Origin of the sequence: Enterococcus sp. E5-162, assembly GCF_035725965.1 — a bacterium.
In the GTDB taxonomy this organism is placed as follows: Bacteria; Bacillota; Bacilli; order Lactobacillales; family Enterococcaceae; genus Enterococcus_B; species Enterococcus_B lactis.
In genome coordinates, this window is the sequence record NZ_JAPRFV010000010.1 from 57,672 (window position 1) to 115,342 (window position 57,671).

Sequence of the window (57,671 nt, forward strand, 5' to 3'; positions counted from 1 at the left end):
AAAATACTAACATACTATCAATCTACTGTAAAGAAGATTTTAGAAAAATTTACTTGGTTACATCTGCTGTTTTTTCTTGTTCTTCTTTCTTGATCTCTTCTAAAAATTTCGTCATTTGAGGTGTCCATTCAAGTGTTTCCAAGAGATCAGGTCGGCGTTGATAGGTTCTTCTTAGCGACTCTTTTAATTGCCATTCTTCAATCAATTTATGATTTCCATTTGTCAATACTTCTGGTACTTTCATCCCTTTATATTCTGCTGGACGAGTATATTGGGGATGTTCTAATAGACCAGTTGAATAAGAATCGGTTTGGGCAGAAGTCTGATTGCCTAACACATCTGGCAACAGCCGAACTGTTGCATCGATCATGACCATCGCACCTAATTCTCCCCCAGTAAGGACATAATCCCCTAAGGAAACTTCATCTGTCACTAATGTGCGGATACGTTCATCATATCCCTCATAATGACCACAAATGAATACCAGATGTTCTTCCTGTGAAAATTCTTCTGCCATTTTTTGATCGAATCGTTTACCAGCTGGGTCAAGAAGAATTACTCTTTTTTGGACATCCGGTGCAGCTTGTTCGATTGCTTGGATGTTATCATAGATGGGCTGGACTTTGAGCAGCATACCTGCTCCTCCGCCATATGGATAATCATCTACTGTCTGATGTTTGTTATCTGAATAATCACGGAAGTTAGAGATATTAATGTCTAATAATCCTTTATCTACAGCCTTGCCGATGATGGATTCTCCCATAGGGCCTTCAAACATTCTTGGAAATAAAGTCAATACATCAATCTTCATCGTCAATCAGTCCTTCTGGGATTTCTACACGGACCACTCCAGCTTCTAAATCGACTTCTTTGACGACAGAAGCGATATATGGAAGCAAGATATCAGCTTTTTTCGGACGTTGAACGACCCAAACATCATTGGCACCTGGTGACAAGATTTCTTTTACTTTACCTAGTTCCGTTCCATCTTCTTCCACCACACGCAGACCGATGATCTCGTGGTAATAGAATTCATTTTCAGCTAGATCTACAGAGTTGTCTTTTGACACTTTCAATATGCCATCCCGATATTTTTCCACATCATTGATAGAAGGATGTCCTTCAAAACTCAATAAGTCAAAATTTTTATGTTTGCGATGACTTTTGACTGTTAATTCCACAGGTGCTTTTCCATCTTGGAATAATGTCAGCACCGTCCCTTTTTTGTAACGTTCTTCTGGGAAATCCGTTGTTGAGATCACACGGACTTCACCTTTGATACCTTGTGTGTTTACGATTTTTCCTACATTCAAGTATTCAGTCAACTTATATCCCCATTTCTTTTTTGTCTGTTTTATTTTAGCATGTGCGGAGAGGCAATTCTAGTTTTCTTTTAGGGTATTAAGCCAAATTTATGCAAAACTGTGGCGTACTGTTTTTGATGACTTCTTATTTCTTGGAGCTGAGCACTTCTGTCATGGCTTCTTCATAGAAACTGCCATCTTCAATGCAGCTATAGGGTCTTGACGAGTGATCGTATAGACATTTTTCGGTTCTTGCCAACTTACTTCTACGGCTCGATTCGTCGTATCTCCCATATCAATAGTTATCTTACCAAATTGTTCAGGTACTGGCAGCCTGTTTTCTTCCAAATAGGCTACGATTTCTTTAGCTAACGGCAAGGGTTCTTGACCATCTATATTATTCCCACGGATCCGAATACGCCAATTTCCTTCTTGCCATTCAAGGTAGCTTGAACCTGCTGCTCCTTGCTGATACCCCGTGATTTGATGACCTAAATCCATTTGCTGCCCATTTGTATCGATCTCAAATGGCTGCAAGACTTGGATCGTTTCTTGACTAGAAGCAAATCCATATTGATAGAGATAAGTTGCAATAGGCGTTTCTTGATTCAATTCGTCAGCATTCAACCAGAGGGGACGATCTGATCCGTAATATAAAATAGAATAGCCTTGCTTTGTTTGTGCCGCTGCGACATTGAGATAGCCAGAAGAAATCGGTACATCTAAAGGCATGGGCACGTTTGGTTGTTGTTCTTTCAATTGGTTTAAAGCAGGCTTTTCCTCATTATTTGAGGTAGTCCTTGTTTGTTCAGTAGATGAAGCCGTTTTAGTATTACTTTTTTCTGTACTTGCAACAGTTTCAGATGTACTGCTTGATGGTTGCGTATTGTCTGATCTTTCAGTAATCAAACTGCAGGCGCTTAACAATAAGACAAACGGAATAAATAACATAGTATTTCTCATTATCTGTTCACTCCCTCCTATTATAAGGATACGCTTTCTTACTTCTTTTGCCAAATAATCATTTCTTCAATTAATAAAAAAACAAAAAAGCTGTACTCGGAAATTCGAGTACAGCACGTTTATTTACTTTTCCTTATCATCGATGATATTCAAACGCACTTTTTTTGGTGCATTGATCCGAACACCGTAAACGATCGTGCGGATTGCTTTGGCCACACGCCCTTGTTTTCCGATGATACGGCCAATATCTTCAGGTGCCACTGTTAGGTTGTACTCGTAAAAATCTTTCGACTCTACGACCTCTAACTTGACTTGATCAGGATAAGTGACTAGCGGACGAACGATTGTTAAGACTAAGTCGCTTAAATCTTTCATATCCGGTCACCTTATTTCTTTGAGAATTTAGCTTCGTGGTGTTTTTGCATAACGCCTTCTTTTGAAAGGATGTTACGTACAGTGTCAGAAGGTTGTGCACCTTTTGATAACCAGTCAAGAACTAAGTCTTCTTTTAAAACTACTTCTGCAGGGTCTTTCAAAGGATTGTAAGTACCTACAGTTTCGATGAAACGTCCATCACGAGGAGAACGTGAATCAGCTACGACGATACGGTAAAAAGGACTCTTTTTAGAACCCATACGTTTTAAACGGATTTTAACTGCCATTATTTATTTCCACCTCCATTGTTTTATTCACAAGATGTAGTGTAACAGTTTTTTTTTACCCTGTAAAGCTTTTTTTCTTTACAGCTTGATTAAATTCGATTTTTTTTAGGAAATAGCAGATTTTAGACTTCTTTTTTGTTAAAAACAAGCCACCCAGCTACGATGGATATGACGATAGAACAACATGTCACTGCTAATGACCGAGTATAATCTGCAAGGTGGATTTCTTTCGCAAGAAAATTTGAGGAAGAAATCAAATAAGTCGGTACATATTCTGCTACTTTAGAGAACAACCCAGCACCATAACTCAGAATGACCGTTCCCCCACTAGCCAACAGAACCGCATAATTGGAAGAAAGAAAAGCTGAATAAAATAAAATCAATGAATAAAGCCAACAACCAAAAAAATAATAAGTAAAACTGATAAATAAAGGATGGGTGATAATCGACTGGTCCCAATAATAAATAGTGTATGCTAGCGTAATACTATAACAGCACCAATAGCTGACACTCCAAAATAGTATACCCATGATCCATTTCGACAGAAATATCTTCCAGCGCTTCATCCCTTTTGTCAGCAAGTTGATGATTGTTCCGTTTTGGTATTCGCTTGTCAATATCCCACTGAATAAAAGAAGGAAAAAAATCAGCAACATCGGAATATTTTTATAAAATTGTGTCCATGAAGTCGTTGCATCAACTGTAATCTTCTGAACAGAAATCCCTGACTCTGCCAGAGTTGTTGACATAGCTTGCACTAAATAAGGAGTCAATTTAGCTAGCAATGGATTCATTATACCGAAAATCACTGTGAGCGCACTTAGCGTGATGATTTTTCCAGTACGCCAGTTTTCCTTTAGCTCCTTTTTGGCGAAGGCAATGAGTTGTCTCATGATTGAACGACCTCCAAAAAGAGTTTTTCTAGCGTAGGTTCTTCCATCTGGACCGATTGGACTGGCAATTGGTATTTGGCTAGCAAATCCATAGCAAAAAGCATTTCTTCTTTACTTTTTTGTGGATAAGCTATACGCAGTTCACTTCGGATCATCCCTCCAGGTAAAAGCTCTTCAAATTGTTCGCGCTCTTTTTTGGAAAAAAATACGATCTCAAATCCACTAGCATTTGTTTGCTTTTTCAATTCGTCCACTGATCCAGACAACACGATTTTTCCATTATCCAAAAAAGCAACTTTGTCACAGATACGCACCACATCAGATAAAATATGAGTTGAAAATAAAATCGTCGTTTGCTCTTTCACAGATGATAAGATATCTAATATTTCTTTTCGACCCACAGGATCAAGAGCAGAAGTTGGTTCATCGCAAATGAGTAACTTGGGCTCGTTCAACAATGCTTGAGCAATCCCTAAACGTTGTCGCATCCCTCTGGAAAATTTTTTGATCCGCTTCTTTTCATTCGACAGACCGACAAGTGACAACAGTTCACTGATTTTTTCCTTTATCCGCTGTTTAGGCATTCCTGTGAGTTCGCCGCAAAAGATCAAATACTCAGAAGCGGTCATATAATCATAAAAAACCGGTACATCAGCTAAATAGCCGATTTCTTGATTGGTCGTTGTTTGTCCGTACTCTACTTCTTTTCCGTTCACTCGGATCGTTCCGCTGTCTTTTTTGATAAGACCTAAGATCAGTTTCATAGTTGTCGTTTTTCCAGCACCGTTTTTACCGATGAAACCAAAAATCGTCTGTTCTTCTACAGAAAAAGATAAATCATCCAGCAATTTGTTTGTACCAAAAGACTTTGAGACTTTTTCAAGTGTCAAGATAGCCACTACGCATCCTCCTTGCCAAAAATCAAATAAAGGACAGGACCGATGAACTGCATACCAACAATAACAATAATCACCCATATCATTCGAGTTCCATGTTTATATGCAGAATGTGTAAAGATATGATGAAGTACATAAATAAGTAATCCAAACTGTACAATGATTAAAGGAATTAAAAACGGAAGAAATTCTTTGATGCCCATATTACTCGCCTGCCAATCGTTTTTTTAGTTTTTCAATTTTTGATCTTTCAATTTGTTGAAAAATCGGATTTTCTAATGCACTCAATGCCCCTTCCCTGATGATTTTCGTGTCTCTTATTTGCTGTACCCCAAGATCTGCTCCTTCAAATATCTCAGTTATCTCATCAAAATACCTATCACCATGAAGGATTCTGCCTTCCTCGCTTAAAAGTATAAGTGTCAAATCCACAAACTGTTTTAAGCACTTTATTACTTGTTCTTCTTTTTCATGTTTCGCATAAGCACAGGCTGCAGCATAAGAAAATTGAGCACAACTGTTGGGATGGACCGCCGTCAGGTTGAATGCTTGGATCACAGCATCTATTCTATTGACAGTTTCTTCTATAACCGGTAATTGAATGATTTGGATCAATAGATAATGAGTGGCTGAAGATACGAGATTGATTAAATGAGAAAACATGCTGAATTGAGTATAGCTTACCGCTTTTTTTGTTTGACCAGCGGCTCGGTACGCTTGGATAAGTAAGGTGTCGCTTTGCTGGGCAAAACGATAAGGGTCCGCTTTTTCTTCGATTTCAGATAAAGCTTCTTCTGGTTTGCCTAACTGGAGCATGACCGCTACTTTTAACAAAGAAGCATTATTGCATAGAGATAATTCTGCTGATTCTTCTACGATTTTCGTACATAACGCTTCTGCTTCAGACAGAATTGCTTGTTGTTCCTCCAGATCCTTTGTTAGCATAAAATGATTCAACCACAAAACGGCTACTTGTAAAAGAAAAGGATAACATGAGTAATATTGTTTGACCGCTTTTCTACAGTCCTCCATCACATATTCAAAGGGCTCTTCAGAAAAAGCGGTAGTCCACTGCTGATAAAAGTGTCTGATTTGCTCTTTCGTCAATTGAGGATGATAGCCGAGCAGTTCATCAACAGACACATCAAAAAAACTGGCTAATTTAGGCAATATGAGTACATCAGGCATACTTTGGCCTGTCTCCCATTTGGAAACAGAAGCTTTTGTCACACCTATGAATTCAGCTAGAATTTCTTGGGTCACGCCTTTTTCCTTTCGTAAATTTGCTACATTTTTCGATAATGATAATTCTTCCATCTTATCCCTCCTTTTTCTTCATTATATAGACTTTCCAAGAGGGTTGGCAATGGAGACTAACGATACTTCGCGATCATTTGTCAACTGAAACGAAACTTTTGCCAGTAAGTGTTTTTATTTGCTCCAGTTACTTATTTTTTGTAAGATTATTATAGATAGTTTGAAGGAGGAAAAATCGTATGACAAAAAAAATTGGATTTTTTATTGGTAGTTTAAGAAAAGATTCTTACAACAAAAAAGTAGCAGAAGCTTTTGCGAAATTGCTTCCTGAAGGGTACGAAAGTGTATTTGTAAAATTCGATGATCTGCCATTTTACAATGAGGATCTTGAAACCCCAGAAAAAGCGCCTGCTGAATGGACTCGTTTTCGTGAGGAAGTGAGTGGATTAGACGGTGTCGTTTTCGTTACTCCTGAATACAACCGCTCTGTGCCAGCAGTATTGAAAAATGCTTTAGATGTAGGCTCAAGACCTTATGGACACAGTGTTTGGGATCATAAACCAGGTTTAGTCGTTACTGCATCACCAGGTGGGATCGGCGGTTTTGGCGCAAACCACCATCTACGCCAATCACTTGTCTTTTTGAATGTGCCTACCTTGCAACAACCGGAAGCATATATCGGAAACGTTACGAATCTAATTGATGAAAACGGCAATATCGTTGAAGGAACATTAAGTTTCTTCCAAACGATTTTAGATGCATATCTAGATTTTTCTAACAAATTAGCAGAATAAAATTAGAACAGTAATAAAAAGGCAACTATGTACAGGACACTTCTGCATATAGTTGTCTTTTTTGTTTTTTTTGTTTCTACTTTCGTATATAATGCAATTCGATAAATTCACCGAATCGTGTCGTATCTAGCAATTCAAAACGTGCTTCATAGGTTCCTTTTTGGAATAAAGGGATTCCGTCCCCTAATAATACAGGGGCAATCTGGATATACCATTCATCAATCATTTGATGTTCTACTAACGGTTTGATCAATCGACCTCCACCCACAACCCAGATATCTTTTCCTTCTGTCATTTGTAGATTTTTTAGAAAAGCAACAGGCTCTTCGTGTACGACCTCAGCATCTGGCAATTGTAATTGTGCATTGGTTGAAAAAACGAAATTCTTTTTCTCTGGATAAATTGCTTCGGTTTCCAAATATTTTTTTGCTTCCTGATAAGTTTTCCTGCCCATGATGGTCGTATCGATTGTTTCATAAAAAGCTTCATAAGTGGTTTGCTCACCTGTCGGAGTGTCAAAAAGCCATTGAAGATCATCCGTTTTCGTTGCCAAATAACCATCTAAACTTACAGCGCCATAAAATATGATTTTTCGCATGCTTTATTCGTCCTTTCTTTATTTTTTGCCGATACGTACGACCTCTTCTTTGCGGAAACAACTGTCAAGGTGATCATTGATGATCCCGACTGCTTCTAAAAAAGCATAGATTGTTGTACTTCCGATAAACTTAAATCCTCTTTTCTTTAGATCCTTTGCTAATTCATCTGAAAGAGGACTTGTTGTCGGGACTTCTTCTTGTGAATGATAAGAAGAATCAACGATTTTTCCATTAGAAAACGACCAAAGATACTCAGAAAAACTGCCGAATTCTTCTTGAATCTTCAAGACTGCTTTAGCGTTTTGGACAGCAGCTTCGATTTTTCTGCGGTTCCGAATAATTCCTTTGTTTTCCATTAGTTCGCTCATTTTTGTTTCTCCATAATTTGCGACTTTTTGGATATCGAATTGATCATATGCTTTATCGAATGCTTCACTTTTATTTAAAATCGTCTGCCAACTCAATCCTGCCTGATTGATGTCGAGCATCAATTTTCGGAACAGCTTTTGGTCATCATATTCAGGAACACCCCAGACAGTATCATGATATTGCTGCATATTTTCTGTCTGTTCACTCCACGGACATCTCATTTGTGCCACCTCTTTGTTTAGAGTAATTGTATCAGTAAAGAATAAAAATTGCTGATAGAAAAGCTCCGGCAATAGACATTTTCAGTCTGTACCGAAGCTGTTTTTTTTATCTTATTTCCGTTTTTTCTTTTTCTTCTTATTTTTCTTGATCATTCGATTCATCGCCATTTTGCCTAGTTTCCCTTTGACGCCTGATCCAAACATTTGGTCCATACCTGGGATGTTCATATCCCCTTTGGACATTTGTTGCATCATTTTTCTTGATTCCTTGAATTGCTTGATCATTCGGTTTACTTCAACCACACTGTTTCCAGAACCAGCAGCAATTCGGCGACGACGGCTTGGATTCAACAGATCAGGATTTGCTCTTTCTGCTGGTGTCATAGAATAAACCATCGCTTTTTTGCGTTCAACATCTTTTGGATCTACCTTGACGTTTTCGATTCCAGGGACTTGATTCATTCCTGGGATCATTTTGATTAGATCTTCCAGTGGGCCCATCCCCATCACTTGATCGAGTTGTTCAATAAAGTCATTGAAATCAAATGAGTTTTCCCGCATCTTCTGTGCAAGTTCTTCCGCTTTTTTCTCATCATAGTCTTGCTGCGCTTTTTCAATCAGTGTCAGCATGTCCCCCATACCAAGGATACGGCTAGCCATACGATCTGGGTGGAATACTTCTAAGTCAGTCAATTTTTCACCAGAACCGATGAATTTGATTGGTGCGCCTGTCACTGAGCGGATCGATAATGCTGCCCCGCCTCGAGTATCCCCATCAAGTTTAGTGATGACTACTCCAGTAATCCCTAATTGCTGATTGAAGCTGTCAGCTACATTGACGGCATCTTGACCAGTCATGGCATCGACAACCAGCAAGATCTCATTTGGTTGAGTTAATTCTTTGATTTGTTTCAACTCATCCATCAATGTTTCATCGATGTGTAGACGTCCTGCCGTATCGATCAATACATAGTCGTTTTTCTTTTCTCTTGCTAGCTCCATCCCTTGACGAACGATTTCTACTGGGCTGACTTCTGTTCCCATATCAAATACAGGAACATCTAGCTGTTGACCTAATACTTTCAATTGGTCGATCGCTGCTGGCCGATATACGTCCCCTGCGATTAGGAGCGGACGAGCATTTTCATTTTTCTTTAAATAATTCGCTAATTTACCGGTAAAAGTTGTTTTACCTGCCCCTTGTAGACCAGCCATCATGATAACAGTTGGTATTTTTGGTGATTTATTTAACTCTGCTGTTTCAGAACCAAGTGTGATTGTTAATTCTTCATCAACGATTTTTACGATTTGTTGTGCTGGTGATAAACTTTCCAGCACTTCTGCCCCTACCGCACGTTCGCGTACGCGTTTAGTAAAGTCTTTGACTACTTGCAAGTTAACATCGGCTTCTAGTAAGGCAAGGCGGATTTCCCGCATCATTTCTTTTACGTCAGCTTCTGATACTTTTCCTTTTTTTCTTAGTTTTCCCATCGCCTGCTGGAGACGTTCAGTTAAGCTTTCAAATGCCATATTTTCTTCATTCCTTTTATTTATTCTTCGATTGCTTGAATTTGCTGTACATATTCAAGCAGTTTTTTATCTTCCGGATACTTATCTGTAATATATGCGGTCATCTTTTCCAATATCTGTTCTCGGACAATATAATCAGAGAAGAGATGGAGTTTTTTTTCATAATCCTCCAAGATCTTGCTTGTCCGCTTGATATTATCATATACTGCTTGACGACTTACTTCGTATTCTTCCGCGATCTCGCCTAATGAAAAATCATCTGCATAATATAACTCCATGTAGTTCATTTGTTTTTCTGTCAATAAGGTCGAATAAAATTCAAAGAGCGCGTTCATTCGATTGGTCTTTTCGATTTCCATTCTGCTCACCTCTAGTTTTCAGCCATTCTTCATCAGAGAGCACAGTCATTTTTTGCTGAATAAAATAAGCAGTGGCCACTCCGGCGCCATCTTTTGTTATTCCGGAAAAGCTTCCATCATAAATCGAATGGGTCCCGCATGAAGGGCTTTTTTCCTTCATGATGACTAGATCAATGTGCTTTTCCTGCAATTTTTGATAGGCTTTGATCGCGCCGTTTTTGTACGCTTCCGTTACATCTTCACCGCTTGTCGTCCATACTTTTGCTTGATCTTTCCACACATCGAACCCATTTCCACCAATGATTTCAGCAGGATCTCTAGGAATTGACAATCCGCCGATTACTTCTGGACAGACCATGACGGCTTCGCCAGTTTCAACTAGTTCCATCAATTCTGGTACTTCTTTTTTCTGTCCATCATAGCGACAGGCCAGACCGCCTAAACATGCACTGATTCCAATCATTGACTGCTCTTCCTTTCTATTCAGCAAAGTGCCTTCCTATTATACCATTTATTTCTTCTGTAAAATAGCCCCTTGTACTGATTCTATGCTAAAATATAAACAGAATGAAACCTATTTAAAGGAGATTTGAATGAAAAAAATACTAGTTGTTGATGATGAACCTTCTATTGTGACGCTCTTGACGTTCAATTTGGAAAAAGAAGGCTATAAGGTAACCAGTGCCGCAGATGGAGGCGAAGGATTAGAATTAGCATTAGAACAATCATTTGATTTCATCATTTTAGATGTGATGCTTCCAACGATGGATGGCATGGAGATCACTCAGCGGCTGCGTCAAGAAAAAAATGAAACACCGATTTTGATGCTGACGGCTAAAGATGATCAGGTGGATCGAATCATTGGTCTGGAGATAGGTGCTGACGACTATTTGACCAAACCATTTAGTCCACGTGAAGTATTAGCCCGTATGAAAGCCATATTCAGACGGATCGAACCTCGTAAGCAATCAAAAGATGAAGCTGAGCCTGAATATCTATCGATTGGACAAATCACTGCTGATTTGACCAATTATCAAGTCACCGTAGACGATCATCTGATTGAACTCACACCGAAAGAATTTGAATTACTCGTTTATTTCATGAAACGAAAAGACCGTGTGATCGATCGCGACACATTGCTAGACCGCATTTGGAATTTTGACTTCGCAGGACAAAGCCGTATCGTAGATGTACACGTTAGTCATTTGCGAGAAAAAATCGAGCGAGATCCAAAACATCCAAAGTACTTGGTGACTGTTAGAGGATTTGGCTATAAGTTTCAGGAACCAAAACGATGAAATGGAAAAAAATTTATGAGCGTCTCTTCTTTCTTATTCTTTTAATTAGTTTGTTTTTTGGTGGTTGGCAATTGATCTCCCATTATTTCCAACAACAGATCGTCGAACAGCAAGAAAGCTACCTGACAAAAAAAGCACAACTACTGATCCGGCAATTAGATGTCGAAAACCTCCAAGCAGCGCAAAACAAAACTGCTTTGGAAGAATTCGTCCATCAGTCGAACGAACGGATCACTTTAATGGATGCTACTGGAAAAATCTTATTTGACACAAACAATGAAACATTGAATGAACGGCGAAGTTCTCGTCCAGAAATAAAAGCTGTATTGAATGGTGGGAACCTAGGTAGCGCTTTGCGCAAAAGTACTACTTTGAATGAGGATCTTTTATACGTCGCATTACCAGTCAAAAAAGGAGGCCAGTTAGAAGCCATTTTACGTATCGCAGAACCGACAAGCGGATTTTTACCGAGAACGGAGAGCTTTCGCCGTTGGGTCTTTTTCTTCTTTCTGTCTTTCTTCCTTGTTCTTGCAGGAATGATTTATTACCTGATCTACCAAAAAAATCAGCCTTTGAAAACTGTCCTGCCTGTTCTTAGAAAAATGGTACAAAATCCAAACCAAGCAGAAGTAATCATGCAGACACCTGACCAATGGGAGGAATTGTATCAAACAATCAATGAGCTGAGCGAACAAATGAGTAAGATGTATCGAGCGTATACTACAACAGAAGAACAATTGTACACATTATTAAATGAACTGATGATAGGCGTATTCCTGATTGATGATGCTGATTCTCGTTTACTACTGCTTAATCCAAAGATGCAGTTGCATTTAAACGTGACAAGCTATGAACCTGAACAACGATACACAGAAGTCATCCAAGAGCCAAAACTCATTCAGCTGATTCACCAAGTGACTCCTGAGCATCCGCTGATCCATCAGGAGATCACCATCGCTGAAGGACGACAGACATTAGACTTGAGTTTGCGCTACTTTACTAATTCAGAAGGTACCGGACAGATTCTAGGGGTGGCGTATGACTTAACGAAAGTGCGACGTTTAGAAAAGCTACAAAAGGATTTCGTGGGCAACGTCTCCCACGAATTAAAAACTCCTGTGACTTCACTGATTGGTTTTACCGAGACTTTACTGGATGGTGCAAAAGATGACCCACAAACTCTGACTTCTTTTCTTGAGATCATGCAAAAAGATGCGATTCGGTTAGATAAATTGATTCGGGAAATCATCCAGCTGTCAAAAGACGGTGAAAATTCTTACGAGATCCAGACGATTTATACAGAACCTTATTTCCAGCAAATCGTTCAAAATTATCAGCCAATCATCGAAAAGAAACGGTTGACGATTCGATTGATTGGAAAGAACGAACCATTTACTACTAAAACAGATATCCTTTATCCAATCCTCAAAAATCTGATTGAAAATGCTGTCCAATACTCAAAAAACGACAGCGAGATCATTATCCGTTATCAGGCAACAGATGAATTATCGTTTTCTGTCCAAGATTTTGGTATAGGTATCGACATTGAGGATCAGGAACGGATCTTTGAGCGTTTTTACCGCGTAGACAAGGCACGAAGCCGACATTCAGGCGGGACCGGACTAGGGTTAGCGATTGTAAAAGACTACGTGCAACTCCTTCATGGTACAATTACTGTAGACAGTCATCTTGGAACAGGTTCGACTTTCACCGTTACCATTCCGAAAAGCAATTAAATAAGGCCTGCTTGCAGCAATGTTTAGATGTCTAACGATCATCTACTACGCTGAAAAGCAGGCTTTTTATTAGCTAAAAACGCTGAGCCACATGTTATAGATCTTTGTCATGATGTGTAGCTGTCTTTTCTGACATCTTTACAATCAGCTCCTGGTTCATTTTCTGATAAGCATCTATAGCATAATCAGCAAAACTTTGTGTTTTTTGATTCAAATAATCCGTTAATTTTTCGGGATGATTTACTATTAATTCTCTTGCTTGTTGGTCTGTACTTGCTAACTCTTTCGATAGATGGTCTCGAACTTTTTGGCGAGTTGGTAAAGTAATATTTTTCTTAAAATCACTATAGTATGGCTTCGTCAAGATGTTCGTCAACCGATATGTCCAGTAAGCGGAAATATCATCTGGCATATCTGTTCCTTTTTGATAAGCTTCGGGTGTCTCGCTTATATTGCTATAAAATGGTATATAATTGCTTGTATCAGGAATCCCCAACGCTAACCAATGGATACCACTGATTTCTTCTGGTACATTGTTTCTTATCTGTAGAATATGAGATTCCATCGTATTCGGCACAGAGATTGGACGATACTTATCTGGCTTTGTCCCTTCGATGGTATCATATTCAGTACCATTAAAGTGTAATGTCATGATATAAGCTGTTTCTGCAATTGAAATAGGTTTATCTGGTTTGACAAACATCTCAAATGAACGATCTGTTATTTTTTGTTTCTTTGAAGGTGTCAGTTTTCTCTGTGCATCCCATATCCTAGGAAGATTGTATTTTTCATCCTTTGACTTATCTGCAAATATGTCTCTTAAAGAAATATCCCGTTTCGTATTTATCAGTTGATTCTTTTCTAAAAAAGATTCTAAATCTGCTGAACAAAGATAAGAATCTTTGTCCTTCAAATCAAATGAATCAATTGACAACATATTAGGAATAACTGCATAACAGTCATCTGGAACTTTGACAGCTGCCCACTGATGACCACTAAGTATCTCCATATACCAGATTTCATTTTTATCAGAGAAAATCACACCATTTGTCTCCGCAGCTCCTTGCTTAGCAACGATTTTTTCTAATCGTTCTACCCCTGCTCTTGCTGAATCAATATAAGGAAGGGTCACGGTCAACATAGAGTCTTCTGCAATACCATGCGCGGTATATGGATCTTTTTTCAATATCTCTTCCTTTGTCGTAGCTGATTCAGTAGCGCTCATTGCAACGTTCTTGCTATTGATACCATCTTCTTCAAATAATCCTTCTGACGTATCCCATTCTGGGGTCGCTGTGTACTTCAGCTGTTCTTTCGGAAGATCAAGGGTAAATCCATTCCCTTTTGATACAAAATGTGAAGGATTCGTATTTTCTTTTCTGACAACAAAGTATTTTGACCAAGCCGTGTTCAGATCTTCATTTCTAGCAATCATCGTTGAACCATCTACTGAAGCATTTTTTCCTACTAAAATCGTCGTACAAGCATCAATAGAAACTGATAAGAAAATCCCATACAGTACACCTAAAAATAAACTAAATTGAAGCAATCTTCTATTTTTCATTTGAAGCATCCCTCCCACTTTTGTAAAAACGCTTTCAAAATGATTATAGGACACCTGAAGTAAAGATTTAATTGGTTTTCTATAAGTTCTAGATAAAAATTTGCTTTGTTTTTTATACAGAAAGAAGCTTAGAAAATACAATTTTTTAGTTAATGTATTTTTAAGCTTCTTTTATCTTATTAGTCATTTATTTCTTTTGAATACTCGAAGGAACCGAGGCAATTTATTTATTATCTCCGGCTCTTTTTCATTTTTACGTTCAAACAAATATTCTACCAATGTAGTCAAATGCCTAAAAATCGAATCTGCCGAGAAAAATAAAATACTCAACAACAAAAGCGATACAGCTGAGATACCGGTGATTGAAAACAGTTTATGCAAAAAAACGACCGAAAAAAAGATACCGCTAGCACAGAAAAGAATGATCTGACTTCTGAATTTATTCAGCGGTGAACAGATTTTATAGAGAACAAGAAATCCTACTGCAATCAAAAGCATAGTAGATGCTGTAGAAACATCTGTTTTATTTAGATCCAAAGTCACCCCGCAGATCACCAACGCACCGACTACGATCATATCTGTCAGTCCACCTGGCACAGCCTTTTCCATCACATTCATGATGAACTTCCCTCTGATTCGCTTTTTGTTTTCTTCTAGAGCAAGCAAGAAAGATGGAAGTCCAATCGTAAACAAACTAATCAATGTGATCTGTGATGGTTCTAAAGGATAGGTCAAAGCAAAGATGACTGAAAACAGCGAAAGCAAAAAGGAGAAAATATTCTTCACTAAAAACAAGCTGGCTGATCGCTCAATATTGTTCACGACGCGCCGTCCTTCTGCAACAACTTCCGGCATGCGTGAAAAGTCAGAATCAAGCAAGACCACTTGTGAGGCCTGCATGGCGGCTTCATTGCCAGAAGCCATCGCTATACTGCAGTCTGCTTCTTTCATGGCTAGAATGTCATTCACGCCATCACCTGTCATAGCTACTGTATTGTTACGCTTTAGCAATTGAACGAAGATTTTCTTTTGTTCTGGCTTGACGCGTCCAAAAACTGTATATTTTTCGACAGCTGCTTCATATTCTTCTTCTGATAATTTAGACGCATCAACGTACTGATCAGCATGTGAAATCCCTGCTTGGACAGCTACATTAGATACGGTGAGCGGATTATCTCCAGAAATCACTTTGATGGCTACTTGCTGTTTTTTGAAGTAATTGAATGTGGCTTTTGCTTCTTTTCTGATAGGATTAGCGATCAGGATATACCCTAATGGTGTGACTGCCTCCGTTAATACTGGTTCTTCAAGAATCCCATCGTACACACCAAAGACCAACACGCGATAGCCTTTTTCAGCGAAAGAAACAAACTCTTCCGCATATTCCGGCAACTGATCTCGCAAAACCATTTCGGGTGCTCCTAAAACATATACCTTGTCTCCCAACGCTACACTGCTGAATTTTTGGACAGAAGAAAAAGGAATGACTTGGTGATAGGATTGATCAGTGGTTTTTGTAAAGTATTCTTTGACGGCTTCCATTGTTGCATTGTCTCCTGCCATCGCTTTTGCATAGTCAGCAATGCGCTCTTCCAGTTGATCTGATTGGCTGATTATTTTTTGTTTTTTAGAGACAATCACTTTTTGGACAGACATTTTGTTTTCTGTGATCGTTCCTGTTTTATCTACACAAAGGACATTTACTCTTGCCAATGTCTCAATGCTTTTCATATTGTGTAAAAGAACTCTTTGCTTTGCTAGTTTAGTCGCACTTAATGCTAATGCAATCGTCGTTAACAAGTACAGTCCTTCAGGTATCATACCAATCAATGCTGCTTCCATTGCGACGACACTTTCTTTCATCGTGTTTCCATTAAAAAAGTAACTTTGAGAAAAAAGCAGAATACCGATAGGAATAATGATGATCCCAATCCATTTGATCAATTGATTAAGAGAAGCAATCATCTCCGACTGTTCTCCTTCTCCCATTGTCTTGGCTTTGACTGTCAATTGGGAAATATACGAATCTGCTCCGACTTTGTCTAATCGGGCGTAAGCTTTTCCGGAAACAACGAAACTGCCGGACATCAATGGATCACCTATTTCTTTGGTTATCTCATCTGCTTCACCTGTTAATAAAGCCTCGTTGACTTGCAGTTTTCCTTCCACGACCTCTGCATCTGCTGGAATCTGATGTCCAGTCTCTAGAATAACAATGTCATCTAATACAAGGTTTTCTATATCTACTGTTTGCTCTATCCCCTCTCTTATGACATTGACTTTTGCTGTATTCAATACATTCAATTCATCCAAGACTTTTTTGGATCGAATTTCCTGAAAGATAGCGATTCCTGTATTGGCTATGATAACTGGTAAAAAGGTCAAGTTTTTATAAGATTCTACTAGGCAAAGCAAAATGGCTAAGATAAGAAAGATCAAATTGAAATACGTAAAAATATTTTCCAATATAATTTGTTGGTTTGTTTTGAATGTGGGATCGACCGAATCGTTTGCTGCACCTTTTTCTATTCGTTCCTTGACTTGTTCTGCTGTCAATCCTTCTTTGTACGAGGGAAAAAGACGGATAACTTTGTCAGATGATTTTTGTGTTATTTTCTTTTTTTTACTTCGATTTGTCCATTTATTCTTCATGTGGCTACCTCGATCAATTTCGTTTTCTGGATATTTACAAACTTCTCCTATCCAGTATAGAACAGATATGAAAAGTGTTCCTCCTATTAAGCTTGCATACACCTTTCATTCCTGTCATATAGCAAAAAAAGAGCGACGACAGTTCTATGTCGTCGCTCTTTTTCTCAATTAAAGGAAAAATCTATATGCGGGGAAAGATAGTTGATTTTTCCTTGATTGTCACTATAACTGTAGCATATTTATCTGCTAGTTATTTGATATTTCCTTCGTGGTCACGTTCTACTTCCATCATTGTGATTGGTAAATAGCCCAATTCTTTAACAGGTCCTTCTTGGATTTCTTCTGTCATCATGTAGTCTAAGAATTTTTGGACTTCAGGGGAAGGTTTTCCGTTCGTGTACATATGTTCATAGGACCAGATTTTCCAGCTGTTATCTGCTACATTCTCTTCTTTTGGTTCTACACCGTCGATACTTAGTGCTTGTGTGGAATCATCGAGATATGAGAAGGCCAAATAGCTGATTGCTCCTGGTGTTTGACTTACCAACTGCCGAACAGTTCCTGATGAGTCTTGTTCTTGGGACTGTATAGGTGTGGCACCATCTAATCCCCATTTTTCAAATGTCGCACGGGTACCGCTGCCGTTTGCACGGTTCACAACGTTGATCTTTTGATCTTTCCCGCCAACTTCATTCCAATTAGTGATTTTTCCTGTAAAGATATCAATCAATTCCTGTTTTGTGATATCTTTGACACCTGTATCTTTGTTGACGATTGGTGCCATCCCAACTACTGCTACTTTATGATCCACTAATTTAGAGGCATCGATCCCGTCTCTTTCTTCTGCAAATACATCAGAGTTTCCGATAGTAACTGCTCCAGCTTCGACTTGGCTCAAACCAGTTCCACTTCCTCCTCCTTGTACAGAGATTTGATAATTCGGATTTTCTTGTACAAAACTTTCTTGTGCTGCATCGACCAAAGGCTGTAATGCTGTCGAACCTACCGCAACGATTTTTACCTGTTCATTTGAGTCACTTGAATTATTTTGTGTGGCAGAGCCATCTGTATTTCCTGATCCTGAGCCGCATCCGGCTAAAAGAACTCCCATCATGCCTAGAGTAAACAATACTTTTTTCATTTTATTGCTCCTTTCTTATTTACAACTAAAGTTTATCAGTCGACTGTAAATCCCTCGTATGGTTGCTGTAAAAATATAGTTAAGTTATGTAAAAATCATGTAAACGTTTTTCAGATTCTTTACACGATAATAAAAAAGCATATGAGAAACAGGCGTTTTCCGCCGCTCATATGCTTGTTACCGATGATCCACCATCAACGGTTATTTTTTATAGATACAGATCGTTCACTTTTTATCCGGATCTCTGTCCAGAAGTAAAAGAATGTCGCAAGAATAAATGAGACAATGACTAAATAGAAACACGGTTTAATGGTCAAGAAATACATGGAGGGATATGCTGAATCCTTCAGTCCGCTCTCGCTCAAACCATTAGGGCCGATGATCATGCGAGGCAACAAGGAAAACATAGATGTGAATATGAGTAAACAAGAAAAATAAAGCAGCTGCCAATTATAATGATTGATCAGAGATTTTGGCAGTAATAGACCTACACTTATCACTAAGTAAAAAATAGTCAAAGCTGGAAAATTTCTAGAAACCACAAATCCACTTCCTTGGATCAGCCCTAATATCTCGGCACCTTGCACAACAGCATTTACCCATGTAAAAGGTAGCAAAACGATAGGAAAAAACCAAAAAAATAAATAAAGCCGATCAATTACTGTTTTTCTTCTCATCAATGTTCCCCCAAACCAATTTTTCTTTCATCATACTATACAATTTTCTATCTAAAAAAATTAGGGGGAAAAACTTTTTTTTTAGAGATAATGGCATGAGAGTTTATTCATTTAATCTAGAAATAATGAAAAAGTAATTGATTATTATATGATTCAATTTACAATAAAATTAACAAAATAATAACACTTGTTAGGTGGTGACAAAATATGATAAAAACGTGTTGGAAGAATCTTCCATTGCTTTTATCTTTTGTTCCTTATGTGCATTTCGCTTTACTGCTTGATTTCCATTATCATTCCGTAAGCGGATTCATCACGTTGATATTTTTATCTCTTTTTGCTGGGTATTATTTCCAAAAAAGCAGGCGTATTTTATCTTTATTTATCGCCAATATTATATCTACTGTCACTTCCTATTTATTTTGCGTCAATTTTGCTGAATGGCGGTACTTTTATCATCCTTTAAAACCGACCCAACTGATTTTGATTCTAGCTGGCATTTACTTAGTTCCACAAATCCTTGGATCGTTATGGGCGGTAGCCTTATCTTATAAAAAAAGCACGGCATCCCTAAAAAAATAAACCCTATATGTACAAAGAGAAGCTTTTTTTCTTTTTGTACATATAGGGTTTTCTTATAATTCATGTAGAAAAATTTTTTTGATAATAATCTTATCCATCAATTGGGATTGACTGTTTTGCTCCCCTATGATTTCAGCGATGATGGTCCGATTTTGCGGTTTTCTTCTTAGCTGGTAATTGATTTTCCCGGTTTTCATCAATTCGCTGAGCATATCCACGACCCCGCCAAATCCGGTTTTTTTCGTAATAAAACCAAGTGCGACCATTCGTTCATCTAGATTTTTTGCTGTAATCGTCACACCAGTAATAAGCGAGTGCTGTAATGTTTGTGCCAACTCTTCCATCCCTTCAGCATTGGATACGACGGAAGCTGTTTTATTGACAGATTCTTCATGTATTTCTTTTTCCTTTGGTTCTTTCAGTTCCTCTTTCACTGTTTGACGAAGGACATCTAGTTCTTGCAAGAGCGTTTCGTATTGTTCTTGGGTCAACATCACACCAGCTACTTTTTCCCGATTAAATATATATACGCCAGTTCCCGCGTCTCGCGCTTGAGCAAATACATCCATCGGCGATCGTTTCACTTCTGTGATCGAAGATGTGGGAACTTCTAATTTCTTTAATTCCAATGGATTTCCTCCTTTACTAATCGCTTTTTATTATAGCATAGACTGACTTGTTTTGATCTGTTTTCCAAAGGTTTTATCGGTTTTTCCCTAACCAGTAATTGATATCCGTAAGTAGTCTTTCAATACCAAATGAAGGATGGTACAGATACGTTTTTTGATCTTCATTATGGTCTAATGGAAAAAAATGATCCGTAATCACTAGATCTGCATAACGAGGTGGCTTATTTCGAGTGCAAACATGGATCGAAATCCGTTTTCGATGTCTTAGGGTTTTGTTCAGTACCCCGGCAAGTCTTCTTGCTTCCTGATGTTCATAACGAAAAAAAAAGACGATTTTCACTTCAGGAGGATGGACATCTAAATACCCCCGTTCTTGGAGTGTCTTAAGTAAAAGCATTCCCCACTCAACTGCGGGGTGTGCAAGTGCTTGTTGGATTGCTAGACGAAATTGATACAGTTTATCTTTGGAATTGGGAAACTTTTCTAATGTTTCCTGATAATAACGAACTTCTTCTTCCACCAATCGATCATGGATACCAATCACATAACGAAGCCATTCTTGGTAAAGTACTTTTGTCAGCTTTGATTTATTTCCACTTTCAAACTCACTATTCAGCCAAAACAGCGAATCAAGCTTTTCAGTTACGATCGTCAATTTCCGATAGTCTTGTGTCTCTTCTATCCGTTCCCACCGTTTTTCAGTAATCTGGTTACAGCTCAAGCGCAAAATCGCTAGATAATTTTTTTCTTTTAGTGGCAAAATCTGCTCTTCTCTAAAAAGTAATTCTGGAAACAACTCAAAGAAAAGGGTTCGACTGTCTCCTAAAATCTCGATTTCTGCCGGATCCTTTCGTTGCTTCAATAATTGGATGAATGTCTCTGAAAAGGATTGCTCTCCATCGTCTGCAAAAAAATGGGGGAAATCTTTCAAGAAACAAAATAGCAGGTACCGTATTTTTCTTTCTGAACCAAAGATCTGCGCTTTTTTATAAGAAAACGAAAGGTGATACTCACCAAACCATTTTCTCAACCGCTCTTGTGTCGAACGATCATACTCCTGCTCATAAGGTTCATTCAACAGCAGATTTTTCAGTAGACAAAAAGGTGGTGATTGAATCAGAAAAACAAAAAGGAGGTAGGGTTCGCTATATCCTTGATCATAAACTAACTGAACGGTTTTCTTATGAAGAATCAGCTGGATTGGACAGTCGCTTTCTGCCAAACGTTTTAGATGCCGATCAACTGTTTTGACATCGATTTTCAGTTCTTCAGCTAGATCCGTTTTTCGCCAGATCAGATCTTTCATTAGGTTGATTAGTGAAAATAAATTCTGTGCATTTTTTGATAATAGTTTTTGCCATCTCATTGATCATCTCTCACCTAGTTTCTAAACATATTGTTTGATCAGAAAGGGCTCTTTTCTAAAAAGATAAAAAGTCCCTTTCTATTTACTTAATTACGCAAATTTCTCTCATTATTTTTTATTTTACTTAATTTAATTGTATTCTCATTTTAAAACGAATGTATTTAAAAAAAACATAATAAAATCACTTTGCTTGTAGGATGTATCCCCTTCCATTACAATTAAATTAAATAGTGATTTCATGAGAAGGTGATGTGAAAATGGAAGCTAAAATCGAAGAATCCAAACAAAAAATCGATCAGTTGATACAAGAATTAGAAAAAGCGGTCATCGGTAAACGTTCCACTATCCAATTGATGATCGTTGCCCTGCTAGCAGGTGGTCATGTCTTGTTCGAAGATATTCCCGGTGTAGGTAAAACATTACTAGTCAAAGCACTAGCAAAGGCTGTGCAAGGAACCTTTAGCAGAGTCCAATGCACACCTGATCTTCTTCCTAGTGATATTTTGGGCTTTTCCGTCTATAACTCACAAACAAAAGAGTTTGAATTTCGTCCGGGGCCAATCTTTACAACGATCTTGTTAGCAGATGAAATCAATCGTACGACTCCCCGTACTCAGTCAGCACTTTTAGAAGCAATGGCAGAGAATCATGCAACGATCGACAACAATACATACCCCCTAGACAATCATTTTTTTGTCTTAGCTACACAAAATCCAATCGAGTATGAAGGAACATATCCTTTGCCGGAAGCACAGCTCGATCGTTTTTTATTCCGACTACAAATTGGTTATCCTTCTTTTGACGACGAACTTCTGCTACTTTTGGATAAATTCGAAAAAGTGTTGGATAATTTGAAGGTCGTCTTGAACAGTCATGAAATAGAAGAAATAAAAACAAGTGTGGCGAATGTCTTTGTCAGCCCAGAAGTGGCATCTTATGCCTTGCAGTTAGTATCCGCAACAAGAACCCACTCTGCTATCCAGCTTGGTATCAGTCCACGAGGAAGCCTTGCCTTTATTCAAGCAGCAAAAGCCTATGCATTAATCCATGGGAGAAATTACGTCACGCCCAAAGATTTGCAGGAGTTAGTTCCTTTCGTTTTTTCTCACCGCTTGATTTTTTACGATCGTTCATTGAAGGAAGACGAAAAGACACAAATGATCCATGCCCTTGTTGCACAAATCCCAATTCCCGTGAGGTAGATAATGGAAAAAGCCAAAGATTATTTCATTAATTTTGTGTTATTTCTGATATATTTCGTCATTGTCTTTTTTGCTCTTGTATTCAACAATTCTTTAGGGTGGTTCTTATTGGCTTTTTTTACTCTTTATGTATCATGGAGTGTGTTTTCATTAAGCACCTTTCTAAAGAAACTTTCTGTTACTGGCACAGTCCAGCCAGTCGTTTATCGTAAAAAAAGTATACAGGTTATTTTTTCTATAGCCAAAAAAAGAGCTTTTTCTTTCCCTCTCCCTCGTTTACAGATCGTCTTTCCAGAGATCTTTGCAGAAAAAAAACAAGAAATATTGATCCTTACAAATAAACCGCAAGAAGTCCAAGTACTTTGGCAACCAAAAGAGAGAGGGTTCCATGAAGCATTAACCGTCATTTTTACAGCCTATGATAGTCTAGGACTTTTTAGAAAAAGGACAAGAAGAGAGCTTTCTTTTCCTGTGACTGTTCTTCCTGCTTTTCATAAAACTCAAGCAGAAACATTGCAAAGAGTTCTGGAAAAAAAACAACAGCTGAACGCGTATCAAAAAGGTCTTGATTTTCGAGAACATCGCTCTTATCGCCCCGGCGATTCTTTTAACCGAATCGATTGGAAATTGTCTGCTCATAGTCAAGAGTGGTTATACCGCGAATACGAGTATCAAGAAGAATATTCTCCGCTTCTTTGCTTTTGGGGTTCACCTAGCTTGAAATTTGACCATCTGCTAGATTTGTATTTTTCTTTATGGCATCTGAGAAAAGAAAAGCAGCCGGAACTTCTGATATTAGGCGACCGTACCTTTCATGGCAAAGATCCTGGATATACCTATTTTGCTTCTTTGAACGCTGGCGATGAGAAAACTTTTTTGGCACACTTGAAAAAACAGGCAAAAAAACAAATCGTCCTCTTTATTCCTGAGCATTCTCCTGAAGTCTCAGAAGCTGTCGAAACATTGTCGAAAGATCGAACGGTCTATCTTGTTTATTTCGCAGAAAAACAAATCATGATACAAGAAAAAGACAAGGTATGTTCACTGTCAGGAGGTGAATGGATTGACGATTAAATGGGAAAAATACCTGCGTGGCGTTTATTCCTTTATGATGCTAAGTGTAGGTGCTCCGATATTTGTAGCAGCTAATCAATTGCAAAATAGCTATCCTCTTATCCTGACTATTGGTATCCTATGTCTTATTGTCTGCTGTATTCCTAAAAAATGGGTACGATTGCTACTTTCTTTGCCAGTAATGATTGGCTGTTTGTTTACCTATTTTCCTTCAAAGACAATTTCTTTATTATGGGTCGTACAGTTTTTTTCGTCAGTTACAGAGGAATTCTTCCATCTATCCCAAGGTAAACTTCATTATTTACCAGAAAAGACAGCTTTTTTTCTCATATTGTTGTTGATCTATTTATTTATTACTTTGACCGTGGATTACGACTATTGGTATGCACCCTTTCTTGCATTGATGGGTTACTTCATGATGCTTACCGTTTTTCGGGAAAAAGAACTATTGTACGAAATGATTGCGGTAGTAGCTGTTTTATGCGTATATTTGGCAGCAAGGCAATTTTTCTCCCTCCGATTGTTGTCGGGAAACGCTCGATTCCAGTCGTTTACTACGATCCTGCTTATTTGTTTGTTCACTTTCAGCGCCATCTTGCCTTTATATCTCCCAAAAGTACACCAATCTCTTGAGGAAACGAGTGAACCGATCCGAGAATATCTTAATGATGAAGGGCTTTATGACAGACTCCATGAGTATCAATTAACCGGAAGTGCCAGAACGGGTTTCAGTGAAAATGATGAACAACTTGGTGGTCCATTGTATGATAATGGCGAAGTTGTTTTTACAGCGAACCAGAAAGTAAACGGCTATTGGAAGATAGAAAATAAGAATCATTACACCGGTTCTGGATGGGTAGAAGATCCGGATGCACCCATCCAACCAATCCAAGAATTTCCTGTTGATATCACAAGCTACCAAACAGTTATGGAAGAAAAAGAAAACATTACATTGACGCTAAAAAATCAAGCTTTTTTACCTTATCCTTATGGAAATACTACCTTGACTGATTTTTCATTAGCCAGTGGACAAACGCTTTACTATTTGCCTGAAAGCCAACGATTCATCCCTGTCCCGAATGAATCGACGCGATTGGCGTCTTTACAAACAGAAAGGTTAGCTTTTACGAGAGAAGAATTAAAAAGCAGTCAGTTAGAGGTCGATGATTTAGAAAATCAACAGACAAATCTTCAGTTGCCGAAAGGGTTGCCTCAACGTATTGAGGACTTAGCGATCGAATTGACCAAAAATGAAGCAACTTTAATTCGTAAAGTTGAAGCTGTCGAACAGTATTTGAAAACAAGCGGGAATTTTCGCTATTCCAAAACGGATACCGGACATACGCCTAAAGAACGCGATTATGTAGATTATTTCCTCTTCGATTCAAAAGTCGGCTACTGTGACAACTTTTCAACTTCTATGGTCGTCCTTCTTCGCACACTAGGCATCCCAGCTCGGTGGACAAAAGGGTTTACGGATGGGATTAGAACAGGAACAGATGAGCAAGGAAATGAGGAATACAGCATTCTCAATAGTCATGCTCATTCTTGGCCAGAGGTGTACTTTCCCGAGTTTGGCTGGCTTCCATTTGAACCAACTCCTTCATTTGCCAATCCAACTGTTTCACAACCAGCCGCTGAAACAACAGAAACCGTCCAATCTGCTGAAGAACAGCCAAAAGAAAGCGAAAATATAGTAGAAACTATTTCCAGTGAGAAACCTGAGACTATTTCGTCAGATAACACGACACTCACACCGTCTTATAAAATCGTCTTATTCAGCCTTGGGGTGTGTTTATCCGTCTTGTTGTTCTTTCTATTGTTATTTAGAAAATCTCTGCGCTGGACAAGTTATCTTATCTATCTTCATTTTTTTGCTTCTACTAATGCGGTTGCGTATCAAAAACTTCTCCACCATTTGGAAACACTGGTACCGCGCACCCCCGCAGAATCTTTGCAGGCATACAGCCAACGAATAGAACAAACATTCAATCTAGATCAACGTTTCATTCGATTAACTGCTCAATATGAAGCAGAAATATATGGGAGACAAGCAGATCCGGTAAAATTCGATAAAAAAACCTATTTAGAACTAACGCATATAATAAGAAAAACGGTATCCAAAAAGGTTATGACAAAAGGGAGCAGCTTCAAAAAATAAGATAAAATTCCTAGAGAATCTACTTCTGGAATGCCGAGAACCAGCTGATTGAGCATCGATTATTCGTAAAAAAAGGTTGTGACACGTTTTTTGTCACAACCTTTTTTCATTATTATTTGATTTTCAATGTCAAAGCATTTAGAGCTACAACTACCGTACTTAACGACATCAAGACAGCACCAACTGCTGGACTTAATATGATACCAATTGGCGCAAGAATTCCGGCTGCTAGCGGAATTGCAAGAATATTGTAACCTGCCCCCCACCAGAGGTTCTGGATCATTTTCTTTCGCGTTTGCTTGGCTAGATCAAGGAAATGCAAAATATCTTTTGGATCGCTGTTTGTCAATACGACATCCGCAGAATCGATTGCGATATCTGTCCCTGCACCGATTGCCATCCCGATTGAAGCACGGGCTAAACTTGGCGCATCATTGATCCCATCACCCACCATGATTACTTTTTTCCCTTGGTCAAGGTATTTCTGGACAACAGCTTCTTTATCATCTGGTAATAAACCGCCATAATATTCTTCGATCCCTAAATAATCTGCTACTGCTTGGGCAGCGTTTTTATTGTCACCAGTAAGCATGACAGGAGTGATTTTTCTTTCTTTCAATGTTCGGATAAATTCTTTTGCTTCTGTTTTTACTACGTCACCTAAAGCAACGATTGCAGCTAGATGATTTTCTAAAATCAGGAAGCTGATGGTATTTCCTTGTTCTTGGTAAGGTTTCAATAATGCTTGTTCTACGTTTAATCCGAGACGCTCAACTTCTTTTTCATTAACTATTTTCACTTGTTGGTTTTTGACTGTTGCCTCTAGCCCAACTCCTGAAAGATTTTTTAGATTTTCGGCTTGATAAGGCTTGATTTCATGTTCTTTCAAATAATTCATAATGCCAACAGCCAATGGATGATTGGCATTCGCTTCCAATGCTCCTAAATATTGAAGGATTTCATTTTTATTGAACGCATCATCAAGTACTTCGACACCCGTTACAGTAAATTTTCCTTCTGTTAGTGTTCCTGTTTTGTCCAGCATAATCACATCTAGATCATTAGCTTGCTCCAGTGCATTGCGGTTTTTCAAAAGTAATCCGTTTTTAGCTGCTATTGATGTAGAGCGAGCAACAACTAATGGGATAGCTAAACCTAGAGCATGAGGACAGGCGATGATAAAGACTGTTACCATACGTTCTAATGCATTAGGAAGATCTGTCAAGAACAACCAGGCGATGAATGCCAGGATACCCACAATTAATGCGACATAAAACAGCCATTTTGCCACTTTGTCAGATAATGACTCTAGCTTGGATTTTTCTCCTTGTGCTTTTCGCACCATTTCCATAACCTTCGCTAGATACCCATTTTCACCAGTTCCAGTTACTTCGATTTCGATCGTTCCATCCCCATTGATAGAACCGCCGATCACTTTATCATTGGCTCGCTTTTTGATTCCTTTTGATTCGCCAGTCACAGCTGATTCATCAACGATAGTTTCACCTTTCAAGATAACACCATCTGTTGGCATTTTGTCACCGGAACGGACGATCAAATGATCGCCTTCGGTTACTTCTTTTAGTGAGACTGTCTCTTCTTTTCCTTCTTTCGTCAAGCGTTTCACTGATTCTGGCAGTAATTCTGCTAGTTTTTGTAAAGCATTGCTGGCATTCGAAACAGCGTTCATTTCGATCCAGTGACCTAGCAACATAATGACGATCAATGTAGCTAATTCCCAGAAGAAATCCATGACGTGCGTATGAGGATTGATCAGATTCGCGATAAACGAATAGACACTATAAATATATGCAACTGTAATCCCCATCGCGATCAGCGTCATCATAGCAGGACTTTTTTGTTTCAATTCCATTTTTGCCCCGCTTAAAAATGGCTGTCCGCCATAGATAAACAGTATAGTTGCTAAGATCAGTACGAGCCAATCCGAACCAGGAAATGTTATCTGGAAGGGAAATTCCATTCCCATCATTGGTGAAAAAAGAATGATTGGGATAGCTAGGATAAGCGATAGCCAAAATTTTTGTTTGAAATTCCCCATGTGCATGGAATGATCCATACCGCCATGATCGTGATCCATGTGCATCGAATGGTCCATTTGTTTGCTGTCCGCTATATCTCCATGGTTATGTTCCATATGCATTGAATGGTCCATCTGGCTATGGTCATGCTTCATCTCCATCTGTTTTTCGTTTGAATGAGCACTTTCTTTGTTTCCTGCTTCTTTTTTATGCTCCTGTTTTTTCTCCATATCGTTCCCGTTCATTTTTACTCCATCCCTTCTCTTACTTTTTCATGTGCCGATTTAAGCTCAGGGAGTTCAACAATACACTGACGGAACTAAACGCCATCGCTCCTCCTGCAATGATTGGATTCAAAAAGCCTAATGCAGCAAAAGGAATGCCAATCGTATTATAGACAAAAGCCCAGAAAAGATTTTGTTTGATTTTTCTCAATGTCATTCTAGACAACTCGATTGTTTGAGCAATGGATGCCAAACTACTATTCATCAGCGTTACATCTGCTGTTTCCATCGCGATGTCCGTTCCACTTCCCATTGCCATACCAACATCAGCTAATGCGAGAGCTGGCGCATCATTGATTCCATCGCCTGCCATACCGACTTTTTTGCCATCTTTCTGCAGTTTTTCCACATAGGCTGCTTTATCCTCTGGAAGTACTTCGGCAAAGATGTGCATTGGATCAATACCCACTTGTTTACCGATCGTTTCGGCTGCCAGTTTGTTGTCTCCTGTCAGCATAAAGACATCTAATCCTTTATCCTGTAACTGCTTGATTGCTTGTTTGGCTTCTTGTTTGATTTGATCTGCCACGGCAATCAGCCCGATTACTTGCTTTTCATCAGCTAAAAACATGACTGTTTTTCCCTGCTGTTCTAATTCTAACGCGTGTTCTTGGTATTCATCAAATGATAGGTTCAATTCAATTAATCGTTTACGTGTACCCGCAAAATAGCGTACTCCGTTAATCGTACCGCTGATTCCAGCACCTGGATGAGCTGTAAAATCGATCATATCGTATGTTGCTGCTTCTTGCAGTTTTCCGTATTCCACGATTGCTTTACCTAGTGGATGTTCAGAAGCTTGTTCTAAAGTATAAAAAATAGATAGGACTTCTTTAGAACCGACTAGATCTGTAACTTTGGGCTTTCCTTCTGTAATCGTTCCAGTTTTATCCAAAACAATGCTGTCTAAGTGAGCAGCTGCTTCTAATGCTTCTCCGCCTTTAATTAAGATTCCGTTTCGTGCGCCAACACCCGTTCCTACCATGATAGCTGTTGGAGTTGCTAAACCTAATGCACATGGACACGCAATGACTAATACAGAGACACTATGGATCAATGCAAGTTGCCAATCACCCGTGATCAATCCTGTCGCCACTAGCGTGATGAATGCAATGACTAAAACGATCGGAACAAAAATCCCTGAGATTCGATCCGCGATTTTTTGAATTGGTGCTTTGCTTCCTTGAGCGTCTTCCACCATTTGGATGATTTGAGCTAAAACTGTCTGCTTACCAACTTGTGTGACTGCCATATGAAGCAGACCATTCGTATTGATTGTTCCGCCAAAGAGTGTGTCATCTGGATTCTTTTCTACAGGAAGACTTTCGCCAGTAAGCATACTTTCATCGATCGCACTACTTCCTGAAATGATTCGACCATCTGCTGGGATCTGCTCACCAGGACGGATGACTAGCTGATCGCCAACGAAGACTTCTTCAATCGCTAACGTTTCTTCTTTACCGTTTCTTATTACTTGAGCTGTTTTTGTTTGAAGAGACATCAATTGTTTGATTGCATTACCTGTTTTCGTTTTTGCTGTATGTTCCAAATATTTGCCGAGCAAAATCAACGTGATGATCATACTGCTGCTTTCAAAATAAAGATCTTGGGGATGTCCACGGAAAAATCCGTTGTAAATGCTCAATGCAAAAGCAGCTGATGTTCCGATTGCTACTAGTACATCCATATTTGGTGCTTTCGTCTTGATTGCATGATACGCCCCTTTATAAAAACGAGCACCAACATAAAATTGGACAGGTGTAGACAGAACTAACTGAACGATTGGCAGATGAAAAAAGTGAACAATTGCCGCATGGCCCCCCAACATCATGGCAATCATTGACAGCATCAATGGCAAAGTCAAAATCGTACTCAATACAAGATCGAATAGCATTTTTTTCAAATATACTTGCTTTTCTTCCGCAATTTTTTGTTTATGGGCTTCATCGTACAAAATCGCACCATAGCCGATATTCTCTACGCTTTGGATTAATTTTTCAGTGGTCGTCCCTTCATATTTGACACTTGCTTTTTCAGTGGCCAAGTTGACTGTGGCATTGACAACACCAGGTTGTCCGTTCAGCTCTTTTTCGATCCTAGCAGAACAATTTGCACAAGTCATACCTGTAATGACGAATGTGTCCATTTTGGTTTCTGCTGCTGCCATCAAATCACCTCTGCTTTATATCCCAATCCATTGATTGCTTGACAGATCTTTTCGGATTGGACTTTTGTTTCATCAAACTTGACTGTACCGTTTGCTTTTTTCAAGTTCACTTTTACTTTCTGTACGCCGTCAAGTGCGCTTACCGCTTCTTCGACTCTTGCAGCACAATGATTGCAGCTCATACCTTCGATTGAAAATTGTTGTTTCATTTTTTCTTCCTCCTATTTATGTTGTTTACATTCACATTGACCTGGGATACAGTTGCATTCGATTGTTTCGACTGGTTGCTTTTGTTCTAATTGTTTCAAGATTTCATTGATATCTTCTTGAGTCAAAGTAGCTTCTTCTACTAGATCCGCAATCGTCTCTCCAATCCTTTTTGCACAGATATGGGAAAAAAGATTCTCCGTCGCACTACGAACTGTTTCCATCTCTGAGACAGTTGGATGATAAATGAATTTTTTTCCTTCTTGTTCTGTCCAGATCACTTCTTTTTTTACCAAACGTCCCAGCAAAGTTTTGATCGTTGCTGGTTTCCAATCCATCGAATCAGCTAAGATCTGCGTGATTTCTTGGGCAGTCGTCTGCCCAAGTGTCCAAATAACCCGCATGATCTCCCATTCTGAATCGCTGATTTTTACCGGCGTTTTGACTTTCTCCACTTATTTCACACCTTTCGTTTACAAATGTAATCAATAGCTTATGAATAAAGATTACACTTGTAAACAAAAACTGTCAATTATTTTTGCTCTCTATTTTCAATTTAGTTAAAAATTCTTGTTTTTCCCCTCTTGTTTTAAGGATGATCAGTTTGTTTCGTGCATGGTTTTCTTGGATCAGTTGCTGTATTTTCGGTTCATTGTTTTCTTCAAAATGCCAGATAAAAGATAAAAATTCTACGTATTCCCTGTTTAGTTTCTCTGTAAATGCTTCAGGCATATCTGGCCGTGATTTTTTGTTTATCTTTCTTTTTAGAGAACGCCAAACTACTCGGTAGATGGCGACATAACGCGGCACTTTAAGCCAAATGATTTTATCTGCTTCTTTGATTCTCTCTTCTAACGTAGAAGTATAATTTCCTTCAACGATCCATGACGGATTAGATACCATAAACGATTGCTGTTCTTGTAAAAACCACTGTTTTGCCTGAATACTGTAATCTGTCGTATGCCATAAAAGGTCTAGAGGCAGTAGCGGAAAGCCGGTGATTTCTTTGATCTTCCTTGCGAGGGTCGATTTTCCCGACCCACTTTGTCCAATCACGATGATCTTCATTTTCCTCCCTCACTTCTCTTTGGAATTTGGTTCGATCATACCACTTATAATGCCACAAAAAAACAAGGGACTGTGACAAAAGTCGTGTCAAAGTCCCTTGTTCCGAATAAACGGTGTTCTCCTGCCAACTCCTCGGTCACAAGTCACACTATTCAACAAACATGAGAAGCTGTTTTTTGAACTTGTTCCTTGTGACTCAGAGTGAAACGGCAAGTTCCCGACCTCTGGGTAAACGGTGTTCAATCAGCTGACCACTTCTGTTACAACCTCTTGTAACAAGTATTTCTATATTTAAGGCTGAACCACAGTTTCTGGCTCAGTGATTTCTTTATTTTTGTCTCGACGAGCGATGGCCGGCAAGATCATGCCTAATAAGATCAAGACGATTGGTGTGATGATATTCGTGAATAGCTGGAACCACCATGCTTTAGGATCCGCAGTGTAATCTACTTTTGGCACCATTCCTAAGATACAGGCGAACGCAGTGAAGGCAAAGCACCAAGCACCGAAGATAAACCCGATTTTTGGATTTTTGACAAATTTATATTCAGAATTGAATTTCTTATAAGCTTTATTCAACATCATATACGCCAAGAATACCCATAGGTAACGCATTGGCATAACAACTGAGTTCAAGTTCGTCAACCATTTAACTAATTCATTCATATCTTTGATACCGAAGATTGGCAGCAAAATAATGATTCCTACTAGGATACCTGTCAAAAGATAGCCGTTTACTAATGTACCTTTATGACTACGTTTACGTAGCCAGTTTGGTACGAATTCTGGATCTGCATCTGCTAACAAGATTTTTAACGGTGCATCGATTGAAAAGGCTAATGCGGAGATTTGTCCGATCATATTTGTCAATGCGTAAATAATCATCAATGAGTTACCGATACCATAGTAATTACCTAAAATTTGAAAAGCACTGTATGCCCCATTTGCCATCAAGTCTTTAGGAATATTATCGCTAGCAAACAGCATGCCCATTGCGACTGAACCTAATACAGCACAAATCCCTACCATTGCTGCTAAGAAAATCATCCCTTTAGGAAATTCTTTTGCAGGGTTTCTTGTAGAGTTGACATAAGGGGATATTTTTTCCGCTCCTCCAACTGCAAATACTAACATAGAGACGGTTGTGAAATAACTGAAGTCAAAGGTTGGAATATATGTTTTCACTTGATTCATATGCGGTGTGGCAAATTCCATCGTTGGGTTGATGAACGGCGCCGTTACTGCTAAAAGAATAAATAAGATCGACATGACGAACATCGCTGTTCCGGCTAATCCGCCGATCACTTTCAACGTAGAAAGTCCTTTTGTTGATAAATATAAAAAGGCAAGAAATATAATAAGTGAAATAACTGCTACCATTTGGACTGACATCGTATTTACGATATTTCCGTTTCCTTGGACCGCCCAACCCCCTGCAATCAGGATGGCTTGAGGTTTTTGTGCCAAATAAGGAATATGCACGACCCAGTAAGTCCAAGCAGCATAATATGCCAGCCGTTTATTGGATGTCGTATTTTCGACCCATGAACTGACGCCTCCTTTACTATCCTTGAAGGCTGAGCCTAATTGTCCAACGATCAATGCGTATGGAATGAAATAAATGGCTAGAATCAATAGCCAAGAGGTGACAACTGATACTCCTTGCTGGGCATAGTTATTAACTACATTCCCCATGCCCCAAACCATGTTGAATGCAATTAACGCAACAGTGAACCAGCGTAATTGTTTATTGTTCATTCGTTCTCTCCTTTATAATAAAAATTTGTTAACCAAATGTAATCATATTCAATTTTTAACAAACTTACAAGACAGCGTTATTTTATGTGTGTATTCTTTTATTTAATACACATCATTTTTTCATATTTTTTCCATCAAAAAAAGGAGTTGTTTTCTTTCATTTCATTGATTTTATTGTATTTAAAGCAATTTTGAATTTTCTGCAAAATTAAAAACATCAGTTATTTTATAATCCTAGCCATTTTCTTTGTATTCTTTTATTAAGAAAAAGGTATAAAAAAAGAGGACGCTCATTCGTCCTCTCTACTGGTCAATATTTATTTTTTACATGTAAGCTTCGCATGGCATTCAAAACAGCTAGGACTGTTACCCCGACATCTGCAAATACTGCATCTCCCATTGTTGCAAAACCAAAAGCACCTAAGGCAAGTACCAACATTTTTATTCCAATAGCAAAAACAATGTTCTGCTTGACGATCTTCAATGTTTTCTTAGCTAACCGGATCGCATCTGCAATCTTCGATGGTTGATCGTTCATGATGACTACATCTGCTGCTTCAATTGCAGCATCGCTTCCTAATCCACCCATTGCGATCCCTACATCTGCTCTTGCTAGCACTGGTGCATCGTTGATTCCATCTCCGACAAAGGCGGTCTTTTTATTGCTTCTTTGTAAGATCTCCTCTAACCGCTGTACTTTATCTTCTGGAAGTAGTTCACTGTATATCTTGTCCACGCCAACTTGCTTCCCGATATGATCAGCGATTTTTTTCGAGTCACCTGTCAACATTACTGTGTGCTTGACACCAGCCTGTTTTAGTTGAACCAATGCGTCTACGGCATCTTCTTTCAAGGTATCCGCAATGACAAGATAACCACTATAACTTTGGTTGATTGCTATATAAAGCAGTGTACCGATTTCTTGACTTGAAGGAAAAGAAATCTCAAACCTTTCCATCAATTTGTGATTACCTACTAATATTTGTTTGCTGTCAACTTCAGCTAAGATTCCTTCACCTACAAATTCTTGGATATTTGTCGCCGGTAAAAGCGGACCTTCGTAGCCTTCTAAAACGGATTGCGCAATCGGATGTGTAGAAAACTGTTCTGCACTTGCAATATATTGCATAAATTTCTTTGGATCAATTCCTGTTGGATCGATCGTCTGGATCGAAAAGTCGCCTTTTGTTAATGTGCCAGTTTTATCGAAAACCACTGTCTCAGTTTGTGCAAGCAACTCCAAATAATTTGAACCTTTTATTAATACACCAATTTTACTTGCTCCGCCGATCCCACCAAAGAAACTAAGTGGTACGGAAATCACTAATGCACATGGACATGAGATCACTAAAAACGTCAACGCCCGATAGATCCATTCAGAAAACGCCGCTCCAGAAACTATTGGAGGTAAAACAGCCAATAAGACGGCCAACCCTACAACGACTGGTGTATAATATCGCGCGAATTTGGTAATGAAATTTTCAGTTGGTGCTTTTTTGCTGCTGGCATTTTCTACTAATTCTAATAATTTACTGATGGTAGAATTTTCATAGGATTTTTCTACTTGAACTAAAAATGGTTTATTTTTATTGATAAATCCACTTAATACTGTTTCACCAACATATACTGATTTAGGAACGGATTCACCTGTAAGTGCGGATGTATCGACTAATGATTCGCCTTCGATGATCGTTCCATCTAACGGTACACGTTCACCAGGCTTAACAAGTACATACTGACCAATCTGCACATCTTCAGGATTCACGGTCATCAATCCTTCTGCTGTCTGTATGTGCGCTGTTTCTGGACGGATAGCCATCAATTCACGAATCGATTTTCTTGAATGATTGACTGCCAATCCTTGGAAATATTCGCCGATTTGATAAAATAGCATCACTGCTACGGCTTCTGGATATTCACCGATCAACATAGCGCCGATCGTAGCCACAGACATGAGGAAATTTTCATCAAAGATTTGTCCTTTGACGATATTCATCACCGCTTTTTTCACTACATCATATCCTATCAGCAGATAAATCAATAAATATCCTATCAAACGAATTGGTTCATTAAAATCAAATAATAGCAAAACAACGATACCTGCAAGTGAAAATAAAATCCGGATCAGCGTGTTTCTCTCTTTTTCATTTCCATGTTCAGATACTTTTTCTTTATCTATTTCTGTTACCTTGACGTCTGGTTCTAATTCCCTCACTACTTTTTTTGTTTCCTGTTCAACCGTAGCTAATCGATCTTCCGCTACGTCAATCGTTAGTTTTCCAGAAGTGAAATTTACCGTTGCTTCCTTGACTCCATCGATTTGCTGGACTCCTTTTTCGATTTTCATCGCACAGTTCGCACAATCTAAACCTTCTAATCTGTAACTTTTCATTTTAATGGCCTCCTCGCCTTAACATATGAATATCTCTTCATAACTAATTATAAATGAATGTACATTCATATGTCAAGGTATCCGAAAGAAAAAATGAGTTTTCAAAATATAAAAAGAACCAGATAAAACACGTGATAGTTGTGTTTCATCCAGTCCTCTCGTTCATAAAACATGTTTAGGACACTCTTTTAGAACATCCTGACTTATATAATCTCTGCACCAAATGGCATTAACGCCAATCGAGCAAGTTTGAAAGATTGCTTTGCAAATGGTATCCCTATAATCGTGATACATAGAAGGATGCCGCTGACGACATGTCCAAGAGCAATTGGGAGACCTGAAACGATCAGCCAGATGATGTTAACAATCAATGACATGCCGGACTGGTGATAAATTACTTCTTTGCCAAAAGGCGCAAAAGAAAGGGAGGCGATTTTAAAACACTGCATACCGATGGGGATACCGATGATCGTGATACACCAAAGTACCCCTGCTGCTAACCAGCTAAGACCCCCAATTAGTCCGCCAAATATGAACCAGATGACATTTCCTAAACAACTCATTGTATTTCTCCTTTTATTACTGTTTTTAATTAGAACTGGACAAAAAACGATTTGATTTTTCTTTTTTTAGCTTCCAGCATCAAGTATTCCGCAAATCTTTTTTGGATTTCTTCCGTTTTTTCTTTTGTTACTAATGTGTGTTGGATTAGTTTTCCTGCTGGTCGCTGATCCACCCGTTCTTCTGATTGCTGTTCATCTGCTTGCGCAAAACCGATGATCCGGTTTTCTTTTGTTACAGCAACGATCAATAGTTTATTCCTATCATGTAGTTCAGCTGCCGTTTTTACTTTTACGAATGATTCTGGATGATCAGTAATCAGCTGATTGATTTGAGGGAGATCTTCTTTTACTGCCCTTCGTATTTCCATCATTTCTCCCTTTTCTTTCGTTCATTTTTATTTCCACTAAAAAAATCAACTGCGGAAATCGCATCTATCCAACTTTGTGCAATAATCTCGTGTCCGCCAATCGTTGGATGCACGCCATCTTCTTTTGTATATTTCGAAAAACCATAAGCGATTCCTAAAGCATTGAATATTCCATCTAAAGGAATCAGTAATGTGCCATATTCTTTTGCGAGTTTACGAACGGTTTGGATCTTAGGGTCTAAGTCTTTGCGCCACCCATAACGATCATTTGTCACAGGAAGTACAAAAGGCTCCATTAATACGATATTGCAGATTCCAGCTGCTTGTAGTTCATTTAGTAACTCTCGATAAACGGATTCAAATTGCTGCACAGATTTCTCAGTGCCGAATATAGCTTGATCTCCAGTATTATGCCACGTATCATTGATTCCAATCAAAATCGATACATAATCAGGTTGCAGAGCTAAACAATCTTCTTGCCAGCGCGCTTGCAGATCTGCAATTTTGTCTCCTCCTATCCCACGGTTTATACATTCAAATTCCATCGTTGGATATCGTGAGATTAGTTTCCCGGCAATCAAAAGCGGATACCCTTTACCTAAATCCGTTGCTTCTGAACGGTCTCTTCCTGCGTCTGTAATACTGTCACCAATAAATAACACGCGTGTTTTCATTTGTCAAAAACTCCTTTTTGAATAAAACGACGATTTTCTTCCTTATATTATCCCATAAGCTCTGCCAAGACGAAAGAGTAAATAGATGTATAAAAAAAGACACCCGCCTAGTTTCCTCAAACGATTGGATGAATACTCAACAAGTGCCTAGTTTTTTATGCTTTTTTCTTAACGTGCCGGATTTTTCTTGATTCCTTCGTTGTTTGATTCAGTGAAATCGATCAGACCTAAGTTTCCGTCAATCAGCCCACTGTCGCCCGTCAAACTCAAAATATGACGAGAAGCATCAAAACGTATATTCATATGCTCATCTAAGTCTGCCAACGAATATCCCTTTACTAATATCTCTCCTAGATTGCTTGGGATAGATTGGTCATAACTTTCTGTCGACATATCTGATCCGATGATTCCAAGGGTGAATTGAACTTGCATGTGGATCATTGCATGCTGAGAATACGGACCTATTCCATCTTCGAATGTTAATATTAGTTTGTTTTCAGGTGCTAGATGCTGCTTTATTTCAGCAGCAGAAGCATCATCAAATCGGATCTCCATTTGAATCGCCTTCTTTGTATATGTTGGATTGATTGCGATTTCATTATAGAACCTTGTGAATCAAATAGCAATTTCTTTTGCTTTCTTCTCTTGTCTGTTGGAAACTTCCTTTATCCCGTATTTAAAAAAAGAACTGCGAGAGCTCGCAGTTCTTTTTTAGAATAAACGGTGTTCAATCAGCTGACCCTCGATATTAGCTCAAAAAACGGTAAAATATGAGAAGCTATTTTTCCGTTTTGTTTCTCTAATACTCAGGTCAAGGCACTGATTTCACAACCTCTTCCTTAAACGGTGTTCAAAAGCCAGTTTCTCGGTATTAAGCCAAATTTATGTAAAAATGTGGAAAGCCATTTTTTACAAAATTTTTCTTAATACTCGAAACTAAACAGCTTTTTCATCACTTCTTATGGATAAATTCGGTTCAACAAACGTGGGAATGGAATAGCTTCACGCACATGGTCGATACCAGCAATCCAAGTGACTGTTCGTTCAAGACCTAGACCAAAACCAGAGTGCGGAACAGAACCGTATTTACGTAAATCAAGATACCATGAATATTCTTTTTCATCCAAACCGTGATCACGGATTTGTTCTAACAAGAAATCATAGTCCGTTGCCCGTTCGCTTCCGCCAATGATTTCACCGTAGCCTTCTGGTGCGATCATATCTGCACAGATCACCACGTCTTCTCTTGTTGGATGTGGTTTCATGTAGAATGGCTTGATGGCTTTTGGATAGTTTAGGATAAAGACAGGTTGTTCGAATGAATTCGCAATGAACGTTTCATGAGGTGAACCAAAATCTTCGCCCCATTCGATGTCATCAAATCCATTTTTCTTCAGTAATTCGATTGCATCATCGTAAGTAATACGAGGGAATGGCAATTTTGTATAAGTTTTTAAGACTTCTTTGTCTCGTCCTAGTACATCCAATGCGTATTCGCAATGATCTAAAACATTTTGTACTAAGAAGGCTACATATTGCTCCTGTACTTCTAAACTTTCTTCTTGGTGAGTGAAGGCCATTTCTGGTTCGATCATCCAGAATTCAATCAAGTGACGGCGTGTCTTTGATTTTTCAGCACGGAAAGTCGGACCGAATGAAAAGACTTTTCCGAAAGCCATAGCAGCAGCTTCCATATATAATTGGCCACTTTGAGATAAATAGGCTTTTTGATCAAAGTAGTTTGTTTCGAATAGATCCGTTGTGCCTTCTGGTGCTGAACCAGTCAAGATTGGCGGATCGATTTTGACAAAATGATGTTGATTAAAGAATTCATACGTTGCACGAATGATTTCATTTCTGATTTGCATGATCGCATGTTGTCTTGAAGAACGTAGCCATAAATGACGATGATCCATCAAGAAATCTGTTCCGTGTTCTTTTGGTGTGATTGGATAATCGTGGCTCTCGCTTACTACTTCCACATTTGTAATCCCGATTTCATAACCGAATTTTGAACGGCTGTCTTCACGAATTTCTCCAGTTACTAACACAGATGTTTCTTGGTGCAGATTTTTAGCTGTTTGGAAAACTTCTTCTGGCACTTCGCTTTTTACAACCACCCCTTGGAAAAAGGCTGTTCCATCTCTTAATTGTAAAAATGCGATTTTTCCGCTTGATCGTTTATTTGCGACCCAAGCGCCGATTGTTACTGTTTCTCCCACATGGTTTTTCGAATCGATGATTTGAATTTGTTCCACGTATGACTCTCCTTTTATATTCCTTGAATTTCTTCAGGATTAATTTTGACTTTTACTCTCAATAAATTGCTTGATTCTGCGTACCGCTTCTTCTAACGTAGCCCGATCAGTCGCATAACTCATGCGGACATTCTCTGGTGCCCCAAATCCTTCGCCAGTCACAAGTGCTACCCCTGTTTCTTCTAAAAGATCTTCTACCCATTGTGTGACATTTTCATACTTACACATGCGTAGCGTTTCTTTTACATTAGGAAAAAGATAAAAAGCTCCTTGCGGCTTTTCAAGAGAAACACCTGGTAGTTCTGCCACAAGCGGATATAACGTATTCAGGCGTTCTTCAAAGGCGTTCCGCATTTCTTCTACTGTATCTTGCTCACCTTTCAATGCTTCAACAGCTGCATATTGACTGACTGCGGTCGGATTGCTAGTTGATTGGGAAGCAACAGCGATCATCCCATTGATAATTTCAGGATTCCCAACCGCATAACCGATGCGCCAGCCTGTCATCGCATAGGTCTTAGACACGCCATTTATGATGATGGTCTGATTTTTGATTGCTTCTGAAATCGTTGCAATTGGAGTAAACTCATTGCCATTATAAACTAAACGACCATAAATATCATCAGCAACTATCAAAATATCATTTTTTACTGCCCATTCACCAATTGCCTGCAGTTCATTCTTGCTATAAATCATTCCAGTCGGATTCGATGGCGAATTGATGATCACGGCTTTTGTTTTTCCTGAACGTGCTTGTTCTAACTGTTCAACAGTGACTTTCCAGTTATTAGATTCTTTCCCTTTCACAAAGACAGGCAGGCCTTCTGCCAGTTTCACTTGCTCGCCGTAACTGACCCAATAAGGCACAGGAATGATGACTTCATCTTGCGGGTCCAGAATTGTTTGAAAAAGTGTATACAAAGCAAATTTCGCGCCATCTGTTACGACCGTTTGTGAAGATTCATAGACAAGTCCATCGTTTTTCTTCAGATAATCAACGATCGCCTGTCGAAGTTCTGGGATTCCTGCTGTTGGTGTATAATAGCTAGCTTTTCCGTTACGGATTGCTTCGATTGCTGCTTCTTGGATGTTTTCTGGTGTCGCAAAATCCGGTTCTCCCACAGTCAAACTCAGCACATCTCTTCCTTTTGCTTTTAACGCCTTGGCTTTTGCCGCAGCTGCCAAAGTAACAGATGGTTCTAATCGTTTCGTTCTTTTTGATAACTCCATCCCATTCATTCCTTTACCTATTAAATTCCCTTGATTGTCTTGACTTCATCTCCTGATTCAAAACCAATCAGGTAATAATTCAATTTTCCATTTGTTTCTTTTCCTACTACTTCCCATACAGGCTGATCATCGTACATTCCTAATGCTGCTTTTTCGATTTGGATTTCAGGATGAGCTGTAGCAATTGTTTGTTTCGCTTCGTTTTCAGTCAACCCCTTCGTTTGATCCAATACTTTTACTTTTTCACCAGATTTAGGAATGATAACGGCGATTTCTTTTCCTTTATCATTCGTACCCGTCAATGAAAAGTACGTTTTCTTTCGAGTAAACCAGTAAAAATGATCAGCTTCCTCGAGATTTGCATATTTCTTTGCGATTTCTACTGCTTCTTTTTTCGCCTGGACCGCCGGACGACTAGAACGCAAGTAAAAAATCGAGCTGATCACGATGACCGCTAATAAAAACACGATCAAGCCAAGCAACACGCGATTAATCGTTTTTTCCTTTGTCTGTTTTTTCTTCAAGGGTCGTCGCTCCTTTATCTTCATTCCTTTTCATTATAGCAGATTTTAATGATGAAAAAAGACGGCACCTTTAACTTCCTTCTTCATTTTTCTTTAAGAATTCATGGAGATCCTGATAGATTTCATCCATAGCTAGCTCTTTTATCGGTACTTTTTTCGGTAATGCATGGATGATTCGTGCACCATATTTTGCAGTGACTAATCTCCGATCCAAAATAAGTAATACGCCACGATCTGTCTCCGTCCTTATCAAACGACCTAATGCTTGGCGTAACTTCAAAGCTGCTTTAGGCACGGATTCCTGATAAAAAGGATTGATCCCCTCTGATTCCAGATAAGCATTCCTAGCTTTGACCATGGGACGTAACGGGTTGTCGAAGGGTAAACGTGTGACTACAACAATCTGTAAAGCATCTCCAGGTAAATCTACACCTTCCCAAAAGCTGTCAGCACCAAATAAGACGCTTTTTTCTGACAAAATGAAGCGTTTCAAAAGTTTTTCCCGACTTCCGCCAAATCCTTGAGCAAGAATTTCACGTCCTTTTTCTAGCATAGACAAATGCATTTTCTGATATACCTTTTGCAAAACATCATGAGAAGTGAATAAAACAAGGATCGGCCGATCTTCTTGTTCAATCAATCCTGTGAGTGCTGCTTCTAAATAATCGATATATGCTTGATTGCTGACTTGATGGACTGCAGGTGCTTCTTTCGGCACATAGATTCTTGCCTGTTTCTCGTAATCATAAGGAGAAGCAATCACTTTAAGAGGTGCTGCTTCAATGCCCAGTCGTTTAGAGAGATACTGTCGATTAGGTCCGATCTTCAGCGTTCCTCCAATATAAAGAATATGGTCATATCGTGGATACCACACAGTGGACGGCAACATAGCTGCTTGAAAATCATGGAGATGAAAAATCATCTGCTGTGCTGTATTCCCAGGAACGAACCAATGGATCAAATGATCTCGCCAATCTTCTAGCCATTGGTCCATCAGCAAGTATTGCTTGTCTAATTGATCAAATAAGCTATATAAACTTGCTAAATCGATCCGCATCTGGTTAGTCCAACTTTCTTGGATAATCTCAAAAGTCAAGCGCATTTGTGATTGTAGTTGTTGGATCTCTTGATAAAAAAGTTGCAGGTGATCCATTGCTGTCCCAGATTCCAGTGGCAGCTGATCCAACATTTCTTTTGTCATCATGACTTCTTCTGGATATTGTCCGTTAGGTTGCTTGCTGCTTACTAAGTTCATTAATCCCTCTGCCACGCAAATCTGCGCTTCGCATAGCGCAGAGAGTTCTTCTCGATAAATCGACAACCAGCGTAAGGCTTCATGTTCCTTCGGCAAATAACTTTGTATGCGGTCAAATAACTGATTCGGCTCTTCCAACTGCTGGATTTGTTTATGGAAGTAGTTAATACTTAGTCGTTTGTCATTTACTTTTTCAGCAATTTCCGGCAAATGATGCACTTCATCAATCAACAAATAAGGACTAGCTGGAAGCAATGGTTCTTTTCGCTGTGTTTCTTGTACTAAAAATGCATGGTTGACAATCAAAAAATTGCTTTGTTTGATTTTCTTTTGCAAGAAACGCACAAAGTCTTGTTTGTAAAACGACTGATTCCTTGCTAAAAACCCGGTGCCTCTGTGCGCGACATCTGCAAAGAATGCATGGTTCAGATTAGTTAAATGTAATTCATCCAAATCACCGGTCTTCGTTTGTGTTAGCCATACTAAGACAGCCATTTGGTACAAAGCATATTGTTTTTGTCCCGGCGGTTCCACAAGTGTACCTTTAAAACGCTGTAAATCAATATAGTGGCGATAGCTTTTGATAATCACAGGTTGTATCGGCTGTTCTAGTAATTGATTCAGTAATGGAATGTCTTTTTCCATGATCTGCTGCTGCAAAACAAGCGAAACGGTGCTGATGACAGCTGGTTTTTCAGGTGTAGCCAAATAACTCAAAGGCAACAGATAACCAATCGTTTTGCCCATTCCTGTAGCTGCTTCGATCATCAAATCTTTTGATTCATCTTTTGTGAAATGGTCGTAGACAGCATTCATCAGCCTGTTCTGTTCTTTTCGATACATCAGTGTTTTACCAAACATTTTTTCTTTTGCTTGTTTTTTTCTTGGATATGTCCGCTCGCCATAATGGACGGATGTGAATAGTTCCACTTCTTTTTTCTGCAAAGCTAGCCCATCGATGATTTCTAATGAGAGATCAAGGGGCTCCGGGTTTTCTTTCATTTCTTCAAGCACGTGGTAAATGAAACGACTCGTATCCATTCCTGTATGGCTACTTAATCGTGCAATCTGCTCTAATGTGATGATCGGCAATTTCCTCATTCGTTCTTCGATTAGTAAAAGAAGCTGACCTGTCACTTCGGCATCACTATCCGCCTGATGAGGATTCTCATGAATAAAGCCAAGGCTTTCTGACAAATCAGCTAAGCGAAAACTTGGTTCCGTCGGCAAGAAAATTTGTGCAAGTTCTACGGTATCGATGCCCGGTATCTTCAAACTAGGAAGTCCGCATCGCATGAGTTCATGGTTCAAAAAATTATAATCAAAATAAATATTATGCGCGACAAATATGGTGTCTGCCAAAAGATTGTAAATCGTTTGGGCGACATCTTCAAAATAAGGCGCTTTTTGGACGCGTTGATTCGTGATCCCTGTTAAATGCTGGATTTGTTTTGAAATCTTCCGCCCTGGATGAATATCGATCGAAAAACGTGAAGTGATCCGACCAGCTTCAATCATGACGCAGCCAAATTGGATGATCCGATCTTCTTTTGGATTCGTCCCAGTCGTCTCGATATCAACGACTGCATAAGTTCTTGGTTTCAAAATATCTTCCTCTTCTCCTGCCTCTAATGTTCTTTTGAAATTATACTACAAAGTGCAGAAAAATACTCTCATCGCTTTTTAAGGAAAAAAAGACAAAAAAGCCCAGACACATAAATGTCTGGACTTTTATTTTTAATATAGGTAAATTAAGCTTTAGTAACGTTTGTTGCTTGAGGTCCGCGTTGACCTTCTTCAACGTCGAAAGTTACTGCTTGGCCTTCTTCTAAAGTTTTGAATCCGTCGCCTTGGATAGCTGAGAAATGAACGAATACATCGTTTCCGTTTTCTGCAGTGATGAATCCAAATCCTTTTTCTGAGTTAAACCATTTTACTGTACCTGTTTCCATAATAAAAATCCTCCTTGTGTTTCAACACATATTTTGCAATTACTTGAATGGTGTATATCTGGAAGATGTTTATTTGAAACAAGCTACCACAGATTACCGAACAAAAACTACTTCTACAGTATATCATACCGTTTACAAAAACGCTAGAGTTTTTCGATATTTTTTTATAAAAAAATGTTTTCTCAGCGATTACATCAAGTGAAAAACCGAACTTTCTTAATGACAAACGTTCTATTGTTCAGATACCCCTCTTTCGATCCATTGCACCTCTTTAAACTAAAAAATTATTCTATCTGACTATTTATTGTTTCTGTTTCAACGGTTGAGGATGGGGAAGACTCTTTAGTAGGTCTGATGTTCTCATGGTATTTCTGATAGCCTATGACAGTGACCAGAAGAACAAGACAAACCAATACGATCAACGAGATTAATTTTTCTTTTTTGTTCATACCTATACCTCATAAATGACAGGATGATGCCCATCATATTTCTGAGCATGGGTAACAGCAAAAGCTGCAGCTGTTGAATGGAAGAAATGCCAGCAACTTTCGTAATCACATGACGGACAATACCAAAAATAACCAAACCTTGGCTGCAAAGCCCGTTCTTCTGTTTCAGGGAACGCAGAATCAAACGCTGATGTCTGCGCATAAATATTTTTGTACATACGTGCGCCTGTGCTTAGAGAACGCTGTGTTTCTTCTGCAAAAACTGGTTGACTTGTTAAACTTAGGGATAGAGACAGCAAACACCATAACAGTCTTTTTTTCATAAAGATCTCCTTATCGATAAGTTTTTCCCAATTAAAATCATATCTCAAGAACGACCGTTATTTGCATTTCATTCATAAATGGTGTTTTTTGTATCATAATCGTCAAAAAAGAGGTCGTGACGATGTCACGACCTCTTGATAAACGATGTTCCAGAAGTAACTTCTTCGGAAATAAGCCGAAATTTCACAAAAATTTGAGAAATAATTTTCGTAAATCTCTTCTTATTCTTGATGCAGAACAGCTTTTTCTCTCTAATACTCAGATAAAAACACTGATTTCACAACCTCTTTAATAACGAAGAATCGCTGTCAGACTCTTTTCATCTGGCGCATCTTTTTGATCCAAAATAAACACTTTCCCACCATTAATAATCACATCGTCTGCCAAAGCATTCAGCACTTGACGCCGATCATATTCTGTTTCAGGATCTTCTCCGAAACCATCAGCTAAGTTTGACGTAGCGATAAACAAATGGGATACTTTTCCTTCTTTCGCAGCTGGAACGATATCAACTAACTGATCGATGAATTTCTTATCTAAAAGTTTATTGTACTCTTTTGATTCTTGGGCTGCTAGTTCACTTGACAGCTTCTTCGCTCCTTCTTCGATATCTCTAAAGGATAGTTGTGCTGGAGAAGCAGAAATCGCAACGTCTGCACAATAGTAAGGATTTTTGGCGATTTTTTTGAACATCGTCTGATTTTCTGGTAGAGCGAATAAATAAATCGGCCATTGTTCAGGATTTTCGAAAGAATCCTTCAAGTACGTATCAACTGCTTGGTAATAGTTGACCCAATCGATCTCTACTTCTTCATCTTTTGGATTCACGCCATGGAAAGTAACGCCATCTCGGGCACCGCCTCCTCCATTAGAAGAGAAGTTCAAACCGCCACCTGTCAGTTCAGATCCCAATGCAGTAACAACATCGACCGGTGCCCCTTCTGGTAGAGACACTTCTTTTACTTGTTTGTTGCTGACTTCATACAATTTCATGGAGTCGCGGTTCAATCCCAACAGATAATAGGAATAGTTGAACTGTCCATTTTTGATAATGGCCAGTAAATAAGGAAGATCACTTACATAATATTGATCGTCTACCGGGATACTCAAACGATGTATATAGGTTTGATCAGCAGTTATAATGACCGCTACACTCGTAGTTGCACTACGCCAAAACGAAGGATCTCCTAACAAATTTTCAATTTTTTCTTGGAACGGGGACCAGTCATGCTCGGAATATTTTTTTTCAAAACGTTTCTTTGCTTCTTTTGCAAAATTTTTGAATTTGATTTGATCTTTTTCCACATCTTGATGTGCGACATGCGTATTCAGCATGATCGTGACGAACGGTCCTTTAGCGCCTTCTGAAGTCAATTGTGACAGTAGTTCTTTATCCTTTTTTGCCATAAACGTACCCCTCCTAAAAAAATCATTCCTTTGTGTCTATCTAAAGTCTACCACAACACTATTTTTCCATACAATAAAACGTATCTAAAAAAATAAAACGGTTTCTTTAGTTGGGTATTTTGCAATTTTTTTAAGTTATCTTCATAATTTCCTCAATTATTTGGGTATAGTCTTCAACTATTCTTCATGAAAGGCTGTTAGACTAAGAAAAAGAATAAAAGAGGTGGACCTTATGCATTTGATTATGATTTTTAGTTTATTAAGTATCATCAGCTTGTTTGCTTTCAGCGCTTCCCGCTTATTAGAGGCGGAAACACAGCCTGTTCCTATAAAAGTACGAAAAAATGACCGCTAACCTTTTCATAACGCGCGTTCTTATCCTAAAGTTTTTTTCAGAAACATTGAAACTCTCTTCCCTCTCTGATAAAATTTTAATTTGTAGCGAAACAAATTAAATACAAGGAGATCGGATATGTCCATAAAAAAAACACGTCTAGTCCTATTATTGGCTAGTCTCATTCTTTGCCTTGCTTCTTTTCTACCATCTGTTGCTGTGCAAGCTGAAGATACTTTCAAAGTAAATGCAAAAGCAGCCTTTGCTGTAGATGCGCAAAGCGGCAAGATTCTTTATGATCAAGATGGAGAAAAAACCATGGGGATCGCTTCAATCACAAAAATCATCGGTCTTTACATCGTCCTTGATCAAGTAAAAGAAGGGAAACTATCATGGGATGATAAAGTTTCAATTTCAGATTATGCAGAAAATTTGAGTGTCACCCCAGATTTATCAAATGTTCCTTTGCATAAAGAAAACACCTACACCGTTAAAGAATTATTCGACTCTGCAATCATCCAGTCAGCCAACGCTTCAATGGTTGCCTTGGCAGAAAAAATCTCTGGCAGCGAAGCAAAATTCACTGAACGAATGAAAGAACAATTGAAAGATTGGGGTATCAAAGATGCAACGATCGTTAATGCATCAGGACTGAATAACTCTTATCTTGGCGAAAACCGACCAGAAGGTACTGGAGAAAACGACGAAAATCAAATGTCTGCTCAAGATGTGGCTATCGTTGCCCGTCATTTGATCTTGGATTTTCCAGAAATACTGGATGTATCTAGCACTACGACACAAATGTTTGGCGAAAACACGCAATCACCAGTAGAAATGGTCAACTGGAACTGGATGCTCCCAGGATTCGTGAATTATAAAGAAGGCGTGGACGGATTAAAAACTGGTACGACTGAACTTGCAGGAGCCTGTTTCGTCGGTACGATCACTAAAAACGATCAACGAATCATCACTGTCGTATTGAATGCAGACGGCCATGCGGAAAACCCAAGTGCCCGTTTCAATGAAACAGCTCGCTTAATGGATTATTGCTACGACAATTGGTCAGAAAAAGAGCTTGGAAAAGCCAATGCAAGTATCCCTAGTCTAAAAACCATTGATGTAAAAGACGGGAAAGAATCAACAGTGCCCGTTGTGCTTAAAAGTCCTGTAAAAGTATGGGTACGGAACGATATGGATACTGGAAAATTAACAATCACACCAACTCTTGACAAAAAACAAGTCACTGACAATGAGATCCAAGCACCTATGGATAAAGGAACAAAAATCGGTACCGCAACGATCACCTTGGCAGAAGATAAATTAGGTTATCTAGAAGACAACAACGCGCCATCCACAGAAATCATCACGGATAAAACCGTAGAAAAAGCAAATATTTTCGTTATTGGCTGGCGACGCGTCGCAGAATTTTTCGGTAACTTGTTTTAATTGAACAAAAAGAAAAAAGCATCTTTCCATGTGGAAGATGTTTTTTTGCTTTTTCTAGTTTAAATAACAGCTTTTTTCATCTATTTTCGTTATACTGTATAAGAAAAAGGAGTTGAATTTATGAATCTAACCAGAGATCTGATTTTTTTGGTTCTCTATCTTATTGGGGTATTCTCCATCGTTTATTGGCGAAAACAGAAAAAGGATCCTTCCTTGTTCTTTTACAGCAGTACGTGGACATTTGCGGTAATCTTGACTTATTTTGTCGTGTTGGAAATTTTTTATTCGACCTTTTATTTTTTGATTCCCTTAGTGTTTTTCAGTATCTTTGCCTTTTCCTATTTTTCAGAAAAGCGAAGGCTGCTGAATGGTCTTTTATTCAATGTTTTCCTCATTAGTTTTGGTATCTACTTGTTTGTCTTGCTATACGAAACACAAAATATTTTTCTTGGCGGACTGATTGCCTTGATCACGATCCCGTTACTGCTTGTCTTTCTATTCGGCATTTATGGATTGATCGTTTTTCTTTTTTGGAACGGTGTCACAGTTTTACGTAGAGAGTCGCATTCATTAGCTAATCTTTTAACGTTGATATTAGCCATTTTTCTTACATTGTTTCTTGTTTTTGACTTTTTCTTGTTAAAATATTTACCACAATGGATAAATGCTTTGTTTTTCTGCATCCCATTGATCTTGATCTATCTATTTATCGTATTCTACAACTTTTTGACTGTCTCATTCTTGTATCAGTTCAACCGCCCTCGATACAACCAAGACTTCATCGTTGTGTTAGGCGCCGGGTTGATCAATGGAGAAACAGTTTCTCCTCTTCTTGCCAAGCGAATCAATAAGGCGATTGCTTTTTATTGGGCACAAAGCCGTGCGACATTAAATCCGCCTATCCTATTAATGTCGGGTGGACAGGGAGCAGACGAAAAAGTACCAGAAGCAATGGCGATGAAACAATATGCCATGGAACAAGGAATTCCTGAAAGAGATATTCTTGTCGAAACCAATTCGACAACCACTTTGGAGAATATGCGCTATTCAAAGGAAATCATGGATCAGCAAATGAAAGGGCCCTATCGCGCGATCTTCAGTTCCAACAATTACCACATTTTCAGAGCTGGTCTCTATGCACGACAAGCGAAACTGAAGGCAAATGGCATTGGGGCAAAAACAGCTTTCTATTACTTGCCTAACGCGTTTTTAAGAGAATACATCGCCATCTTGATGATGAACAAAAAAAGACATATGATCATTTGCGGATTGCTTTTCGCAGGTTCCGCACTCTTATCACTGATCACTTTACTTTTCTAAAAAACCAAGGTGTGACAAAACATATGTCACACCTTGGTTTTTTCTTTTATTCTCTTGACGATTGGCAAGAATAGTATTCCTTTTTTGACGGCTACTTGCTGTGCAGAATAAATACCGCTGTTTCCTGAACACATAAAGCTGATCAAGCAGATCATAAAGAAGTAAACAGCAGCTTGTGAACCAAACAATTCGATTCCCATCACAAAACAGGCAATCGGTGTATTTGTCGCACCAGAAAATACCCCGATAAAACCTAATCCAGCAAGAAAAGGAACAGAAACATGGAGCAAAGGCGCTAGTACTGCGCCAAGCGTTGCACCAATCTCAAATAGTGGTGTCACTTCTCCCCCTTGGTACCCCGCACCTAAAGACAAGACCGTGAAGAATAATTTCCCAATAAAATCATAAGCATGTGCCTGTCCATTAAATGATTCCTGCAGTAACGGAAGACTCAACCCAAGGTAACGTTGTGTTTGCAAAATCAACGCTGCGGCTACAACTACTGCTCCACCTATCGTATTTCGCCAAACAGGATGAGGAATCCATTGCGCATACCGCGCTTTTAAAAAGACGATCGAACGGCTGAATACCCAACCAATCAAACCAAAAGCAATCCCAGCAACAAAAACTTTGAAGAACAGCAACATACTCCATTCAGGAATCACACCCATTTGGTAATGTAGATGAGAAACACCATAGCTTTCTGTCATGAAATTTGCAAAAAGCGCAGCAAAGAAGCTAGGAAATATTGCTTCTGTTCGGACTTTACCGATTGCCAACACTTCTAATCCAAATAATGTTCCAGCTAAAGGTGTGCCAAATACAGAACTAAAACCCGCACTGATTCCACTGATAACCAAAATCTCCCGTTCTGCTTTATCCAATCGGAATAAATGCGCTATATTATCAGCTAATGCTCCCCCCATTTGAACTGCTGTTCCTTCACGACCAACAGATCCCCCAAATAAATGGGTAGTGATGGTCCCAAACAAGGTCAATGGAATGAGCCGCAAAGGGATCTTCTCTTCTCCTCCATTCCCTTGATCGATCACTAAGTTATTCCCACGACTAGAAAGACCGCCATGATACGCATAAAGATAAGCAAAAAGCGCGCCGCTGACTGGCAATAGATAAAGTAGCCAAGGATGTGCTAGTCGGATATCTGTCACGAACGTCAGGCTATTTAAGAAAAAAGCAGACAAGCTCCCCATGAATACTCCGAGAATCGCTGTGACCACCAGCCACTTCAACATGTACATCAAAATACGCACTGGACTCGGTAATTGTTTTTCCATAAAAAATTCCTCCTCAAATAAAAAAACGCCTACTAAAGAAAGGGGCTGGCCCCAGACTTTAGTAGGCGTCATTAGCTATCTTACGTTAGCATTTAAAGGCGAACACCATCACCTATTCACTTCCATTAAAAGATAGCATATTTTTCTGTAAAAAACAATAAAATTATCGTTCTTTCTTTACACGTTCAGCAAATTCATAGAAAGGAGCCAATTTCGTTAACTGTTGATTACATTGATCACTATCATGACAAATATAATTCCCCTTTTTCGTATACGTGCCATCAGAACCGGCTTTCGTTGTAGAAAGAAAGAGCGAGACATTCGATGTTTTCTGACAGATCGCACAGATTCCCTTATTAATCGTTGGTGATAAAGTACCGCTGATCCCTTTTAATTTTCCATCTTCGTAATAAACCATGAATTTTTTTTGCGTCCCTGGATCATTCCAACCGATGTACGTATGTGCTTGCAAGTCGATTTCATTCCAAGCGGGTTGTTTGAGTTTTTTCACTTTTCGGAATAATTTCTCGATTTGTGGTTTGCTCGGCTGCATAAACGGCTGGACGATTTGCTTCAGCTCCTCCAATGCTCGTTCTGCTTGCGTTTTTGTCAGTTTTACGTCTAAAACTGTCGTTAAAAACGTATCGATTTCTGGTGGTTCGTAACCTAATACATCGCGAATCTTTTCAGCTGCTAGAGCCTGAACCGTTTGTACCGTTTTTGAGTCATTGACAGATGAGTACGCATTTAATAACTGCTCTACTTCTCTTTTTATAAAAAAATATTGATATGGTTTCATTGTTTGTTCCATGATTTTAAAGTCCTTTCTTCTAACCAAAGTGCATACTTTGTAGAAAAAAGTGATCTTCTGCAAAGTATGTGTTACCTGAAGATCCCGGACTCTTTTAAATAAGATACGTTTTGCATCTTATCATCACCCCCTTTAATGTTCATTCTTCTATGTACATGATTCATTCGATAAATAAAAGTAAACCGTATCTTGAGCAGATAGTCAACTGCAAACAGAAAAAGGACTGTGACAAAAGTCGTGTCAAAGTCCCTTTCTACAAACAAACGGTGTTCCAGAAGTAGCTTCTTCGAAAAATAAGCCGGAATTTCACAAAAATTTGAGAAGCAATTTTCGTAAATTCCTTCTTATTTCTTGAAGCTGACCCACTTCTGTCACAACCTCAATATGGTCTATTATTGGTTTTACCTGTTAAATCGAGGATTCTTTTCCGAAGTAACGTTGCCATCTCTTACGCATACTTGCTGACATAGGCTGAGCGGCTTCTTTGACTGCGCAGTATTTGTCTACGAATGTTACGATATATCCTTCTTTGTACTTAGGCGGTGCAATCGTTGCGCCCCACATGTGCTTCAAAATGATATCTCGCTCAAGATCCGACAATTCGGTGATCTTTTCTGCATTCTTTACAGCGATTCTTGGATGGATATACGCATGTGTGCCTTCATCAAATTTCGTCGTACGCCAATCATAGTAGAACAGATCGTGCAAAAGTCCAGCACGCGCTGTTGCTTTAGCATTGCCACCCCATTTTTTTGCGAGCAGATAACTATAGTAAGAAACACTGATGGAATGCTCCAAACGAGTGGAATGAACATGCTGTGTGTAATTCGCTAATTTTTTCACTGCTTCTGTTTCTAAAAGATCTTCTACATAAGACATATATTCTTCGTCTTCACGCCATTTTTCTGTCATAATTATCGATCTGCCACCTTTTTGAATTTCATTTTCTTCTGAAATTGATCTAAGTATACCACCAGTGTTCGGATTATTCTAGTCGCCTTGGATAAAATAGCCAAAGCTTAATAGTTCCTTAATCATAAAGAAAAATGATAAAGAACAATCCCTGCCGCAACCCCAACATTCAACGATTCCGCATTTCCTTTCATCGGGATATATACGTTCTGATCAGTCAAAGACAAGATTTCCTGACTTACCCCCTGACCTTCGTTCCCCATGATTATTGCGAAGTTATCTGATTTTTCTACTTTGTCTAATGCGTGTGCTTCTTCATTTAATTCTGTGCCATACACTGTAAACCCTTTGTCTTTCATTAAAGGAATCACTTCTGTCAAATCTTTTTGCAACACAGGCAAATGATAATTGCTTCCCTGCATGCTGCGCAGCACCTTTGTACTATAAATATCTGCCGTTCCTTTGCCTAATAAAACACCAGCCATATCAAATGCATCTGCCGTACGGATCATCGTCCCTACATTTCCAGGATCTTGTACATTATCTAATAACAGCCATCCTCCTGAAAAATCTGGCGTGCCTTCAGCCGTTAACGCCATCACTGCTAAGATTCCTTGTGGTGTAGGTAGATCCGATACAGCATCCATGACCTCATCCGAAACTAGAAAAGTAGAAATCTCTTTGTTTGCGGCCAGCCAGTCTCCCCATTCTTTCATGCCTCGCTGTGTCACAAAAAGTTCTTTTATTTCTGCATCAGACGACGCAGCTTCTTCAATCAGATGGAACCCTTCCAAAAGATATTCTTCCTTTTCTTCCCGATATTTCTTTTTATGTAGTTTTTTTAATTCTTTGATTCTTGGATTTTTTGCTGATTGGATCTCTTTCACATTCCTCACCTCCCCATGATTATATCATGGAATAGGTGCTTGAGCTTGTTTCATCCTAAAAAAATCGGTATCATTAATTTATAAAATAGGAAAGAAAGGTGACGAACATGCGCAAAGTTAAAATGAACGTCCAAGGACGCGTCCAAGGCGTAGGATTTCGCTACATGACCAAGATGGTCGCTGATCAACTAGGCGTGACTGGAACGGTAAAAAACGAAGACGACGGCTCAGTCACAATCGAAGCAATCGGCAATGACGACATCATCCAGAAATTTATTGAAGAAGTCAAGAAATCACCGAGCCCAAGTGGACGAGTGCAGTATGTGGATGTCCAAGAAGACCCGATGATTGAGGAACGAAAGAAATTTGATGTGGTGGGATAAGGTTGTGAAAAAGCTGGTCTGCATCAAGCATTAAGGACAGGTTGTGAAAAATAGCTCTCCATATTTTTCAACAGGCTGGACTTAATGCCGTAGATGCAAGCTTTTGAACACCGTCGATAAGGTTGTTTTTGAGGCGCTTTGCCTCGAGTATTAAGGAGAAACATTTTCAAAATAGCTTCTCATATTTTGTTAATACCGAGAAACTGACTTTTGAACACCGTCGATAAGGTTATTCTTGAGGCGCTTTGCCTCAAAAATTAAGGACAGCAGTGAAAAAGCTGATCTATCACTTGCAGTGAGTTCATTTGACTCCGCTTTTTCGGGCAGAAAAAAAGTTTTTAGTTTATTAAAGTAAGAAAGAAACACTTGGAATCATTCTACTTTTTCCTAGTATTTCTTTCTTGATTTTTTGTCTTTTTTTCAAAATTTTTCGCTACGTAAAAGAACGAATATTTATATGAAATTTCTATGAAGTTGATTGAATTCCATGCGCTTTTTTAGTATAGTTAAGTTTGTGTAAAAATTATAGAAGAGGAAGTATTCTATGAATAAATGGAAAAACTGGTTATTGGGATCCGGACTTGTCAGTATCCTGCTCTTTTTATCTGGCTGTGTGCGGATGGATTCAAACGGAAACCCTGACACTTCGGGAATCGTTTATCGAGTACTCGTCCATCCTATGGGCCAAGCGATTACATATCTAGTTGAAAATTTCAATTGGTCTTATGGCTGGGCAGTTATTGCAATGACTGTGATCGTCCGTATCATCATCTTGCCACTAGGTATTAGTCAATCGAAAAAAACAATGATCCAATCTGAAAAAATGCAAGCGTTAAAACCACAAGTTGAAGCAGCCCAACAAAAATTGAAAGCTGCAACAACACGTGAAGAACAAATGGCAGCACAAGCAGAAATGCAGCAAGTATACCGCGAAAACGGATTGAGTATGACCGGCGGAATCGGCTGTCTGCCTCTATTGATCCAAATGCCGATCTTCTCTGCCTTGTACTTTACGGCACGTTATACAGAAGGTATTCGGGAATCATCTTTCTACGGCATCGATTTAGGCTCACCAAGTATGGTACTTGTTGTCATTGCAGGGGTCGCTTATCTGCTTCAAGGATACATCTCAACGATCGGTATTCCTGAAGAACAGAAAAAGACGATGCGTACGATGCTGATCGTCTCTCCTGCTATGATCGTCTTCATGTCGATCAGTGCGCCAGCCGGTGTTACACTTTACTGGGTAGTCGGTGGTGTGTTCAGCTGTCTGCAAACATTCATCACAAACGTTATGATGAAACCACGTTTGAAAGCACAAGTGGCAGAAGAGTTGAAACAAAACCCACCAAAACAAGTCGTCACTCCAAGAAAAGATGTGACAGAATCAGCTAAACCAGCTGACAGCAAACAAGCAACCAAACAAATCAAGCAACCGAAAAACAGTACAAACAACAAAGGCCGCAATGCAGGAAAGCAACAGAAGCGGAAGTAGATAGTAAATAAGAGTGTAATAAAAATTCATTAACAGTTTTAGCAATTAAAAATATCGACCAAGATTTTTGAAAAAGAAATCTGGTCGATATTTTTATTTAAGTGAATGTTTAATTTGAATCATCGATTGATCGCTATCTAATTGCAGCAGCATCTTTTTATGAAGAAACAACTTTTTCTTATCTATCAACGTAGACAGGTGTTGCTGTTTCTTCTAATAGTGTACTTAATTCTTTAATATTTTGTTTTCCTTCTTCTAACATCCAACTACTCGCTTTTTCTTCGCCTTCGGTAACAAAAGGTACTACTCCCTTCGCCCATGTTGCTCGCCCACATAAGACACCATTGAATGTCGAACCTGATTGTTTTGCAAAACGCAATGTATCTTGAAATAGTGCAGCGCTGACTCCCGCACTTAAAAAAATAAACGGTTGTTCAGTCACTTTCGATTGTTCATAGAAATACGCGGATGCCTCTGCTTGACTATAACAAGTATCTTGCCCATACCCTTCCACAAATCTCATATTCACTGGTACTTCTACTTTCAATACATCCACTTGATAACGTTCTTTTGAAAATTCTCGCATGGCTTCAATCACTTTATGCGGTTTTACTTTTGCATAGTCAAGAGAAGACGGATCGCCAATAGTTGCATCGTAAGAAAGGAGCTCTAAAAAGAAAGGTATGCCTTCTGCTTCGCATTCTGAACCAATCCGTTCTATAACTATTTGTTTTTGCACATTAATCTCTACTGGTTCATCAACGTCATAGTACAATAAAAATTTACAAGCATCCGCACCCACTTCTTTTAACCTTTTCACTGACCAACTATTCAGTAAATCTGGTAGTCGGCCTGGCATTTTCGCATCATAGCCGGTTTTTTCATAAGCTAGCAACAAACCACATTCTTTCTCTCGAAGCGCTGCTGCAGGCAGACCATATTCTGGATCGAGTAAAATAGCGGAAGCATACGGAGTCAGGTACTGAGAAACCATCTGTTTAAATTGGATGATATCTTCTGATGTAGCTTCTTTATATTGGTTGATCATTTTCTTCAAAGCACCACGTTGGTCGATAGCTAGCGCGCTAATAATTCCAGCTTCATCCGTCAATCGCTTCAAACGTTCCTGTTTTTCTATACTCATTTTCTTCATATATCTTCACCTATTTCTTTAGTTAATATTGTAGCTATTTCTATTTTTGATTTTGCTGCTCTCAACTGTTCTGTAACCTCTTTTCGCATCAATGATCGTGCAACGAGAGACAATAATTTCAAATGAGTCGTTCCTGCTTCTGAATCTGGGATAAATAACGCAAAAATAAAATCAACTGACTGTCTATCTAAACTGTTCCATTCAATTCCTTTGTTCAGTGTGACGATAATCAAACTAGGTTCGTTGATTGTTTGAGACTTCGCATGAGGGATAGCAAAACCTGACATTATTCCTGTAGTACCTTCTTTTTCTCTTTCTAGAAGTTTTTGATATACTTCTTTTTCGTCATGAGTGATTCCTAAACAGAATGTTTGCTTTGCTAAAAACTTAAATGCTTCTTCTTGACTATCTAATGGCTGTTGTAAAAAAATGTTCTCTTCATGAATGATTGTCATGATAAGCCTCCTGCTCTTCCTTCTTCGATAACTGTACGATTTGCTGCTTTATTATCCCTCTTCTTGTCTTTATCAGTTACTCTTTTCTTTTGGATCAAACCTAGTATCACTCCACCAACGATCGAACCAATAAGAATCGCTGTAACCCATTGGATTTTTCCCGTCACTACAGGTAACACTAAAAAACCGCCATGTGGGGCTGGTACTTGGACACCAAACAGATAGGTCAAGACAGCAGCAATTGATGAGCCTAACATCATCGTTGGTAATACTCGGATCGGGTCTTTCGCAGCAAACGGAATAGCTCCCTCCGTAATATGAGTTGATCCTAA

General features: G+C 38.9%; 56 protein-coding genes, 1 pseudogene and 1 riboswitch (1 of these 58 only partly in view). Of the genes and pseudogenes, 12 read left to right on the forward strand and 45 right to left on the reverse strand.

From position 1 onward, the window contains the following. Window positions 1-49: 49 nt before the first annotated feature. The 9 genes from trmD to OZZ83_RS10625 all read right to left on the reverse strand — a co-directional run bounded on the left by trmD (window position 50) and on the right by OZZ83_RS10625 (window position 6,035). The gene (trmD, locus tag OZZ83_RS10585) at window positions 50-811 is read right to left on the reverse strand and encodes a tRNA (guanosine(37)-N1)-methyltransferase TrmD (RefSeq protein ID WP_002308731.1); all 762 of its coding nucleotides are present in this window, start codon (window positions 809-811) and stop codon (window positions 50-52) included. Then, entirely contained in the window at window positions 801-1,325 is a 525-nt protein-coding gene (gene rimM, locus OZZ83_RS10590) for a ribosome maturation factor RimM (RefSeq protein ID WP_002308730.1), read from the reverse strand. Before rimM ends, trmD begins: the two co-directional genes overlap by 11 nt. Window positions 1,326-1,475: 150 nt before the next feature. Then, window positions 1,476-2,267, reverse strand: a complete 792-nt coding sequence (locus tag OZZ83_RS10595; protein WP_278023773.1) for a hypothetical protein — start codon at window positions 2,265-2,267, stop codon at window positions 1,476-1,478. 123 nt (window positions 2,268-2,390) lie between these two features. Next, a complete protein-coding gene (locus OZZ83_RS10600; RefSeq protein WP_002308728.1) occupies window positions 2,391-2,642 on the reverse strand; it encodes a KH domain-containing protein in 252 nt (83 codons plus the stop codon). Window positions 2,643-2,653: 11 nt separating this feature from the next. Next, the gene (gene rpsP / locus OZZ83_RS10605) at window positions 2,654-2,929 is read right to left on the reverse strand and encodes a 30S ribosomal protein S16 (RefSeq protein WP_002290274.1); all 276 of its coding nucleotides are present in this window, start codon (window positions 2,927-2,929) and stop codon (window positions 2,654-2,656) included. Window positions 2,930-3,051: 122 nt separating this feature from the next. Then, window positions 3,052-3,822, reverse strand: coding sequence for an ABC transporter permease subunit (locus tag OZZ83_RS10610; protein ID WP_002308727.1), 771 nt, complete (start codon window positions 3,820-3,822; stop codon window positions 3,052-3,054). Continuing rightward, window positions 3,819-4,721 carry an ABC transporter ATP-binding protein gene (locus OZZ83_RS10615; RefSeq protein WP_002313564.1) on the reverse strand — a complete coding sequence of 301 codons (903 nt, stop codon included), beginning with the start codon at window positions 4,719-4,721 and terminating at the stop codon, window positions 3,819-3,821. The genes OZZ83_RS10610 and OZZ83_RS10615 overlap by 4 nt, the downstream gene beginning before the upstream one ends. After that, window positions 4,721-4,921 carry a PLDc N-terminal domain-containing protein gene (locus OZZ83_RS10620; protein WP_002314752.1) on the reverse strand — a complete coding sequence of 67 codons (201 nt, stop codon included), beginning with the start codon at window positions 4,919-4,921 and terminating at the stop codon, window positions 4,721-4,723. The genes OZZ83_RS10615 and OZZ83_RS10620 overlap by 1 nt, the downstream gene beginning before the upstream one ends. 1 nt (window position 4,922) lies before the next feature. After that, the gene (locus tag OZZ83_RS10625) at window positions 4,923-6,035 is read right to left on the reverse strand and encodes a helix-turn-helix domain-containing protein (RefSeq protein WP_104760182.1); all 1,113 of its coding nucleotides are present in this window, start codon (window positions 6,033-6,035) and stop codon (window positions 4,923-4,925) included. Between the two features lie 179 nt (window positions 6,036-6,214). On the opposite strand from OZZ83_RS10625, the gene OZZ83_RS10630 reads away from it, so the two are divergent. Further along, entirely contained in the window at window positions 6,215-6,769 is a 555-nt protein-coding gene (locus tag OZZ83_RS10630) for an NADPH-dependent FMN reductase (protein WP_002308722.1), read from the forward strand. 76 nt (window positions 6,770-6,845) lie between these two features. Here OZZ83_RS10630 and OZZ83_RS10635 read toward each other — a convergent pair whose 3' ends face one another. The 5 genes from OZZ83_RS10635 to OZZ83_RS10655 all read right to left on the reverse strand — a co-directional run bounded on the left by OZZ83_RS10635 (window position 6,846) and on the right by OZZ83_RS10655 (window position 10,310). Further along, complete coding sequence (locus tag OZZ83_RS10635) at window positions 6,846-7,367, reverse strand: dihydrofolate reductase family protein (RefSeq protein WP_002308721.1); 522 nt, start codon at window positions 7,365-7,367, stop codon at window positions 6,846-6,848. A gap of 18 nt (window positions 7,368-7,385) precedes the next feature. Further along, complete coding sequence (locus tag OZZ83_RS10640; RefSeq protein ID WP_002308719.1) at window positions 7,386-7,958, reverse strand: DNA-3-methyladenine glycosylase I; 573 nt, start codon at window positions 7,956-7,958, stop codon at window positions 7,386-7,388. A 111-nt stretch (window positions 7,959-8,069) separates the two neighbouring features. Beyond that, complete coding sequence (gene ffh, locus OZZ83_RS10645; RefSeq protein WP_002291602.1) at window positions 8,070-9,488, reverse strand: signal recognition particle protein; 1,419 nt, start codon at window positions 9,486-9,488, stop codon at window positions 8,070-8,072. Window positions 9,489-9,508: 20 nt separating this feature from the next. Continuing rightward, entirely contained in the window at window positions 9,509-9,847 is a 339-nt protein-coding gene (locus tag OZZ83_RS10650; RefSeq protein WP_002291603.1) for a putative DNA-binding protein, read from the reverse strand. Next, window positions 9,807-10,310, reverse strand: a complete 504-nt coding sequence (locus tag OZZ83_RS10655; protein ID WP_002308718.1) for a DUF523 domain-containing protein — start codon at window positions 10,308-10,310, stop codon at window positions 9,807-9,809. Before OZZ83_RS10655 ends, OZZ83_RS10650 begins: the two co-directional genes overlap by 41 nt. A gap of 130 nt (window positions 10,311-10,440) precedes the next feature. Between OZZ83_RS10655 and OZZ83_RS10660 the strand changes: the two genes are divergently transcribed. Then, window positions 10,441-11,145 (forward strand): response regulator transcription factor, encoded by a 705-nt coding sequence (locus OZZ83_RS10660; protein ID WP_002291606.1) that lies wholly within the window; start codon window positions 10,441-10,443, stop codon window positions 11,143-11,145. Continuing rightward, a complete protein-coding gene (locus OZZ83_RS10665; protein ID WP_002308716.1) occupies window positions 11,142-12,881 on the forward strand; it encodes an ATP-binding protein in 1,740 nt (579 codons plus the stop codon). The genes OZZ83_RS10660 and OZZ83_RS10665 overlap by 4 nt, the downstream gene beginning before the upstream one ends. Before the next feature lie 94 nt (window positions 12,882-12,975). Here OZZ83_RS10665 and OZZ83_RS10670 read toward each other — a convergent pair whose 3' ends face one another. The 4 genes from OZZ83_RS10670 to OZZ83_RS10685 all read right to left on the reverse strand — a co-directional run bounded on the left by OZZ83_RS10670 (window position 12,976) and on the right by OZZ83_RS10685 (window position 18,915). Then, window positions 12,976-14,445: a C69 family dipeptidase gene (locus OZZ83_RS10670; protein ID WP_002345217.1), complete on the reverse strand. Its 1,470-nt coding sequence runs from the start codon at window positions 14,443-14,445 to the stop codon at window positions 12,976-12,978. A gap of 183 nt (window positions 14,446-14,628) precedes the next feature. Then, window positions 14,629-17,097, reverse strand: a complete 2,469-nt coding sequence (locus OZZ83_RS10675; protein ID WP_002308713.1) for a cation-translocating P-type ATPase — start codon at window positions 17,095-17,097, stop codon at window positions 14,629-14,631. A gap of 250 nt (window positions 17,098-17,347) precedes the next feature. Next, window positions 17,348-18,238, reverse strand: a complete 891-nt coding sequence (locus OZZ83_RS10680; RefSeq protein ID WP_002345218.1) for a phosphate ABC transporter substrate-binding protein PstS family protein — start codon at window positions 18,236-18,238, stop codon at window positions 17,348-17,350. A gap of 194 nt (window positions 18,239-18,432) precedes the next feature. Continuing rightward, window positions 18,433-18,915 carry a hypothetical protein gene (locus OZZ83_RS10685; RefSeq protein WP_278023770.1) on the reverse strand — a complete coding sequence of 161 codons (483 nt, stop codon included), beginning with the start codon at window positions 18,913-18,915 and terminating at the stop codon, window positions 18,433-18,435. Between the two features lie 207 nt (window positions 18,916-19,122). Here OZZ83_RS10685 and OZZ83_RS10690 point away from each other — a divergent pair. Then, window positions 19,123-19,489: pseudogene (locus tag OZZ83_RS10690) on the forward strand (hypothetical protein). A gap of 61 nt (window positions 19,490-19,550) precedes the next feature. Here OZZ83_RS10690 and OZZ83_RS10695 read toward each other — a convergent pair. Both OZZ83_RS10695 and OZZ83_RS10700 read right to left on the reverse strand, forming a co-directional pair. Beyond that, on the reverse strand, window positions 19,551-20,126 hold the full coding sequence (locus OZZ83_RS10695) for a hypothetical protein (protein WP_002291618.1): 576 nt from the start codon (window positions 20,124-20,126) through the stop codon (window positions 19,551-19,553). A gap of 73 nt (window positions 20,127-20,199) precedes the next feature. After that, window positions 20,200-21,492: a hypothetical protein gene (locus tag OZZ83_RS10700; protein ID WP_002342471.1), complete on the reverse strand. Its 1,293-nt coding sequence runs from the start codon at window positions 21,490-21,492 to the stop codon at window positions 20,200-20,202. 257 nt (window positions 21,493-21,749) lie between these two features. On the opposite strand from OZZ83_RS10700, the gene OZZ83_RS10705 reads away from it, so the two are divergent. Genes OZZ83_RS10705 through OZZ83_RS10715 form a run of 3 tightly spaced genes read left to right on the forward strand, consistent with a single transcriptional unit; the run spans window position 21,750 to window position 25,929 of the window. Continuing rightward, window positions 21,750-22,694, forward strand: a complete 945-nt coding sequence (locus tag OZZ83_RS10705) for an AAA family ATPase (RefSeq protein WP_002342470.1) — start codon at window positions 21,750-21,752, stop codon at window positions 22,692-22,694. A gap of 3 nt (window positions 22,695-22,697) precedes the next feature. Then, a complete protein-coding gene (locus OZZ83_RS10710; protein WP_278023767.1) occupies window positions 22,698-23,768 on the forward strand; it encodes a DUF58 domain-containing protein in 1,071 nt (356 codons plus the stop codon). Continuing rightward, entirely contained in the window at window positions 23,758-25,929 is a 2,172-nt protein-coding gene (locus OZZ83_RS10715) for a DUF4129 domain-containing transglutaminase family protein (protein WP_174132240.1), read from the forward strand. Before OZZ83_RS10710 ends, OZZ83_RS10715 begins: the two co-directional genes overlap by 11 nt. A gap of 112 nt (window positions 25,930-26,041) precedes the next feature. Here the strand turns inward: OZZ83_RS10715 and copB are convergent, their stop codons facing one another. From copB to OZZ83_RS10805, 18 genes are all read right to left on the reverse strand, one after another. Then, the gene (gene copB / locus OZZ83_RS10720) at window positions 26,042-28,213 is read right to left on the reverse strand and encodes a copper/silver-translocating P-type ATPase CopB (protein WP_104771461.1); all 2,172 of its coding nucleotides are present in this window, start codon (window positions 28,211-28,213) and stop codon (window positions 26,042-26,044) included. Between the two features lie 19 nt (window positions 28,214-28,232). Next, window positions 28,233-30,419, reverse strand: coding sequence for a heavy metal translocating P-type ATPase (locus OZZ83_RS10725; RefSeq protein WP_278023763.1), 2,187 nt, complete (start codon window positions 30,417-30,419; stop codon window positions 28,233-28,235). After that, on the reverse strand, window positions 30,419-30,628 hold the full coding sequence (gene copZ, locus OZZ83_RS10730; RefSeq protein ID WP_002308701.1) for a copper chaperone CopZ: 210 nt from the start codon (window positions 30,626-30,628) through the stop codon (window positions 30,419-30,421). Before copZ ends, OZZ83_RS10725 begins: the two co-directional genes overlap by 1 nt. Window positions 30,629-30,640: 12 nt before the next feature. Next, window positions 30,641-31,081, reverse strand: a complete 441-nt coding sequence (locus tag OZZ83_RS10735; protein WP_325066063.1) for a CopY/TcrY family copper transport repressor — start codon at window positions 31,079-31,081, stop codon at window positions 30,641-30,643. A gap of 73 nt (window positions 31,082-31,154) precedes the next feature. Next, window positions 31,155-31,694 (reverse strand): topology modulation protein, encoded by a 540-nt coding sequence (locus tag OZZ83_RS10740; protein WP_002313548.1) that lies wholly within the window; start codon window positions 31,692-31,694, stop codon window positions 31,155-31,157. 291 nt (window positions 31,695-31,985) lie between these two features. After that, the gene (locus tag OZZ83_RS10745; RefSeq protein WP_002291780.1) at window positions 31,986-33,452 is read right to left on the reverse strand and encodes an APC family permease; all 1,467 of its coding nucleotides are present in this window, start codon (window positions 33,450-33,452) and stop codon (window positions 31,986-31,988) included. Window positions 33,453-33,762: 310 nt separating this feature from the next. Further along, window positions 33,763-35,844 carry a heavy metal translocating P-type ATPase gene (locus tag OZZ83_RS10750; protein ID WP_278023761.1) on the reverse strand — a complete coding sequence of 694 codons (2,082 nt, stop codon included), beginning with the start codon at window positions 35,842-35,844 and terminating at the stop codon, window positions 33,763-33,765. A gap of 203 nt (window positions 35,845-36,047) precedes the next feature. After that, window positions 36,048-36,407 (reverse strand): YccF domain-containing protein, encoded by a 360-nt coding sequence (locus OZZ83_RS10755; protein WP_002291778.1) that lies wholly within the window; start codon window positions 36,405-36,407, stop codon window positions 36,048-36,050. Between the two features lie 29 nt (window positions 36,408-36,436). Beyond that, a complete protein-coding gene (locus OZZ83_RS10760; RefSeq protein ID WP_002316395.1) occupies window positions 36,437-36,778 on the reverse strand; it encodes a hypothetical protein in 342 nt (113 codons plus the stop codon). Continuing rightward, window positions 36,775-37,449: an SGNH/GDSL hydrolase family protein gene (locus OZZ83_RS10765; protein WP_002320309.1), complete on the reverse strand. Its 675-nt coding sequence runs from the start codon at window positions 37,447-37,449 to the stop codon at window positions 36,775-36,777. The genes OZZ83_RS10760 and OZZ83_RS10765 overlap by 4 nt, the downstream gene beginning before the upstream one ends. Before the next feature lie 168 nt (window positions 37,450-37,617). Beyond that, window positions 37,618-38,004 (reverse strand): iron-sulfur cluster biosynthesis family protein, encoded by a 387-nt coding sequence (locus tag OZZ83_RS10770; protein WP_002308691.1) that lies wholly within the window; start codon window positions 38,002-38,004, stop codon window positions 37,618-37,620. Window positions 38,005-38,408: 404 nt separating this feature from the next. Then, a complete protein-coding gene (asnS, locus tag OZZ83_RS10775; RefSeq protein ID WP_002308688.1) occupies window positions 38,409-39,707 on the reverse strand; it encodes an asparagine--tRNA ligase in 1,299 nt (432 codons plus the stop codon). Between the two features lie 39 nt (window positions 39,708-39,746). Then, window positions 39,747-40,937: a pyridoxal phosphate-dependent aminotransferase gene (locus tag OZZ83_RS10780; RefSeq protein ID WP_002291769.1), complete on the reverse strand. Its 1,191-nt coding sequence runs from the start codon at window positions 40,935-40,937 to the stop codon at window positions 39,747-39,749. Window positions 40,938-40,957: 20 nt separating this feature from the next. Next, window positions 40,958-41,485: a cell wall elongation regulator TseB-like domain-containing protein gene (locus tag OZZ83_RS10785; RefSeq protein WP_002316397.1), complete on the reverse strand. Its 528-nt coding sequence runs from the start codon at window positions 41,483-41,485 to the stop codon at window positions 40,958-40,960. A gap of 46 nt (window positions 41,486-41,531) precedes the next feature. Further along, window positions 41,532-44,321, reverse strand: a complete 2,790-nt coding sequence (locus OZZ83_RS10790; RefSeq protein WP_002308685.1) for a helicase C-terminal domain-containing protein — start codon at window positions 44,319-44,321, stop codon at window positions 41,532-41,534. 146 nt (window positions 44,322-44,467) lie between these two features. Next, window positions 44,468-44,668, reverse strand: coding sequence for a cold-shock protein (locus OZZ83_RS10795; RefSeq protein WP_002288762.1), 201 nt, complete (start codon window positions 44,666-44,668; stop codon window positions 44,468-44,470). 451 nt (window positions 44,669-45,119) lie between these two features. Continuing rightward, window positions 45,120-45,440, reverse strand: a complete 321-nt coding sequence (locus tag OZZ83_RS10800; protein ID WP_002291761.1) for a hypothetical protein — start codon at window positions 45,438-45,440, stop codon at window positions 45,120-45,122. Between the two features lie 289 nt (window positions 45,441-45,729). Then, window positions 45,730-46,848, reverse strand: a complete 1,119-nt coding sequence (locus OZZ83_RS10805) for a baeRF6 domain-containing protein (RefSeq protein WP_002294874.1) — start codon at window positions 46,846-46,848, stop codon at window positions 45,730-45,732. 232 nt (window positions 46,849-47,080) lie between these two features. On the opposite strand from OZZ83_RS10805, the gene OZZ83_RS10810 reads away from it, so the two are divergent. From OZZ83_RS10810 to OZZ83_RS10820, 3 genes are all read left to right on the forward strand, one after another. Next, entirely contained in the window at window positions 47,081-47,203 is a 123-nt protein-coding gene (locus OZZ83_RS10810; RefSeq protein WP_002294875.1) for a hypothetical protein, read from the forward strand. 117 nt (window positions 47,204-47,320) lie between these two features. After that, window positions 47,321-48,628: a serine hydrolase gene (locus OZZ83_RS10815; protein ID WP_002308679.1), complete on the forward strand. Its 1,308-nt coding sequence runs from the start codon at window positions 47,321-47,323 to the stop codon at window positions 48,626-48,628. A gap of 120 nt (window positions 48,629-48,748) precedes the next feature. Next, window positions 48,749-49,948: a YdcF family protein gene (locus OZZ83_RS10820; protein WP_278023759.1), complete on the forward strand. Its 1,200-nt coding sequence runs from the start codon at window positions 48,749-48,751 to the stop codon at window positions 49,946-49,948. A gap of 26 nt (window positions 49,949-49,974) precedes the next feature. Here the strand turns inward: OZZ83_RS10820 and OZZ83_RS10825 are convergent, their stop codons facing one another. The 4 genes from OZZ83_RS10825 to OZZ83_RS10840 form a co-directional block, all read right to left on the reverse strand. Continuing rightward, window positions 49,975-51,243 carry a voltage-gated chloride channel family protein gene (locus OZZ83_RS10825; protein ID WP_025478139.1) on the reverse strand — a complete coding sequence of 423 codons (1,269 nt, stop codon included), beginning with the start codon at window positions 51,241-51,243 and terminating at the stop codon, window positions 49,975-49,977. A 55-nt stretch (window positions 51,244-51,298) separates the two neighbouring features. After that, window positions 51,299-51,365, reverse strand: a riboswitch (Fluoride riboswitch). A 41-nt stretch (window positions 51,366-51,406) separates the two neighbouring features. Beyond that, complete coding sequence (locus tag OZZ83_RS10830) at window positions 51,407-52,054, reverse strand: FusB/FusC family EF-G-binding protein (RefSeq protein WP_002336521.1); 648 nt, start codon at window positions 52,052-52,054, stop codon at window positions 51,407-51,409. 408 nt (window positions 52,055-52,462) lie between these two features. After that, window positions 52,463-52,966, reverse strand: a complete 504-nt coding sequence (locus OZZ83_RS10835) for an HD domain-containing protein (RefSeq protein ID WP_002291751.1) — start codon at window positions 52,964-52,966, stop codon at window positions 52,463-52,465. Between the two features lie 122 nt (window positions 52,967-53,088). After that, complete coding sequence (locus tag OZZ83_RS10840) at window positions 53,089-53,853, reverse strand: TrmH family RNA methyltransferase (RefSeq protein ID WP_002294889.1); 765 nt, start codon at window positions 53,851-53,853, stop codon at window positions 53,089-53,091. A gap of 107 nt (window positions 53,854-53,960) precedes the next feature. On the opposite strand from OZZ83_RS10840, the gene OZZ83_RS10845 reads away from it, so the two are divergent. Together OZZ83_RS10845 and yidC are read left to right on the forward strand one after the other, a co-directional pair. Continuing rightward, window positions 53,961-54,236, forward strand: coding sequence for an acylphosphatase (locus OZZ83_RS10845; RefSeq protein ID WP_002289551.1), 276 nt, complete (start codon window positions 53,961-53,963; stop codon window positions 54,234-54,236). A 544-nt stretch (window positions 54,237-54,780) separates the two neighbouring features. Beyond that, window positions 54,781-55,731: a membrane protein insertase YidC gene (yidC, locus tag OZZ83_RS10850; protein ID WP_002334837.1), complete on the forward strand. Its 951-nt coding sequence runs from the start codon at window positions 54,781-54,783 to the stop codon at window positions 55,729-55,731. Window positions 55,732-55,909: 178 nt separating this feature from the next. Here yidC and lacD read toward each other — a convergent pair whose 3' ends face one another. The 3 genes in view from lacD to OZZ83_RS10865 are tightly spaced (each overlapping or abutting the next) and all read right to left on the reverse strand, a layout consistent with a single transcriptional unit that may run on beyond the window. Further along, entirely contained in the window at window positions 55,910-56,884 is a 975-nt protein-coding gene (gene lacD / locus OZZ83_RS10855) for a tagatose-bisphosphate aldolase (protein WP_010777201.1), read from the reverse strand. Next, complete coding sequence (locus OZZ83_RS10860; RefSeq protein ID WP_278023756.1) at window positions 56,881-57,339, reverse strand: fructose PTS transporter subunit IIA; 459 nt, start codon at window positions 57,337-57,339, stop codon at window positions 56,881-56,883. The genes lacD and OZZ83_RS10860 overlap by 4 nt, the downstream gene beginning before the upstream one ends. Continuing rightward, on the reverse strand, window positions 57,336-57,671 hold the 3' portion of the coding sequence (locus OZZ83_RS10865; RefSeq protein ID WP_223602265.1) for a PTS fructose transporter subunit IIC. 1,128 nt of this gene lie beyond the right edge of the window; 336 of the gene's 1,464 nt are visible here — the last part of the coding sequence; the start codon falls outside the window, past its right edge — the gene reads right to left on this strand; the stop codon is at window positions 57,336-57,338. Before OZZ83_RS10865 ends, OZZ83_RS10860 begins: the two co-directional genes overlap by 4 nt.

Coding starts and splice junctions, on each gene's coding strand:
- OZZ83_RS10745 (WP_002291780.1), bottom strand. CDS start 33,452: ATGAACAATAAACAATTACGCTGGTTCACTGTTGCGTTAATTGCATTC.
- OZZ83_RS10680 (WP_002345218.1), bottom strand. CDS start 18,238: ATGAAAAAAGTATTGTTTACTCTAGGCATGATGGGAGTTCTTTTAGCC.
- OZZ83_RS10770 (WP_002308691.1), bottom strand. CDS start 38,004: ATGGAGATCCGATTTGATGATGCTTCTGCTGCTGAAATAAAGCAGCAT.
- rpsP (WP_002290274.1), bottom strand. CDS start 2,929: ATGGCAGTTAAAATCCGTTTAAAACGTATGGGTTCTAAAAAGAGTCCT.
- OZZ83_RS10640 (WP_002308719.1), bottom strand. CDS start 7,958: ATGAGATGTCCGTGGAGTGAACAGACAGAAAATATGCAGCAATATCAT.
- OZZ83_RS10675 (WP_002308713.1), bottom strand. CDS start 17,097: ATGAAGAATAAATGGACAAATCGAAGTAAAAAAAAGAAAATAACACAA.
- OZZ83_RS10610 (WP_002308727.1), bottom strand. CDS start 3,822: ATGAGACAACTCATTGCCTTCGCCAAAAAGGAGCTAAAGGAAAACTGG.
- OZZ83_RS10665 (WP_002308716.1), top strand. CDS start 11,142: ATGAAATGGAAAAAAATTTATGAGCGTCTCTTCTTTCTTATTCTTTTA.
- OZZ83_RS10795 (WP_002288762.1), bottom strand. CDS start 44,668: ATGGAAACAGGTACAGTAAAATGGTTTAACTCAGAAAAAGGATTTGGA.
- OZZ83_RS10860 (WP_278023756.1), bottom strand. CDS start 57,339: ATGACAATCATTCATGAAGAGAACATTTTTTTACAACAGCCATTAGAT.
- OZZ83_RS10625 (WP_104760182.1), bottom strand. CDS start 6,035: ATGGAAGAATTATCATTATCGAAAAATGTAGCAAATTTACGAAAGGAA.
- OZZ83_RS10815 (WP_002308679.1), top strand. CDS start 47,321: ATGTCCATAAAAAAAACACGTCTAGTCCTATTATTGGCTAGTCTCATT.
- trmD (WP_002308731.1), bottom strand. CDS start 811: ATGAAGATTGATGTATTGACTTTATTTCCAAGAATGTTTGAAGGCCCT.
- OZZ83_RS10750 (WP_278023761.1), bottom strand. CDS start 35,844: ATGAAAAGTTACAGATTAGAAGGTTTAGATTGTGCGAACTGTGCGATG.
- ffh (WP_002291602.1), bottom strand. CDS start 9,488: ATGGCATTTGAAAGCTTAACTGAACGTCTCCAGCAGGCGATGGGAAAA.
- OZZ83_RS10835 (WP_002291751.1), bottom strand. CDS start 52,966: ATGACAGAAAAATGGCGTGAAGACGAAGAATATATGTCTTATGTAGAA.
- OZZ83_RS10765 (WP_002320309.1), bottom strand. CDS start 37,449: ATGAAAACACGCGTGTTATTTATTGGTGACAGTATTACAGACGCAGGA.
- OZZ83_RS10825 (WP_025478139.1), bottom strand. CDS start 51,243: ATGGAAAAACAATTACCGAGTCCAGTGCGTATTTTGATGTACATGTTG.
- yidC (WP_002334837.1), top strand. CDS start 54,781: ATGAATAAATGGAAAAACTGGTTATTGGGATCCGGACTTGTCAGTATC.
- OZZ83_RS10830 (WP_002336521.1), bottom strand. CDS start 52,054: ATGGAACAAACAATGAAACCATATCAATATTTTTTTATAAAAAGAGAA.
- OZZ83_RS10710 (WP_278023767.1), top strand. CDS start 22,698: ATGGAAAAAGCCAAAGATTATTTCATTAATTTTGTGTTATTTCTGATA.
- OZZ83_RS10650 (WP_002291603.1), bottom strand. CDS start 9,847: ATGGAAATCGAAAAGACCAATCGAATGAACGCGCTCTTTGAATTTTAT.
- OZZ83_RS10740 (WP_002313548.1), bottom strand. CDS start 31,694: ATGAAGATCATCGTGATTGGACAAAGTGGGTCGGGAAAATCGACCCTC.
- OZZ83_RS10630 (WP_002308722.1), top strand. CDS start 6,215: ATGACAAAAAAAATTGGATTTTTTATTGGTAGTTTAAGAAAAGATTCT.
- OZZ83_RS10810 (WP_002294875.1), top strand. CDS start 47,081: ATGCATTTGATTATGATTTTTAGTTTATTAAGTATCATCAGCTTGTTT.
- OZZ83_RS10780 (WP_002291769.1), bottom strand. CDS start 40,937: ATGGAGTTATCAAAAAGAACGAAACGATTAGAACCATCTGTTACTTTG.
- OZZ83_RS10755 (WP_002291778.1), bottom strand. CDS start 36,407: ATGAGTTGTTTAGGAAATGTCATCTGGTTCATATTTGGCGGACTAATT.
- OZZ83_RS10660 (WP_002291606.1), top strand. CDS start 10,441: ATGAAAAAAATACTAGTTGTTGATGATGAACCTTCTATTGTGACGCTC.
- OZZ83_RS10785 (WP_002316397.1), bottom strand. CDS start 41,485: ATGAAGATAAAGGAGCGACGACCCTTGAAGAAAAAACAGACAAAGGAA.
- OZZ83_RS10635 (WP_002308721.1), bottom strand. CDS start 7,367: ATGCGAAAAATCATATTTTATGGCGCTGTAAGTTTAGATGGTTATTTG.
- OZZ83_RS10595 (WP_278023773.1), bottom strand. CDS start 2,267: ATGAGAAATACTATGTTATTTATTCCGTTTGTCTTATTGTTAAGCGCC.
- OZZ83_RS10685 (WP_278023770.1), bottom strand. CDS start 18,915: ATGAGAAGAAAAACAGTAATTGATCGGCTTTATTTATTTTTTTGGTTT.
- OZZ83_RS10805 (WP_002294874.1), bottom strand. CDS start 46,848: ATGGCAAAAAAGGATAAAGAACTACTGTCACAATTGACTTCAGAAGGC.
- lacD (WP_010777201.1), bottom strand. CDS start 56,884: ATGAAGAAAATGAGTATAGAAAAACAGGAACGTTTGAAGCGATTGACG.
- copZ (WP_002308701.1), bottom strand. CDS start 30,628: ATGAAACAACAATTTTCAATCGAAGGTATGAGCTGCAATCATTGTGCT.
- OZZ83_RS10670 (WP_002345217.1), bottom strand. CDS start 14,445: ATGAAAAATAGAAGATTGCTTCAATTTAGTTTATTTTTAGGTGTACTG.
- OZZ83_RS10700 (WP_002342471.1), bottom strand. CDS start 21,492: ATGAGATGGCAAAAACTATTATCAAAAAATGCACAGAATTTATTTTCA.
- OZZ83_RS10725 (WP_278023763.1), bottom strand. CDS start 30,419: ATGGCAGCAGCAGAAACCAAAATGGACACATTCGTCATTACAGGTATG.
- copB (WP_104771461.1), bottom strand. CDS start 28,213: ATGAACGGGAACGATATGGAGAAAAAACAGGAGCATAAAAAAGAAGCA.
- OZZ83_RS10655 (WP_002308718.1), bottom strand. CDS start 10,310: ATGATTGGAATCAGTGCATGTTTAGGCGGTCTGGCCTGTCGCTATGAT.
- OZZ83_RS10620 (WP_002314752.1), bottom strand. CDS start 4,921: ATGGGCATCAAAGAATTTCTTCCGTTTTTAATTCCTTTAATCATTGTA.
- OZZ83_RS10600 (WP_002308728.1), bottom strand. CDS start 2,642: ATGAAAGATTTAAGCGACTTAGTCTTAACAATCGTTCGTCCGCTAGTC.
- OZZ83_RS10760 (WP_002316395.1), bottom strand. CDS start 36,778: ATGATGGAAATACGAAGGGCAGTAAAAGAAGATCTCCCTCAAATCAAT.
- OZZ83_RS10820 (WP_278023759.1), top strand. CDS start 48,749: ATGAATCTAACCAGAGATCTGATTTTTTTGGTTCTCTATCTTATTGGG.
- OZZ83_RS10845 (WP_002289551.1), top strand. CDS start 53,961: ATGCGCAAAGTTAAAATGAACGTCCAAGGACGCGTCCAAGGCGTAGGA.
- OZZ83_RS10705 (WP_002342470.1), top strand. CDS start 21,750: ATGGAAGCTAAAATCGAAGAATCCAAACAAAAAATCGATCAGTTGATA.
- OZZ83_RS10800 (WP_002291761.1), bottom strand. CDS start 45,440: ATGAAAAAAAGACTGTTATGGTGTTTGCTGTCTCTATCCCTAAGTTTA.